This is a genomic window from Streptomyces sp. NRRL F-2580 (genome assembly GCF_000720115.1).
In the GTDB taxonomy this organism is placed as follows: domain Bacteria; phylum Actinomycetota; class Actinomycetes; order Streptomycetales; family Streptomycetaceae; genus Streptomyces.
On the sequence record NZ_JOIR01000008.1, the window covers coordinates 115343 to 171774 of the forward strand.

The 56432-nt window shown below is 73.1% G+C and carries 52 protein-coding genes and 1 pseudogene (1 of these 53 cut by a window edge); 23 read left to right on the plus strand and 30 right to left on the minus strand.

Features of this window, described 5'->3' with window-relative positions; all coding sequences use genetic code 11:
* Positions 1-768, minus strand: partial view of a diaminobutyrate--2-oxoglutarate transaminase family protein gene (locus tag IF88_RS0110585; protein WP_051836697.1) — the 5' portion only. Its footprint begins 576 nt before the window's first position; the window shows 768 of its 1344 coding nt (coding positions 1-768); it begins with the start codon at positions 766-768; its stop codon lies off the left edge, out of view.
* 303 nt (positions 769-1071) lie between these two features.
* On the opposite strand from IF88_RS0110585, the gene IF88_RS0110590 reads away from it, so the two are divergent.
* Positions 1072-2241: a trypsin-like serine peptidase gene (locus tag IF88_RS0110590; RefSeq protein ID WP_030709648.1), complete on the plus strand. Its 1170-nt coding sequence runs from the start codon at positions 1072-1074 to the stop codon at positions 2239-2241.
* Between the two features lie 104 nt (positions 2242-2345).
* On the opposite strand, the gene hflX is transcribed toward IF88_RS0110590, so the two are convergent.
* The 6 genes from hflX to miaA all read right to left on the minus strand — a co-directional run bounded on the left by hflX (position 2346) and on the right by miaA (position 10385).
* Complete coding sequence (hflX, locus tag IF88_RS0110595; RefSeq protein WP_030709650.1) at positions 2346-3851, minus strand: GTPase HflX; 1506 nt, start codon at positions 3849-3851, stop codon at positions 2346-2348.
* 139 nt (positions 3852-3990) lie between these two features.
* On the minus strand, positions 3991-5502 hold the full coding sequence (locus IF88_RS0110600) for a M1 family metallopeptidase (RefSeq protein WP_037805654.1): 1512 nt from the start codon (positions 5500-5502) through the stop codon (positions 3991-3993).
* A gap of 129 nt (positions 5503-5631) precedes the next feature.
* Positions 5632-7713, minus strand: coding sequence for a RelA/SpoT family protein (locus tag IF88_RS0110605; RefSeq protein ID WP_030709654.1), 2082 nt, complete (start codon positions 7711-7713; stop codon positions 5632-5634).
* Between the two features lie 140 nt (positions 7714-7853).
* The gene (gene dapF, locus IF88_RS0110610; RefSeq protein WP_030709656.1) at positions 7854-8729 is read right to left on the minus strand and encodes a diaminopimelate epimerase; all 876 of its coding nucleotides are present in this window, start codon (positions 8727-8729) and stop codon (positions 7854-7856) included.
* A gap of 72 nt (positions 8730-8801) precedes the next feature.
* Positions 8802-9320: a hypothetical protein gene (locus IF88_RS0110615; RefSeq protein ID WP_037805656.1), complete on the minus strand. Its 519-nt coding sequence runs from the start codon at positions 9318-9320 to the stop codon at positions 8802-8804.
* A gap of 126 nt (positions 9321-9446) precedes the next feature.
* Complete coding sequence (gene miaA, locus IF88_RS0110620) at positions 9447-10385, minus strand: tRNA (adenosine(37)-N6)-dimethylallyltransferase MiaA (RefSeq protein ID WP_030709660.1); 939 nt, start codon at positions 10383-10385, stop codon at positions 9447-9449.
* Between the two features lie 208 nt (positions 10386-10593).
* Here miaA and IF88_RS0110625 point away from each other — a divergent pair, with 208 nt between their 5' ends.
* Positions 10594-10809, plus strand: coding sequence for a hypothetical protein (locus IF88_RS0110625; protein ID WP_030709662.1), 216 nt, complete (start codon positions 10594-10596; stop codon positions 10807-10809).
* 23 nt (positions 10810-10832) lie between these two features.
* Positions 10833-11078, plus strand: coding sequence for an antitoxin (locus tag IF88_RS0110630; RefSeq protein ID WP_030709664.1), 246 nt, complete (start codon positions 10833-10835; stop codon positions 11076-11078).
* A 103-nt stretch (positions 11079-11181) separates the two neighbouring features.
* Here the strand turns inward: IF88_RS0110630 and IF88_RS0110635 are convergent, their stop codons facing one another.
* From IF88_RS0110635 to IF88_RS0110645, 3 genes are all read right to left on the minus strand, one after another.
* A complete protein-coding gene (locus IF88_RS0110635; protein WP_030709666.1) occupies positions 11182-11904 on the minus strand; it encodes a hypothetical protein in 723 nt (240 codons plus the stop codon).
* Positions 11905-12037: 133 nt separating this feature from the next.
* Positions 12038-13573 carry a tRNA (N6-isopentenyl adenosine(37)-C2)-methylthiotransferase MiaB gene (gene miaB / locus IF88_RS0110640; protein ID WP_030709667.1) on the minus strand — a complete coding sequence of 512 codons (1536 nt, stop codon included), beginning with the start codon at positions 13571-13573 and terminating at the stop codon, positions 12038-12040.
* Complete coding sequence (locus IF88_RS0110645; protein WP_030709669.1) at positions 13570-14208, minus strand: maleylpyruvate isomerase family mycothiol-dependent enzyme; 639 nt, start codon at positions 14206-14208, stop codon at positions 13570-13572. Before IF88_RS0110645 ends, miaB begins: the two co-directional genes overlap by 4 nt.
* 130 nt (positions 14209-14338) lie before the next feature.
* Between IF88_RS0110645 and IF88_RS0110650 the strand changes: the two genes are divergently transcribed.
* Both IF88_RS0110650 and IF88_RS0110655 read left to right on the plus strand, forming a co-directional pair.
* Positions 14339-15271 (plus strand): LysR family transcriptional regulator, encoded by a 933-nt coding sequence (locus IF88_RS0110650; protein ID WP_030709670.1) that lies wholly within the window; start codon positions 14339-14341, stop codon positions 15269-15271.
* Positions 15272-15302: 31 nt separating this feature from the next.
* On the plus strand, positions 15303-16298 hold the full coding sequence (locus tag IF88_RS0110655) for a TAXI family TRAP transporter solute-binding subunit (RefSeq protein ID WP_030709672.1): 996 nt from the start codon (positions 15303-15305) through the stop codon (positions 16296-16298).
* Between the two features lie 60 nt (positions 16299-16358).
* Here the strand turns inward: IF88_RS0110655 and IF88_RS0110660 are convergent, their stop codons facing one another.
* The 3 genes from IF88_RS0110660 to IF88_RS0110670 are packed head-to-tail and all read right to left on the minus strand — an operon-like array spanning position 16359 to position 18772.
* On the minus strand, positions 16359-17441 hold the full coding sequence (locus IF88_RS0110660) for an ROK family protein (protein WP_420710934.1): 1083 nt from the start codon (positions 17439-17441) through the stop codon (positions 16359-16361).
* A gap of 21 nt (positions 17442-17462) precedes the next feature.
* Positions 17463-18539, minus strand: a complete 1077-nt coding sequence (locus tag IF88_RS0110665; protein WP_199808056.1) for a LacI family DNA-binding transcriptional regulator — start codon at positions 18537-18539, stop codon at positions 17463-17465.
* 8 nt (positions 18540-18547) lie between these two features.
* Positions 18548-18772, minus strand: coding sequence for a hypothetical protein (locus tag IF88_RS0110670; protein WP_030709680.1), 225 nt, complete (start codon positions 18770-18772; stop codon positions 18548-18550).
* A gap of 325 nt (positions 18773-19097) precedes the next feature.
* Here IF88_RS0110670 and IF88_RS0110675 point away from each other — a divergent pair, with 325 nt between their 5' ends.
* Both IF88_RS0110675 and IF88_RS0110680 read left to right on the plus strand, forming a co-directional pair.
* Positions 19098-20351 carry a glycoside hydrolase 5 family protein gene (locus tag IF88_RS0110675; protein ID WP_030709682.1) on the plus strand — a complete coding sequence of 418 codons (1254 nt, stop codon included), beginning with the start codon at positions 19098-19100 and terminating at the stop codon, positions 20349-20351.
* 28 nt (positions 20352-20379) lie between these two features.
* Positions 20380-22656 (plus strand): endo-beta-N-acetylglucosaminidase, encoded by a 2277-nt coding sequence (locus IF88_RS0110680; protein ID WP_078892821.1) that lies wholly within the window; start codon positions 20380-20382, stop codon positions 22654-22656.
* A 4-nt stretch (positions 22657-22660) separates the two neighbouring features.
* Here IF88_RS0110680 and IF88_RS0110685 read toward each other — a convergent pair whose 3' ends face one another.
* Entirely contained in the window at positions 22661-24073 is a 1413-nt protein-coding gene (locus IF88_RS0110685) for a sensor histidine kinase (protein ID WP_030709686.1), read from the minus strand.
* Positions 24074-24085: 12 nt separating this feature from the next.
* A complete protein-coding gene (locus tag IF88_RS0110690; protein ID WP_030709688.1) occupies positions 24086-24838 on the minus strand; it encodes a response regulator transcription factor in 753 nt (250 codons plus the stop codon).
* Between the two features lie 299 nt (positions 24839-25137).
* Between IF88_RS0110690 and IF88_RS0110695 the strand changes: the two genes are divergently transcribed.
* The 8 genes from IF88_RS0110695 to IF88_RS0110725 all read left to right on the plus strand — a co-directional run bounded on the left by IF88_RS0110695 (position 25138) and on the right by IF88_RS0110725 (position 31434).
* Complete coding sequence (locus IF88_RS0110695; protein WP_030709690.1) at positions 25138-25923, plus strand: amino acid ABC transporter ATP-binding protein; 786 nt, start codon at positions 25138-25140, stop codon at positions 25921-25923.
* A gap of 118 nt (positions 25924-26041) precedes the next feature.
* Positions 26042-26893 carry a glutamate ABC transporter substrate-binding protein gene (locus IF88_RS0110700; protein WP_030709692.1) on the plus strand — a complete coding sequence of 284 codons (852 nt, stop codon included), beginning with the start codon at positions 26042-26044 and terminating at the stop codon, positions 26891-26893.
* An 83-nt stretch (positions 26894-26976) separates the two neighbouring features.
* The gene (locus IF88_RS0110705; protein WP_030709694.1) at positions 26977-27651 is read left to right on the plus strand and encodes an amino acid ABC transporter permease; all 675 of its coding nucleotides are present in this window, start codon (positions 26977-26979) and stop codon (positions 27649-27651) included.
* Positions 27648-28541, plus strand: a complete 894-nt coding sequence (locus tag IF88_RS0110710) for an amino acid ABC transporter permease (RefSeq protein WP_037805659.1) — start codon at positions 27648-27650, stop codon at positions 28539-28541. The genes IF88_RS0110705 and IF88_RS0110710 overlap by 4 nt, the downstream gene beginning before the upstream one ends.
* Positions 28542-28727: 186 nt before the next feature.
* The gene (locus IF88_RS0110715) at positions 28728-30302 is read left to right on the plus strand and encodes an FAD-dependent monooxygenase (RefSeq protein ID WP_030709698.1); all 1575 of its coding nucleotides are present in this window, start codon (positions 28728-28730) and stop codon (positions 30300-30302) included.
* 32 nt (positions 30303-30334) lie between these two features.
* Positions 30335-30421 carry a putative leader peptide gene (locus IF88_RS49575; protein WP_311318651.1) on the plus strand — a complete coding sequence of 29 codons (87 nt, stop codon included), beginning with the start codon at positions 30335-30337 and terminating at the stop codon, positions 30419-30421.
* Between the two features lie 78 nt (positions 30422-30499).
* Positions 30500-31048: a cysteine dioxygenase gene (locus IF88_RS0110720; RefSeq protein ID WP_030709700.1), complete on the plus strand. Its 549-nt coding sequence runs from the start codon at positions 30500-30502 to the stop codon at positions 31046-31048.
* Entirely contained in the window at positions 31045-31434 is a 390-nt protein-coding gene (locus tag IF88_RS0110725) for a rhodanese-like domain-containing protein (RefSeq protein ID WP_234323480.1), read from the plus strand. Before IF88_RS0110720 ends, IF88_RS0110725 begins: the two co-directional genes overlap by 4 nt.
* 415 nt (positions 31435-31849) lie before the next feature.
* On the opposite strand, the pseudogene IF88_RS40185 reads toward IF88_RS0110725, so the two are convergent.
* The 4 genes and pseudogenes from IF88_RS40185 to IF88_RS0110745 form a co-directional block, all read right to left on the minus strand.
* Positions 31850-34404 (minus strand): annotated as a pseudogene (locus IF88_RS40185) (FtsX-like permease family protein).
* A 90-nt stretch (positions 34405-34494) separates the two neighbouring features.
* Complete coding sequence (gene recX, locus IF88_RS0110735) at positions 34495-35061, minus strand: recombination regulator RecX (RefSeq protein WP_051836698.1); 567 nt, start codon at positions 35059-35061, stop codon at positions 34495-34497.
* 3 nt (positions 35062-35064) lie between these two features.
* Positions 35065-36180 carry a recombinase RecA gene (gene recA / locus IF88_RS0110740; protein WP_030709705.1) on the minus strand — a complete coding sequence of 372 codons (1116 nt, stop codon included), beginning with the start codon at positions 36178-36180 and terminating at the stop codon, positions 35065-35067.
* A 330-nt stretch (positions 36181-36510) separates the two neighbouring features.
* Complete coding sequence (locus IF88_RS0110745; RefSeq protein ID WP_030709707.1) at positions 36511-37641, minus strand: NADH:flavin oxidoreductase; 1131 nt, start codon at positions 37639-37641, stop codon at positions 36511-36513.
* Positions 37642-37828: 187 nt separating this feature from the next.
* On the opposite strand from IF88_RS0110745, the gene IF88_RS0110755 reads away from it, so the two are divergent.
* The gene (locus tag IF88_RS0110755) at positions 37829-38278 is read left to right on the plus strand and encodes a MarR family winged helix-turn-helix transcriptional regulator (protein ID WP_234323485.1); all 450 of its coding nucleotides are present in this window, start codon (positions 37829-37831) and stop codon (positions 38276-38278) included.
* Positions 38279-38289: 11 nt separating this feature from the next.
* On the plus strand, positions 38290-38610 hold the full coding sequence (locus IF88_RS0110760) for a hypothetical protein (protein WP_030709710.1): 321 nt from the start codon (positions 38290-38292) through the stop codon (positions 38608-38610).
* A gap of 149 nt (positions 38611-38759) precedes the next feature.
* Here the strand turns inward: IF88_RS0110760 and IF88_RS0110765 are convergent, their stop codons facing one another.
* Positions 38760-39212: an iron chaperone gene (locus IF88_RS0110765; RefSeq protein WP_030709712.1), complete on the minus strand. Its 453-nt coding sequence runs from the start codon at positions 39210-39212 to the stop codon at positions 38760-38762.
* Between the two features lie 237 nt (positions 39213-39449).
* Here IF88_RS0110765 and IF88_RS0110770 point away from each other — a divergent pair, with 237 nt between their 5' ends.
* Complete coding sequence (locus IF88_RS0110770; protein ID WP_030709715.1) at positions 39450-40208, plus strand: Clp protease N-terminal domain-containing protein; 759 nt, start codon at positions 39450-39452, stop codon at positions 40206-40208.
* Here the strand turns inward: IF88_RS0110770 and IF88_RS0110775 are convergent.
* Together IF88_RS0110775 and IF88_RS0110780 are read right to left on the minus strand one after the other, a co-directional pair.
* Positions 40159-41250 (minus strand): AI-2E family transporter, encoded by a 1092-nt coding sequence (locus IF88_RS0110775; protein WP_051836700.1) that lies wholly within the window; start codon positions 41248-41250, stop codon positions 40159-40161. The genes IF88_RS0110770 and IF88_RS0110775 overlap by 50 nt on opposite strands.
* Before the next feature lie 264 nt (positions 41251-41514).
* Positions 41515-41709, minus strand: a complete 195-nt coding sequence (locus tag IF88_RS0110780; RefSeq protein ID WP_030154244.1) for a DUF3046 domain-containing protein — start codon at positions 41707-41709, stop codon at positions 41515-41517.
* Positions 41710-41790: 81 nt separating this feature from the next.
* Here IF88_RS0110780 and IF88_RS0110785 point away from each other — a divergent pair, with 81 nt between their 5' ends.
* Positions 41791-42855, plus strand: coding sequence for a hypothetical protein (locus IF88_RS0110785; protein WP_234323481.1), 1065 nt, complete (start codon positions 41791-41793; stop codon positions 42853-42855).
* On the opposite strand, the gene IF88_RS0110790 is transcribed toward IF88_RS0110785, so the two are convergent.
* The 4 genes from IF88_RS0110790 to IF88_RS0110805 all read right to left on the minus strand — a co-directional run bounded on the left by IF88_RS0110790 (position 42824) and on the right by IF88_RS0110805 (position 45333).
* Entirely contained in the window at positions 42824-43132 is a 309-nt protein-coding gene (locus IF88_RS0110790) for an AzlD domain-containing protein (RefSeq protein ID WP_030709721.1), read from the minus strand. The genes IF88_RS0110785 and IF88_RS0110790 overlap by 32 nt on opposite strands.
* Positions 43129-43851, minus strand: a complete 723-nt coding sequence (locus tag IF88_RS0110795) for an AzlC family ABC transporter permease (RefSeq protein ID WP_078892824.1) — start codon at positions 43849-43851, stop codon at positions 43129-43131. The genes IF88_RS0110790 and IF88_RS0110795 overlap by 4 nt, the downstream gene beginning before the upstream one ends.
* Before the next feature lie 60 nt (positions 43852-43911).
* The gene (locus tag IF88_RS0110800) at positions 43912-44256 is read right to left on the minus strand and encodes a DUF2716 domain-containing protein (protein WP_051836702.1); all 345 of its coding nucleotides are present in this window, start codon (positions 44254-44256) and stop codon (positions 43912-43914) included.
* A 243-nt stretch (positions 44257-44499) separates the two neighbouring features.
* Entirely contained in the window at positions 44500-45333 is an 834-nt protein-coding gene (locus tag IF88_RS0110805; protein ID WP_030709729.1) for an AraC family transcriptional regulator, read from the minus strand.
* A gap of 80 nt (positions 45334-45413) precedes the next feature.
* On the opposite strand from IF88_RS0110805, the gene IF88_RS0110810 reads away from it, so the two are divergent.
* The 4 genes from IF88_RS0110810 to IF88_RS0110825 all read left to right on the plus strand — a co-directional run bounded on the left by IF88_RS0110810 (position 45414) and on the right by IF88_RS0110825 (position 52630).
* Positions 45414-50003, plus strand: a complete 4590-nt coding sequence (locus tag IF88_RS0110810; RefSeq protein WP_030709731.1) for an ATP-dependent helicase — start codon at positions 45414-45416, stop codon at positions 50001-50003.
* Positions 50004-50160: 157 nt separating this feature from the next.
* Positions 50161-50856 (plus strand): hypothetical protein, encoded by a 696-nt coding sequence (locus IF88_RS0110815; RefSeq protein WP_051836703.1) that lies wholly within the window; start codon positions 50161-50163, stop codon positions 50854-50856.
* Between the two features lie 144 nt (positions 50857-51000).
* Complete coding sequence (locus IF88_RS0110820; RefSeq protein WP_030709735.1) at positions 51001-51795, plus strand: Fpg/Nei family DNA glycosylase; 795 nt, start codon at positions 51001-51003, stop codon at positions 51793-51795.
* A gap of 64 nt (positions 51796-51859) precedes the next feature.
* Positions 51860-52630 (plus strand): SDR family NAD(P)-dependent oxidoreductase, encoded by a 771-nt coding sequence (locus IF88_RS0110825; protein ID WP_030709737.1) that lies wholly within the window; start codon positions 51860-51862, stop codon positions 52628-52630.
* 492 nt (positions 52631-53122) lie between these two features.
* Here IF88_RS0110825 and IF88_RS0110830 read toward each other — a convergent pair whose 3' ends face one another.
* The 4 genes from IF88_RS0110830 to rimO form a co-directional block, all read right to left on the minus strand.
* Positions 53123-53503 carry a helix-turn-helix domain-containing protein gene (locus IF88_RS0110830; RefSeq protein WP_030012484.1) on the minus strand — a complete coding sequence of 127 codons (381 nt, stop codon included), beginning with the start codon at positions 53501-53503 and terminating at the stop codon, positions 53123-53125.
* Positions 53504-53612: 109 nt separating this feature from the next.
* Complete coding sequence (locus IF88_RS0110835) at positions 53613-54122, minus strand: CinA family protein (protein WP_030709739.1); 510 nt, start codon at positions 54120-54122, stop codon at positions 53613-53615.
* 89 nt (positions 54123-54211) lie between these two features.
* Positions 54212-54868: a CDP-diacylglycerol--glycerol-3-phosphate 3-phosphatidyltransferase gene (gene pgsA, locus IF88_RS0110840; RefSeq protein ID WP_030709741.1), complete on the minus strand. Its 657-nt coding sequence runs from the start codon at positions 54866-54868 to the stop codon at positions 54212-54214.
* Positions 54865-56352: a 30S ribosomal protein S12 methylthiotransferase RimO gene (gene rimO / locus IF88_RS0110845; RefSeq protein WP_030709743.1), complete on the minus strand. Its 1488-nt coding sequence runs from the start codon at positions 56350-56352 to the stop codon at positions 54865-54867. The genes pgsA and rimO overlap by 4 nt, the downstream gene beginning before the upstream one ends.
* Between the last annotated feature and the right edge of the window lie 80 nt (positions 56353-56432).

Genomic DNA, 56432 nt, shown 5'->3' on the forward strand with positions numbered 1-56432 from the left:
CAGCGGGATGCCCCTCGCGGCGGTGATCTCGCGCATCCGGCGCAGCCAGGCGTCCGGGGCCGGGATGACCCCGCCTTCGCCCTGGACCGGTTCGACGATCAGGCCGGCCGGGGCGGGCACGCCGCCCTTGGGGTCGTCCAGCAGGTTCTCCGTCCAGCGTGCGGCGAGTTCGGCACCCTCGGCGCCGCCGACTCCGAACGGGCAGCGGAAGTCCTGCGGGTACGGCAGCCGGGTCACCCGTACGTCCGGGGCGCCGCCCGAGGCGTCCAGCGCTCCTGCGGTCATGCCGTGGTAGGCCCCGGTGAAGGTGAGCAGCCCCGAGCGCCCTGTCGCGGTGCGCACCAGTTTGAGGGCGGCCTCCACGGCGTCCGTGCCGGCCGGCCCGCAGAACTGGATCCGCGCGTCGGCGGCCAGCGCCGGCGGCAGGTTCGTGAACAGCTCGGTGATGAAGGCGTCTTTGACCGGGGTCGCGAGGTCGAGGACGTGCAGCGGGGCCCCGGAGTCGAGGACGCCCCGGACGGCTTCGAGCACCACCGGATGGTTGTGTCCGAGCGCGAGGGTGCCGGCGCCGGAGAGGCAGTCGAGGTAGCGGCGGCCGTCCGCTCCCTCGATGGTCAGCCCGCGGGCGCGCACCGGGACGATGGGCAGGGAGCGCGCGTACGTCCGGGCGGCGGACTCCCGCTGTGCCTGCCTGCGCAGGATCCCGTCGGCGGCGACGGAGCCGCCGCGTTCGCCGCGCCCCTGCACCCGGCTGCCCTGTGGCGGCATTTGAGGCTCCTGCGGCGGGATCTGTGTCGCGGCCGCCGCCGCGGCCGGCTCGGTCAAAGCCACGAGTGTCGGTCCTCCCGCACTGAACGCTCTTCCGGATTGCGCCTCGAACACCAACGCTGCTCCCCCATCCCCCGTGCGTACCAACGACGGTGACGCCGACGGATCACGGGTGGCCCCAAGATCCTTGCCGTGCAAGGGGCGAGCGACAGGAACCACGGCCCCGGCCGGTGTCGTCCTGGGCGGCAGCGGCATAGTGGGGGCTGCACTCCACGCCTCGAAACCACCAGGGGGACGAACGACATGCGACCGAACCGACCGGTCACCGCGATCCTGTGCGCGGCCGCGCTCGCGCTGACCGCAGCTGCCTGCGGCCCCGGCGACGAGGAGGCCGGCGGCGACGCCAAGCCGACCGTGGCGGCGAGCCTCCCGGGCCCGGACGGGATCAAGATCCCGGACCAGCTCAAGGAGAAGCTCAAGGAGCGCGGTATAGACCTGGAGAAGTGGAAGGGGGGTGAGTGGAAGAACTGGAAGAAGGAGGACTGGCTCCGCGAGGCGGGCGACTACATCAACCCGATCATCGAGGGCCTGTGGGACCCGGACCGCATGCGTGACGCCGAGCAGCCGCAGCGTCCGGCCGTCGACCCGGACGCGGGCAAGGACCAGGGCGTCACCGACCCCGCTCCCGCCCCGGTGGCGGCCAAGCCGGCGAACGCGCCCTACCACCAGAGCGTTCCGGAGTCCGGCAAGGTCTTCTTCGACGGCCCCGAGGGCTCGATGGTCTGCTCCGCGACCGTGGTCAAGGACCCGGGGCACCCCGGTAAGTCGAACATGGTCTGGACCGCGGGCCACTGCGTGCACGCGGGCAAGTCCGGCGGCTGGTACCGCAATATCGCCTTCGTCCCGTCCTACAACAACGCGGGCAAGCCGTCGGCGCAGCTCAAGGGTGCGCCGCGCGAGCAGGTGGCCCCGTACGGCGTCTGGTGGAGCGACTGGGCGCAGACCTCGGACCAGTGGATCGCGACCGGTGGTCCGACCGGTGGCGCGGGTGCCCCGTACGACTTCGCGGTGCTGCACGTGACACCCGAGAAGGGCAGTGGCAAGTCCCTGGAAGAGGTCGTCGGTTCGGCGCTCCCGGTGGAGTTCGCCGCGCCGGCCGCGCCGAAGGTCGCGAGCATCACGGCGACGGGCTACCCGGCGGCGGCTCCGTTCGACGGCCAGAAGGCCTTCCAGTGCACGGACAAGCCGGGCCGACTGTCCCTGAACGCGACCGACCCGGCGATGTACCGCATCGGCTGCACCATGACCGGCGGTTCCTCCGGTGGCGGCTGGGTCGCGGCGGGCGCCGACGGCAAGCCGGCGCTGGTGTCGAACACCTCGATCGGCCCGGCCAAGGCCGGCTGGCTGGCCGGACCCCGGCTGGGTCCGGAGGCGAAGGGCGTCTTCGAGGCCGTCAGCCGCAAGTTCAAGTAGGTCAGGACCGGACGGGCGAGGGCCCCCTGCACACGGTGCAGGGGGCCCTCGCCCGTCAAGCCTTCAAACCGTCCGGTCGTTCAGCCGTCCGGCCGTCCGGCCGCTTACTGCTTCGCGAGCGCGTACGGCGCCAGGTCCGCCGCAAGCTCCTGGTGGACCCGCGCCTTGAGCAGGGTGCCGTCCGGGGTGTGCTCCTCGGAGATCACCTCGCCCTCGGCGTGTGCCTTGGCGACCAGCGAGCCGCGCGTGTACGGCACCATGGCCTCCACCTCGACCTCGGGCCGCGGCAGCTCGGAGTCGATGAGCGCGAGGAGCTCCTCGATGCCCATCCCCGTCCGCGCCGATACGGCGATCGAGTGCCGCTCGATCCGCAGCAACCGCTGCAGGACGAGCGGATCCGCGGCGTCCGCCTTGTTGATCACCACGATCTCGGGCACGTTGACCGCGCCGACCTCGCGGATCACCTCGCGCACCGCCGCCAGCTGCTCCTCTGGCGCCGGGTGCGAGCCGTCCACGATGTGCAGGATCAGGTCGGAGTCTCCGACCTCCTCCATCGTGGAGCGGAACGCCTCGACGAGGTGGTGCGGCAGGTGCCGGACGAAGCCGACCGTGTCGGCCAGGGTGTAGACCCGGCCGCTGGGCGTCTCGGCCCGGCGCACGGTCGGGTCGAGGGTGGCGAACAGTGCGTTCTCCACCAGGACGCCGGCGCCCGTGAGGCGGTTGAGCAGCGAGGACTTGCCCGCGTTGGTGTAGCCGGCGATGGCGACCGAGGGCACCTTGTTGCGGCGCCGTTCCTGCCGCTTGATGTCGCGGCCGGTCTTCATCTCCGCGATCTCCCGGCGCATCTTCGCCATCTTCTCGCGGATCCGTCGCCGGTCGGTCTCGATCTTGGTCTCACCGGGGCCTCGAGTGGCCATGCCGCCACCGCCGCCGCCACCCATCTGCCGGGACAGCGAGGCACCCCAGCCGCGCAGTCGCGGCAGCATGTACTGCATCTGCGCGAGGGCGACCTGTGCCTTGCCCTCTCGGGACTTGGCGTGCTGGGCGAAGATGTCGAGGATGAGCGCGGTCCGGTCGACCACCTTCACCTTGACGACGTCTTCGAGGGCGATGAGCTGGCCGGGGCTGAGTTCGCCGTCGCAGACGACGGTGTCGGCGCCGCTCTCCATGACGATGTCACGCAGCTCGCGCGCCTTGCCGGAACCGATGAAGGTGGCCGGGTCCGGCTTGTCGCGGCGCTGGATCACACCGTCGAGTACGAGGGCACCCGCGGTCTCGGCGAGGGCGGCGAGCTCCGCGAGGGAGTTCTCCGCGTCGTTCACCGTGCCGGAGGTCCAGACACCGACGAGAACGACGCGCTCCAAGCGCAGCTGCCGGTACTCGACCTCGGTGACGTCTTCGAGCTCGGTGGAGAGGCCGGCCACACGGCGCAGGGCCGCGCGCTCGGAGCGTTCGAACTGCTCGCCGTCCCGGTCTCCGTCGATCTCGTGGCTCCAGGCGACGTCCTCTTCCATCAGGGCATCGGCCCGAAGGCTCTCGGTGAAGCTCTGCGGGTCCCGCACGTCCTGTGCGTCCCGCGCGTCCTGGGAAGGGGAAGAAGAGGAGGTCATTGGATCCTTACGTCGATTCGAATAGCGCTGACACGTTAACGGGCACGCTAACTGTCACGTCCAACGTGTCACACCGCCCGGGGATTCCCCGAACGGCCTCGTCGATGGTGACATGCCCGTTCCTCGGCGGTCACACGCTTTATTTGGCGGACGCGCCTGACGTGCCGGACGTGCCGGCCTTGCCGGACGCGCCGGGCTTGCCGGGCTTGCGGGACGCGGCCGGGGTGCTCCACTCGGGGTGCCCGGGCATCGCCGGGGTGGTCTTGCCGTAGAGCCACGGCTCCAGGAAGGCCCCGAGGTCCCGGCCGGCCTCCTGCGAGGCCAGCCGTACGAAGTCCGCCGTGCCCGCGACGCCGTCCCGGTACTGCGAAACCCAGCGCCGCTCCAGCCGCTCGAAGGCCTCCGTGCCGATCTCCTGCCGCAGCGCGTAGAGGATCAGCGCCGCGCCGTCGTAGACCACCGGCCGGAAGAGCCCGATCTTCTCGCCGGGCGGGGCGGGCTTCGGGGCGGCCGGCGGGCCGCCCGCCGCGCGCCACTGGTCGGAGCGCTGGTACGCCTCGCGCATGCGCCGCTCCAGGGAGTACTTGCCGAGCCCGTCGGCGTACAGGGCCTCGTACCAGGTGGCGTGTCCCTCGTTGAGCCACAGGTCGGACCAGACCCGCGGCGTGACGCTGTCGCCGAACCACTGGTGGGCGAGCTCGTGGACCATCACGGACTCGACGTACCACTCGGGGTAGCCCTCGCCGGCGAAGAGGCTGTTCTCGAAGAGCGAGAGGGTCTGTGTCTCCAGCTCGAAGCCTGTCGTCGCCCGCGCGATCAGGACCCCGTAGTTCTCGAAGGGGTAGCGGCCGACGCGCTCCTCCATCCACGCGATGTGCCCCGCGGTCTTCTGCAGCCAGGGGGCCAGCCGCTCCCGGTCCGCCTCGGGAACCACGTCGCGCAGCGGCAGCCCGTGCGGGCCGGTGCCGTGCACGACGGCGGACTTGCCGACCGAGACCTGGGCCAGTTCGGTGGCCATGGGGTGCCTGGTGCGGTACGTCCACGTCGTCGAGGGGCCGAAGCGCAGGGTGGGGACCACGGGCACCCCGTTGGCGACGGCCGTGAGCCCGGCCGGGGCGGTGATCCGGAAGGTGAAGAACGCCTTGTCGGCGGGGTGGTCGTTGCAGGGGAAGACGCGGTGGGCGGCGTCCGCCTGGTTGGCCATGGCCAGGCCGTCCTCGGTGGGCACCCAGCCGCCGTCGCCGCGTCCGCGCGGGTCACTGGTGTGCCGGACGGTGATGTGCAGCGGCGCCTGGTCCACCACCGCCCGCGCGGGGGTCAGTACGAGGTCCTCCCCCACGGTCTCGAACCGGGCCGGCTCCCCGTTGACCTCGGCGGACGCCACTTTTCCGTGGGTGAAGTCCAGGTTGATGCGCTCCAGCGGCTCCAGCGCGCGGGCTTCGATGACGGTGACCGCGTCGAGCGGGCTCCGGTTGTCCTTGTACGCGAAGGACAGGTCGTACGAGAGCACGTCGTACCCGGGGTTCCCGAGCTCCGGGAACAGCGCGTCGCCGATGCCCAGCGGCTTCGGCGGGGGCAGTACGGCGGCGACGAGGGTCAGGGAGGCCGCGGCGAGCAGGGCGGCGCGCAGGCGGGGGGAGGAGAGCTGCATCCACCACCGCTTACCAGTGACCGCCCCACGGCCGTGTACGGCGCGCGACGGATCCACCCGAACGGGGACGTCCGCGGCCGTCCCGGCCTACACCCGTGCCGTCCCGGCCTACGCCCGTGCCGTCCCGGCCTACGCCCGGCTGACGTCGTACACGCCCGGCACGTCCCGCATCGCACGCATCAGCGCGGGCAGGCCGGTCGCGTCCGGCAGCTGGAGGGTGTAGCTGTGCCGGACCCGCTGCTCGACCGGGGGTTCCACGGTCGCGGAGACGACCTCGACCCCCTCACGGGCGATGGCCTCGGTGAGGTCGGCCAGCAGGTGCGGGCGCCCGAACGATTCAGCGAGCAGGGTGACCCGGCAGTCGGCCGTGGCCCGCCAGTGCACGGCGACGGAGGTGCGCCCCACGGCGCGCATCTGCGCCACCGCCGCGCAGTGGATGCGGTGCACGGTGACGGCCCCGCCGCGGACCAGGAAACCGGCGACGGCGTCGGGCGGCACCGGGGTGCAGCATCCCGCCAGCCGCACGGTGGCGTCCGGCAGGTCGGCGACGGCGTTGCCCCCGCCGCCCCGGGCGCCGACCACCGACAGCGGCGCCCGCGCGGCCGAGGTGGTGGACATCGCCCGGTCGGGATGGGATTCGAGCCAGCTGCTGATGGCGATCCGGGCGGCCGGGGTCCGCGCGTGGTCCAGCCATTCGGCGGCCGGGCCCGAGGAGGCGTCCTGCGCGAGCAGCAGCTGCACGGTGTCCCCGTCGGACAGCGGGGAGGACAGGGAGGCGAGGCGCCCGTTCACGCGGGCGCCGATACAGCCGTGGGCCGCCTCGCCGTGCTGGGCGTAGGCGGCGTCGATACAGCTGGCCCCGGCCGGCAGGCCCAGCGTGCCCCCGTCGGCCCGGAAGACGGTGATCTCCCGGTCCTGGGCCAGCTCCGCGCGCAGCACGCTCCAGAAGGTGTCGGGGTCGGGTGCGGACTGCTGCCAGTCGAGCAGGCGGGACAGCCAGCCGGGCCGCGTGGGGTCCGCGCGCTCCTCGTCGGGGTCGGCGGCGGCGTCGGGCGTCGCGGTGGCGTACGGGTTGCCGAGGGCCACCACGCCGGCCTCGGCGACGCGGTGCATCTGCCGGGTCCGCACGATGACCTCGGCCACGTAGCCCTCGGGCGTGGCGACGGCGGTGTGCAGCGACTGGTAGAGGTTGAACTTCGGGGTGGCGATGAAGTCCTTGAACTCCGAGACGACCGGGGTGAAGCAGGTGTGCAGCTCGCCCAGGACCGCGTAGCAGTCGGCGTTCTCGCCGACGAGGACGAGGATGCGGCCGAAGTCGGAGCCGCGCAGCTCGCCGCGCGTCCGGGCGATCCGGTGCACCGAGACGAAGTGTCGTGGCCTGACCTGTACCTCGGCGGCGATGCCGGCGTCGCGCAGGACGGCGCGTACGGAGTCGGCGATGCCGGGCAGCGGGTCGCGTTCCCCGGCATGGGCCGCGATGAGCGCGCGGGTGCTCTCGTACTCCTCGGGGTGCAGGATCGCGAAGACGAGGTCTTCCAGCTCGGTCTTCAGGGCCTGGACGCCGAGCCGTTCGGCGAGCGGGATGAGGACGTCGCGGGTGACCTTGGCGATGCGGGCCTGTTTCTCGGGGCGCATCACGCCGAGGGTGCGCATGTTGTGCAGCCGGTCGGCGAGTTTGATGGACATGACGCGGACGTCGTTGCCGGTGGCGACGAGCATCTTGCGGAAGGTCTCGGGCTCGGCGGCGGCGCCGTAGTCGATCTTCTCGACCTTGGTGACGCCGTCGACGATGAAGCAGACCTCGTCGCCGAACTCCGCGCGGACCTGATCGAGGGTCACCTCGGTGTCCTCGACGGTGTCGTGGAGCAGAGAGGCCGTCAGAGTGGTGGTCTCGGCGCCGAGTTCGGCGAGGATCAGGGTGACGGCGAGCGGATGTGTGATGTACGGCTCACCACTTTTTCGCATCTGACCGCGGTGCGAGGTCTCCGCGAGGAGATACGCGCGGCGCAGAATGGACAAATCGGCGTCCGGGTGGTGGGCGCGATGTGCCTCGGCGACGTGGCCGATCGCGTCCGGGAGCCGGTCCCGGGACGTCGGCCCGAGCAGGGCCGCGCGCCCGAGCCGGCGCAGATCGAGCCTGGTCCGGCCCCGTCTGCGGAGCTCAGGGCGCGCTTCGGGGTGTGCTTCGGGGTTCGTGGCCTCTGCACTCATGGGCACCTCCGGCGGCTTCGACCGGCGGTGGCGGGCATGGGGTGAGCCCTCAGGGCCGGTGCCTGATGTTACCGACCCCACCACGTGGCGCAGTCCACCTCTCGCTCAGCGTGAAACGGATCACCCATTAGAGGGAAGCTTCAGGCGAAAGCCGTTTCGGTGAGCCAGGCCTCGTCGAACTCGCCCGTGGCCACGATCACGGCCGGTCCGGTCATGTCGATCTGCCCGTCGGGGTGTTCGGTGATGAGCAGGGTTCCGCCCGGGAGGTCGACGGTGTACGTGACCGGTGCGCCGGTGACGGCCGGGTCGACGCCGTCGCGGCGGATGGTGGCCACGGCGACGGCGCAGGCGCCGGTGCCGCAGGAGCGGGTCTCGCCGGAGCCGCGCTCGTGGACGCGCATGGCGACGTGGCGGGGGCCGCGGTCGACGACGAACTCGACATTGACGCCCGTCGGGTACGCGGACTCCGGGCTGAAGGGCGGGGCGGTGTAGAGGGTCCCGGCGTCGTCGAGGCTTTCAACGAAGGCCACGGCGTGCGGGTTCCCCATGTTCACGTTGCGCGCGGGCCAGCTCCGGGAGCCGACGCTGACCGTCACCTCGCCCTCGGGAAGTGCCGCGCGGCCCATGGAGACGGTGACGTCGCCGGTCTTGTCGAGGTGGACCCGCTTGATCCCGCCGCGGGTGGCGATCGCCAGGTCCCCGGGCTCGACGTGGCCGGCGTACTGGAGGTAGCGGGCGAAGACGCGCACGCCGTTGCCGCACATCTCGGCGATGGATCCGTCGCTGTTGCGGTAGTCCATGAACCACTCCGCCTCGTCGGCGAGGTGCGCCGCCTCCGGGTGCGCGGCGGACCGGACGACGTGCAGGACACCGTCCGCGCCGATCCCGGCCCGCCGGTCGCACAGCCTCGCGACCGCGGACGCGGGCAGCTCGACGGCGTTGTCCGGGTCCGGGACGATCACGAAGTCGTTCTCGGTGCCGTGGCCCTTGAGGAAGGAGAGGGTGCGCTGAGTCACCCGCCCATGGTAGCGAGGCGCGGCTCAGCGGCGCCGCGCGGTCCAGTACGCGGACCCGTGCGGGAGGTCCGGTCAGCGGAGCCGGGCGACCCGGTACACGGCGAGGGACACGACGGCCAGCGCGATCACGGCGTACAGCGCGGCCATGCGCCAGTCGGGGCGGCGGCCGCTCCCCCGGGCCGGGAGCCCGGGCCAGGTGTAGCCGACCCTTCGGGCGGCCATCATCCCCCAGCCTCCGGCGCAGCAGCTGAGCAGGAAGCCGAGCATGGCGACCACGGCTCCGCCGTCGCCGAATTCGAACGCGAGCGGGAAGGCGAACATCAGGGAACCGGCGGCGGCGAGCACCGCGATGGGGGCGATCTGCCACAGGCGCAGGCGGCGCTGCGGGCGCAGCTCGACCTCGAACTCGGGGACGGCGGCCGCCTCGGCCTCGGCGGTGTCCGGGGCGTCCGGGCCGTCGGGGGTCAGCCGCGCGGGGTTCGCGGGCAGCCCGAGGCCCGCGGGCCCGTCCGTGCCGTCGAGAAGCGTCGGATCCGCTTCCCGCCGGGTGTCGTCCCGCCCGGTGTCGCGAGGGCCGGCCTCCATCGCCACGCGCCCTCCCCACTCGGACTCAGTGCGCCGCCATTCACCGCAGGTGACCGCACCCGCAGGAGTTTGATGATGGCACGCCCCCGGCCCCGCAACCGGCGCCCGGGGCGTCCCGATGCCATCACGTGATCAGGCTGTGACCGCTCGTTCGACCAACGACTGCGCGAGTCCGGGGAGTTCCCCCCGGTCGGCGGCGGCTCCGCTGAGCCAGTGCACGCGCGGGTCGCGGCGGAACCAGGAGTCCTGGCGGCGGGCGAACCGCTTGGTCGCCCGGACGGTCTCCGCCCTGGCCTCGTCCTCGGTGCACTCCCCGGCAAGCGCGGCGAGTACCTGCTGGTAGCCGAGCGCCCTGGAAGCGGTGATTCCGTCGCGCAGCCCGCGGGCCTCCAGCGCGCGGACCTCGTCCACCAGGCCGGCCTCCCACATCCGGTCCACGCGCAGCGCGATCCGCTCGTCGAGCTCCGGCCGGGCGACGTCGACGCCGATCTGCACGGTGTCGTAGACGGACTCGTGACCGGGCAGGTTGGCCGTGAACGGGCGTCCGGTGATCTCGATGACCTCCAGCGCGCGCACGATGCGGCGGCCGTTGCTGGGCAGGATGGCCTGGGCGGCGGCCGGGTCGGCGGCGGCGAGCCGGGCGTGCAGGGCTCCGGAGCCGCGCAGCGTGAGCTCGTCCTCCAGCCGGGCGCGGACCTCGGGGTCGGTGCCGGGGAACTCCATGACGTCCAGGGCGCCGCGGACGTACAGACCGGAGCCGCCGACGACCACGGGCGTACGGCCCTCGGCGAGCAGTTTGTCGATCTCCACGCGGGCCAGGCGCTGGTACTCGGCCACGTTCGCGGTGTCGGTGACGTCCCAGATGTCGAGGAGGTGGTGCGGGACCCCGCCTCGCTCCTCGGTCGTCAGCTTGGCGGTGCCGATGTCCATCCCCCGGTACAGCTGCATGGAGTCGGCGTTGACGACTTCGCCGTCGAATTGGCGGGCCAGGGCGACGCCCAGGTCGGACTTTCCTGCCGCGGTGGGACCGACGACGGCGATGACCCGCGGGGCGGGGGCTGCTTTCCTCACCGCCCCAGTCTCTCAGCCCCTGGTCAAGACGCGGCCATGTACCCGATCGAGTTACGTGACGGAGCGGGGGTGGGGTCGTTGCCCTGGCGAGGTTCCGGCCCGGTGTGCGCCGTGCGTACCCCTTGCACATGCCCGGCGTACGCCTTGCGGAGGCCGGTTCGGTACGCGGCGGAACCTCACTCACACGAGTAACGTTATAGGAGGAGACATGGGCGTTTTTGACTGGTTTTTTCGTCGTAAGGACGAGGTCGCGACCGAGGAGGTCGCTGCCGAGGCCGTGACGGTGGAGTCCGGTGCGGCCGAAGAGGCCGAGGCCGAGCCGGCGGTTGCGGAGGCTCCGGCGGTGGAAGCCGTGGAGATCCCGAAGCAACAGTCGGCCGAGGTGGCCGCGGACAGCGAAGCCGGCGAGGGCGCCCGCACGTAGCGACCGCCAACGGAAGGTGACCCATGGGCCTGCTGGACAATCTGAAGGCCAAGCTCGGTCCGGCGAAGGACAAGGTCGGCGACCTCGCCCAGAAGAACGAGGGCAAGATCGCCGAGGGCCTGGACAAGGTGGCCAAGGTCGTGGACTCCAAGACCCACGGCAAGTACAGCGACCGGATCACGAGCGGTACGGGCAAGGCGAAGGACGCCCTGGGCAAGATCGCACACAAGGACACCCCCGGCGGTACGACGCCGCCGGCCACCTCCTGACGCGGTCCCGGAAGGGGCGCGGGACCAGCAGCTACTGCCGGTCCCGCGCCCCTTCGCCGTTTTCCGGGCCTACGGCCGGTGCGTGCGCGCGGCCGGTACGCGCCTACGACCAGGCGGCGACGAAGTACCCGACCCCGTACGGCGCGTCCTCGTACAGCAGCCGGCCTTCGAGGCCGGCGCCCTCGGCGGCGCCGGCCAGCACCTGCCAGGGGGCCCGGCCGGCGGCTTGGAGTTCGGCCGCGAGTTCGGCGTCGAGGGCGGCGAGGGCGGCCGCGTCGGCGGCGCCCAGGGCGCGGGCGGCGGCCGCGTCGAAGGCGGCGGCGCGCTCGTCGAGGTAACCGGGGGCCTTGAGGGTCCGGCAGGCGCTGCCGTCCCCGAGGACCAGCATGGCCACGCGTTCGGCGGAGGCGCCCAGGTCCGCGCCGAGCAGGCCGCAGCCGCTCGGGGCGAGGTCCGCGGCGACGGCAACACCGGCGACCGGGGCGGCCGCCCAGCGGGCCTGGCCGAGCAGCCAGCCGGCCACCGCGAGGGAAGCCGGCAGGGTGTCCCCGGTGGCGTGGTCGCTCGGCGGTTCGCCCAGGTTGGGGCCCAGGGTGACGGTCAGGTCCACGCCGAACCCGGCGAAGCCGCCGGGGGTGCCCTGGTCGTACGCGCCGCCCTCGGCGGCGGCCCCGACCACGACCAGCAGGTCGGGCCGGGAGGCGGCGAGCACCGCCAGGGCGTCGGAGCAGGCGGTGCGGGCGTCGCCGAGTTCGGCGGCGGCCCCCGCGGCGACCTCCGGCACGAGCAGCGGCGGGGCGGGACAGACGGCGGCGGCTACGAGCATGATCCGCAGCCTAACGCCAGCGCGGCTCGGGCGGGCGGCCGTGCGGCTTGGGCGCCGCCGCCCGCGCGCATTCAAGCCCGGGGCTCTCCGCCCCGGACCCTCCCCCGGACTCCGTCCGGGGGACCCCCGCGCCTCAGACGCCGGCGGGGCTGGAATCAGCCACCGCGCAGCCCGAGGTGGTGGCCGGGAGGGGGGCCGGGACGCCGAGGGTCGGGATGCCGAGCATGACGCCCGCGGGCTGGGCCGGGGCGGCGTTGCGCTTCTCCCAGGCGTCGCCGGCGCGGGTGCGGCGCACGGTGAGCGTCGGGCCCTCGGCCAGCAGGTGGTGCGGGGCCGCGTAGGTGATGTCCACGGTGACCACGTCGCCCGGGCGGACCTCCGCCTCCGGCTTCGTGAAGTGGACCAGGCGGTTGTCGGGGGCGCGGCCCGACAGGCGGTGGGTGGCGCCGTCCTTGCGGCCCTCGCCCTCCGCGACCATGACCTCCAGGGTGCGGCCGACCTGCTTCTTGTTCTCCTCCCAGGAGATCTCCTCCTGGAGGGCGACCAGGCGCATGTAGCGGTCCTGCACGACCTCCTTGGGGATCTGCCCGTCCATGTCGGCGGCGGGGGTGCCGGGCCGCTTGGAGTACTGGAAGGTGAAGGCGTTCGCGAAGCGGGCCTCGCGCACGGTGTGCATGGTCTGCTGGAAGTCCTCCTCCGTCTCACCGGGGAAGCCCACGATGATGTCGGTGGAGATCGCGGCGTGCGGGATCGCGGCGCGGACCTTCTCGATGATGCCGAGGAACCGCTCCTGCCGGTACGAGCGGCGCATCGCCTTGAGGATCGGGTCCGAGCCGGACTGCAGCGGCATGTGCAGCTGCGGCATCACGTTCGGCGTCTCGGCCATCGCCGCGATCACGTCGTCCGTGAAGTCGCGCGGGTGCGGGGAGGTGAAGCGGACCCGCTCCAGGCCCTGGATCTGGCCGCAGGCGCGCAGCAGCTTGCTGAAGGCCTCGCGGTCGCCCAGGTCGGAGCCGTAGGCGTTCACGTTCTGTCCGAGCAGGGTGATCTCCGAGACGCCCTCGGCGACCAAGGCCTCCACCTCGGCGAGGATGTCGCCGGGCCGGCGGTCCTCCTCCTTGCCGCGCAGCGCCGGGACGATGCAGAAGGTGCAGGTGTTGTTGCAGCCGACGGAGATCGAGACCCAGGCGGCGTACGCGGACTCGCGGCGGGTCGGGAGCGTGGAGGGGAACGCCTCCAGCGACTCGGCGATCTCGACCTGCGCCTCTTCCTGGATGCGGGCGCGCTCCAGCAGCACGGGGAGCTTGCCGATGTTGTGCGTACCGAAGACGACGTCGACCCACGGGGCCTTCTTGACGATCGTGTCGCGGTCCTTCTGCGCGAGGCAGCCGCCGACCGCGATCTGCATGCCGGGGCGCTTGGTCTTCATCGGGGCCAGCCGGCCGAGGTTGCCGTACAGCTTGTTGTCGGCGTTCTCGCGGACCGCGCAGGTGTTGAAGACCACGACGTCGGCGTCGCCGTCGGAGCCCTCGGGCGCCCTGACGTAGCCGGCGTCCTCCAGCAGACCGGAAAGCCGCTCGGAGTCGTGCACGTTCATCTGGCACCCGTAGGTGCGCACCTCGTAGCTTCGCTTCTCGTCCACTGCCTGGCTCCGGTCGCTGCTGGTCATGCAACAAGGGTAGGCGGTACCCGGGAGCCCTCCGGTCCCCCGTGCAGCCGGCCCTCGGGGAGCCGGCGGCCGAAGAGGAGCAGCAGCAGGTCCTGGGCGTTCCCGTAGAGGGGCGTTCCGTTTCCGTGGGACCAGTCGAGGTCGTCGGCGCACAGCCGGAGGCCGGTCAGGTCCGCGCCGAAGAAGCGCAGGGTGCGGGGGGTGACGGCGTCGAGGAGGAGCCGCAGCCGGTCCTCGGGGACGCGGCGCGGGTGGCCGAGTGCGGTGGTGATGTCGAGGCCGTGGACCACGTCGTGGGCGAGGGCCCCGGTGGGGCCGGCGGCGGGGGGCTTCCAGGGGTGGCCGGCGTTCTCGCGGAGCAGCGCGGCGAGCTCGCGCGGGCCGAAGGCGGCGGCGTCGCGGCGCGCGGTGCGGTCGGTCATCCGGTGCAGGTTCCCGCGGGCCCGCAGCAGCTCGGCGGCGAAGCCGGGGAGGGAGGTGCGGAACCCGAGCGACATGTGGGCGGCGACCTCCCGGACGCGCCAGCCGCCGCAGAGGGACGGGACGTCCCATTGGGCCGGGGCGAGGGCGTCGAGTACGTCGGCCAGCTCGCGGCGTTCGGCGGCGACGGCCGCGGCGATCGTACGGCGGCTCACGGATCGGCTCACGGGGTGGGAGGCGGGGCCGGGCGCGGGTTGCGGTGTTGATCGGCTCATGGAACCAGGCTCGGCCGCCGCCCCGCATAAGTCCAAGAGCGGGTTCTTCTGCGATCTAGAATCAGCGGTTATGGAATTGGCTCAGCTGCGCTATTTCGTGGCGGTGGTGGAGGAGGGCAGCTTCACCCGGGCCGGAACGCGGCTGCACGTCTCCCAGCCGGGGGTGAGCGCACAGATACGCCGGCTGGAACGGGAGCTGGGGCAGCGGCTGCTCGACCGGTCCGGGCGGCGGGTCACGCCGACCGAGACGGGCGAGGCCGTCCTCTCGTACGCGCGGGCCGCGCTCGCGGCGGTGGAGGGGGTGCGGCGGACGGCCGAGGAGTTCTCCGGGCTGCTGCGCGGGCGGGTGGCCCTCGGGCTGATCCCGGGCGCGGCCGGGGCGGCGATGGACGGGTTCGACGTGGTGGAGACGCTCGGGAACTTCCACGACGAGCACCCCCGGGTGGAGATCGCGCTGTCCGAGGACACCTCGGAGCGGATGCTGGCCGCCCTGCTGCGCGGGGAGCTGGACCTGGCGGTGGTCGGCCTCGGCGGGGAGCCGCCTCCGGGGATCTCCTGCCAGGTGCTGCTCGACGAACCCCTGGTGGCGGCGGTCCGGGCGGACGATCCCCTCCTGGCCCAGTCCGTGTACGGCGGGATCCCGCTGGCGGCGCTGCGCGAGCGGGCGCTGATCAGCCTGCCGCGCGGGACGGGACTGCGCGGGGTGCTGGAGCGGGCGTGCGCGGAGGCGGGGTTCGCGCCGCGGGTGGAGTTCGAGGCGGCGGCGCCCACGGTGCTGGTCCGGCTGGCCGCGCGGGGGCTGGGGGTGGCCGTGGTGCCGTCCGGGGCGGAGTCCGGCGCGGGCTCACGGGCCGGCGGCGGACTGTGCGCGCTGCGGATCACCGAGCCGGCGCTGAACGGGCGGGTGGCGCTGGCCTGGCGCACGGCCGGGCCGGCCGGACCCGCCGCCCGCAGGCTGCTGGGACGGCTGCGCGCGGAGGCCCCCGGACGGCCCGCGCCGTGACAGGAGGGCGGTCGGGTGGCAGGATCGCGCCATGCCTCTCGTACCGCCCCGGATCAGCAGGCGCCACGCCCTGCGGGTCCTGGTGGCCGTACTGGCCGTGCTCGGGGTCCTCACCTGGTGGTTGAAGCCCTTCGGGGAACCGGAGCTGCACGGCGAGCTGACCTTCAGCACGGGCGCCCGGACCGGCGTCTACCACCGGTACGGGCAGCTGCTGCAGCAGGCGCTCGCGCGGGACGCGCCCGGCGTGGACGTCCATCTGGAGACCAGCGAGGGCTCACAGGAGAACCTGAAGCGGGTGGCCTCCGGTGAGGCGGACTTCACGGTGGCGACCGCGGACGCGGTCGCCAAGTACCAGCTCGACGGGAAGCCGCGCGCGGACCTGCTGCGCGGGGTCGCCCGGCTCTACGACGACTACGTGCAGCTGGTGGTGCCGGCCGATTCCGCGGTGCAGTCGGCCCGGGACCTGAAGGGCAAGCGGGTCGCGATCGGCCAGCCGGGGTCCGGGGTGCGGCTCGTCTCGGAGCGGCTCCTGAAGGCGGCCGGGCTGGACCCGGTGCTGGACATCACGCCGGTGTCCATAGGGATCGACACCATGCCGGCCGAGTTGGAGGCGGGCCGGATCGACGCCTTCTTCTGGTCCGGCGGCCTGCCGACGAACGCGGTGCGCGAGCTGTCGGAGCGGTACCAGATCCGGCTCGTGCAGCTCGGCGACCTGGTGGAGCAGTTGCAGGGCAGCGGCAGTCCGGCGCGCTACTACCGGACGGCGGTCATGCCGCAGGACGCGTACGCGCGGGCGCGCAACACCAGTGCGGTGACGACCCTGGCCGTGCCGAACCTGCTGGTGACCACGGCGGAGACGGACCCGAAGCTGACGGAGCAGCTGACGCGGACGGTGATCCTCGGCCGCGACCTCGTCGGGCGCGAGGTGCACGCGGCGCAGCTGGTGGACCTGCGGACGGCGATCTACACCGATCCCCTGGACCTGCACGAGGGGGCGGGCCGGTACTACCGGTCGGTCAAGCCCTGAGGTCCCCTACGAGCCCTACGAGGCCGAGCCGGAGGCCGAGCCGGAGGCCGAGCCGAGGTCCTACGAGGACGGCGGCGACGGCAGCAGCATCATCGCCGCGGCGGCCGCGCCGATCAGGCCCGCGTGCGTGCCCAGGGTCGCCGGGACCACCCGGAGTTCCTTGACGAAGGAGAGCGTGGCGTAGGCCGCGAGGTGGGTGCGGATCGGGGCGAAGAGGATGTCGCCGGAGGCGGCGACCCCGCCGCCGATGACGGCGATGTCCGTTTCGACGAGGGTCGCGGTGGCGGCGACGGCGGCGGCCAGCGCACGGCCCGCGCGGTCGAAGGCGGCCAGGGCGATCGGGTCGCCCGCGGCGGCGGCCGCGGCCACGCCGGCGGCCGAGGCGTCCCGCGCGCTCCCCGCGCCGTTCGCGGGGTCCGCCTGGTCCGCCGTGCTCCCGCTGTCCGCTCCGGTCCCGCCGTTCACGGCTCCGGCCGGGGTCCAGCCCTGCTCCCGGGCCCAGCGGGCGATCGCCGTGCCGGACGCGATCGACTCGACGCAGCCGCGGCTGCCGCAGACGCACGGCTCGCCGTCGAAGGCCACGCTGATGTGGCCGATGTGCCCCGCGTTGCCCGTGGGGCCGGGGTGCAGCTGGTTGTTCAGGATGAGGCCGCCGCCCACGCCCGTGGAGACCACCATGCAGAGCGCGTTCGCGTGGCCCCGGGCCGCGCCCAGCCAGTGCTCGGCGGCGGTCATCGCCACGCCGTCCCCGGCCAGTACGGTCGGCAGCTCGGCCCCGCGCGCCGCGAGCTCCGCCGCGACCCGGGCCTGGACCGGGAACTCGCGCCACGCCCCGATGTTCACCGGGCTGACCGTGCCCCGGGAGGTGTCCACCGGGCCGGCGCTGCCGATGCCGCAGCGGACGGCCGAGGTCCACAGCGGGGAGCCGGACAGGTCGGCGACGACCTCGGTCACCGCCGCCATGACCCCCTCCGCGTCCACGCCGCGCGGGGTCGCCCGGCGGGTGGTGGCGGTCATCGTGCCGTCGGGGTGCACCAGCGCACCGGCGATCTTCGTACCGCCGATGTCGATCGCCACCGTCAGGCCGGCGGCCGCCGCGGCGGCGGCGCGCGGTGCGGGGAAGGGGGCGGTGGGGGTGATCACGGTGGCGGCTCCAGGAAGGGTTCAGGATTCAGTATGCGCCGGGGGCGGCGCCGTGCTCTCGCGAGGCTCCAGTCGCGGCTGCTCGCTGATCCGGACCCCGGGCGGGCCGCCCGCGAGGACGGCGAGGAGTTCCTCGGCGGCGAGCCGGCCGAAGCCTGCGGTGTCGCGCACGAGGGCGGTGAGCCGGGGGTGGGTGACCCGGCAGAGCGCGGAGTCGTCCCAGGCCACGATGGACAGCCGGCGCGGGACGGGGATGCCCAGCTCGGCGGCGACCGCGCTCCCGGCGACGGCCATCACGTCGTTGTCGTAGACGAGCGCGGTGGGCGGCCGGAGCTCGGCGAGGACCCGGCGGGTGGCGGCGGCCCCCTCGGCGTCGGAGTAGTCGGTGACCACCGAGCGCACTTGGTCCGGGCCGAGCCCGCGGCGCGCGGCCTCCGTCCGCAGGGAGTCCATCCGGCGGACCGTGTGGGCGAGGCCGGGGAGCCCCGCGATGTGGACGATCCGGCGGTGGCCCAGCCCGTGGAGGTGGTCCAGGACCTGGGCCATGGCCCCGGCGTCGTCGGCCCGGACCGCCGAGACCACTGCGGGCGCGGGGACCACCGCGGGCTCCGGCTCCGGCTCCGGCTCCGGCTCCGGCTCGCCGATGGTGACCGCGGGCAGGCCCAGCTGCGCGAGGAGCGCCGGGCGCGGATCCCGCATGCGCGGGTCGACGACGAGGACCCCGTCGACCCTCCGCTCGGCCCACCAGCGCCGGTAGACCGCGCATTCGGCCTCGATGTCCTCGACGACCTGGAACAGCAGGGCGGTCCGGGCGGCGGAGAGGACCTCCTGGATGCCGGAGACGAGCTGGAGGAAGAAGGACTCGACGCCGAGCGTGTGCGCGGGCCGGGCGAGGACCAGCCCGACGGCGCCGGACCGTTCGCCGGAGAGGGCGCGGGCGGCGCTGTTGGGCTGCCAGCCGAGTTCCTCGGCGACGCGGCGGATCCGGGCCCGGGTGTCCTGCGAGACGCCGGGCCGGTCGTTGAGCGCGAACGACACGGCGCTCTCCGACACCCCGGCCTGCCGGGCGATGTCCTTGATCGTGGGTCTGCGGGCCATGGCCTGCCTCATTCGTCCTTCGGGTGCGTCACGCGTGGCGGAATACGGAGGGCAATGGCCGGACCGTACGCGATCCTGCCCTGGCAGGCGGCCTTGACCGCGATCCAGTACTCCCCGGGAGGGGTGTCGAGCGGCGGCCGCAGCTCGAACCCCACCTCGGCCGGCCCGTCCGGCGGTACGTGCAGGGGCAGGGCCGCGGGCGCCGTCAACTGCCAGGTCCCGTACGGGGACACGGCGTAGTGACGTACAGCGGGCCGGCCGGACGCTCCCTCCGGATCCTCGCGCGCACCACCTGCGCGGGCGTTTCCGGCGGCCCGGCCAAGAGGGCCGCAGTGGTGACCGTCGTGACCGAAATGCCGCTGTCCATTTCCACGCACCTCCCTGCGATCCGCCGTAGCTAAACCGCATTAGTTCCGCCAGGTTCCAGCGAACAGAGCCCGTGTGTCAACTGGGCTGAAGCGCATAAGTTGCCGGGGCGGAGGCCCTGTTGACTTTCCCCATCCGCACCGGCAGGTTGTGGCCCACCCGGTGAATTCCTCCAGAACTCCAGGACGCCTCGTGCCCGATCGCGCGCTCCGCTTCGGCGCCAACTACACGCCGGCCCGAGGCTGGTTCCACCACTGGCTGGACTTCGACCTCGACGAGGTCAGGGCCGACCTCGACTCGATCGCCGCGCTCGGGCTGGACCACGTCCGCGTCTTCCCGCTGTGGCCGGTCTTCCAGCCGAACCGGACGCTGATCCGGCCGCGCGCCGTCGAGCAGCTCGTCGCGCTCGCGGACGCAGCCGCCGAACGCGGGCTCGAAGTCAACGTGGACGGGCTGCAGGGCCACTTGTCGAGCTTCGACTTCCTGCCCGCCTGGACGCGGACCTGGCACCGGCGCAACCTGTTCACGGACCCGGACGTGGTCGCCGGGCAGCAGGAGTACCTGCGCACACTGGCCGCCGCGCTCGCCGACCGGCCGAACTTCCTGGGCATGACCGTGGGCAACGAGATCAACCAGTTCTCCGACGCCCCGCACCCCGACCCCGACCGCATCACCCGGGACCAGGCCGCCCGCTGGCTGGAGCGGATGCTCGCCGCCTGCGAGCGGGGCGCGCCCGGACGGCTGCACCTGCACGCCGAGTACGACGCCGCCTGGTACCAGGACGGGCACCCCTTCACCCCGGCCCAGGCGGCCCGGCTGGGCGCCGCCACCGCCGTGCACTCCTGGGTGTTCAACGGCACCGCGCAGCGCCACGGCGGGCGCGGGACGGCGACCGAGCAGCACGCCGCGTACCTCATCGAGCTCTCCAAGGCCTGGGCCCTCGACCCGCACCGCCCGGTGTGGCTCCAGGAGGTGGGCGCCCCGGCGCCGCTGATCCGGCCGGAGCACGCGGCGCGGTTCACCGAGGCCACCGTCACGAACGCCCTGGACTGCCCGGACCTGTGGGGCGTGACCTGGTGGTGCTCGCACGACGTGTCCCGCGAGCTCGCGGACTTCCCGGAGCTGGAGTACGGGCTCGGTCTGCTCACCAACGACCGCCGGACCAAACCGGCCGGCGCCGCCGTGGCCCGCATCGCCCGGGAGTGGCGGGGCCGCGCGCACCGCCCGCCGGTGCGCTCGACCGCGCTCGCCGTGGACGTCGGAGGGGAGCACGAGGCTCCCGACCGGTCCGTGTGCGCCCCGGGCGGCGCGTTCTTCGAAGCGTGGGCCGTGCTGACGGCCCGGGGGGTGCGCCCCGCGGTGGTCCTGGCGGAGCGCGCCGAGGACCCGGCCCACCTGTCGGCGCGCGGCATCACGGAGGTGCTGCGCGTGCGCGACGTGACCTGACCGATCCGATCCTCGTGAGGAGCCCCGCATGGCCCGGACGGACGAGACCGACGAGACCGGCACGCCCGACGAGAACCGCGAGAACCGCGAGAACCGCGAGAACCGCGAAAACCACGTGACCCGAGTGACCGGCGAGACCCGCGTCACCGACAGCGGCGTCGCACGTCGTACCCCGGCGGCTCCCTTACGGCCGACCCGGCGCGTGGTGCTGGCCGCCGGAGCCGGGGCCGCAGCCCTGCTGGGAGCCTCGGGCCAGGCCCCGTACGCCTCCGCCGCGCCGGCGCCCGCCCCCGCCGCGCCGGCCCCGGCCGACCTGGCCCCGTACGCCTCGTACTGGTTCCCGGACTCCCTCCCGGCGGGCAGCCCGGGCCCCGGGATCGTGTGGCGCTCGCTCCTGCGGTGGAGCCCGGAGGGTGATCCCGACCTGGCCCACAACACCGCGACCGTGCCCCTGGCTCAGCGGTTCACCCCGGTGCCCGCGCACCGGGACGCCCGGGCCGGCCAGGCCCGGATCTCCTCCCTCGTCTCGTTCGGGCCCACCGCCGGCAACCCTTCCCAGGGCTCCCCGACCGCGGACTACTACGCGCTCACGCACTGGGCGTACATCGACGAGCTGGTGTTCTGGGGCGGCTCGGCCGGCGAGGGCATCGTGCTCGCCCCGAACGCCCCCGTGGTCGACGCCGCCCACCGCAACGGGGTCCGGGTGCTCGGCAACGTGTTCCTGCCGCCCGTCGCCTACGGCGGCGATCTCCAGTGGACCCGCGACCTGGTGCAGCGGGACGCCCTCGGCCGCTTCCCGCTCGCGGACAAGCTCGTCGAGGTGGCGCGGACGTACGGCTTCGACGGCTGGTTCGTGAACGCCGAGACGGACGGCGGCGACAGTGCGCTCGCGACGCGGATGCGGGAGTTCCTGCGGGCCCTGCGGGCCGCGGGCGAGCCGTACAGGCTGCGCATCACCTGGTACGACGCCATGAACGCCACCGGCCGGGTGGGCTGGCAGGGCGCCCTCAACCAGCTCAACCAGGAGTTCTTCGAGGACCGGGCCGGGAGGGTCGCGGACACGATGTTCGTGGACTTCCGCTGGACCGCGCAGAGCCTGGCCGCGTCGGGAGCGCTCGCCGAGCGGCTGGGCCGTTCCCGCCACGAGCTGTGGGCGGCCGTGGACACGGAGTCCCGTGGCTGGGACTCCGCCGTCCCGTGGGACGCGATCATCCCGCGCGACCGCGAGCACGTCGTCAGCTACGGCTTCTACCGGCCCGAGTGGACCCGCAACCACCTCGCCGACCGCTCCCCCGGTGCGTTCCACCTCGCCGACGACCGGTTCTGGACGGGCGAGTCCCTGGACCCCGCCCGGCCCGCACCGGAGTCCGGGTCCGGGTCCGGGTCCGGGTCCGGCTCCGGGTCCGGCTGGCGGGCCCCGGCCACGGCCGTCGCCGACCGGTCCACGCTCAACGGGCTCCCCTTCGCCTGCTCGTTCAACACCGGGCACGGGCTGCGCTGGTACGAGAACGGCACGGCCGTCTCCGACACGCCCTGGAACCACCTCGGGCTCCAGGACCGGCTCCCGGGCCGCCGCTGGGCGGTGGACACCGCCGGCGAACGCCCCTCCGTCACCCTGGACTTCGCGGACGCCTGGCGCGGCGGCTCCAGCCTGCTGGTCACGGGCGCCCTGACCGCTCCGGTGGTCGTCGGACTGCACTCCACGCGGCTGCCGCTGACCCGCGGGAGCGTCCTGGAGCTGGTGCACGCCGGCGGGTCGGGGCCGGTGGTGGTGGAGGTCGGCGTGGCCACCCGCGAGCCCGCCGCCCCCGGCGAGCCGGTCCCGTACACGTGGCTGCCCGCCGGGAGCACGGACCGCGGGCGGGGCTGGCGCCCGGCGCGGGCCGCGCTCGGCTCCCTGGCGGGGAGCACCGCGTACGCCCTGGCGGTACGGATCACCGCGCTCGACACGGTGCCGGTGGTGTGGCGGCTCGGCGCCCTGTCGGTCCACGACGGCCCCCGCACCCGGCGCCCGGCCGCGCCCACCGCGCTAAAAATCGACGCCTCGGCCCGGCAGGACGGCGGGGCCCGGCTCCGCCTGTCCTGGCGCGCGGCGGCCGGCGGGGAACGCCGGCCGCGCCACTACGAGGTGTCGCGCCTCCTGCCCGACGGCACCCGCCGCTTCCTCGGCGGTACCTGCGGCACCGCCCTCTACCTCCCGGCCGTCCCGCGGGCCGGACGGGAGCGCGCGGCCGTCTTGGAGGTCCGGGCCGTGGACGAGCTGTACGCGGCCTCGACCCCGGCCCGCACCACCCTCACCTGGTAGCGGCTCAGGAGCCGTGGGGACCGGTGCGCGGCACGGACACGGTCACCCGCAGCCCGTGCGGCGGGTTCGTCCCGTAGGAGAGGGACCCGCCGCCCGCGGCGAGCAGCGCGCGGGAGATCGACAGGCCGAGCCCGGAGCCCTTGATGTTCTGGTGGCGTCCGCTGCGCCAGAAGCGGTCGCCGACGCGGAGCAGCTCCTCCTCGGTGAGGCCGGGGCCGCGGTCGGCGACGACCACGCGGGCGACGCGGCCCTCGGCGGCGACCGACACCTCGACCTCCTCACCCTCAGGGGTGAACTTGAGGGCGTTGTCGATGACGGCGTCGAGCGCGCTGGACAGGGCGATGGGGTCGGCCCAGCCGGTGACCGCGGACCGGCCCGTCTCGGTGAGCCGTACGCCCTTCTCCTCGGCGTACGGGCGCCACGCGGCGACCCGCTCCGCGGCCAGCGCCCCGATGTCGGTGAGGCTGATCTCGGCGGAGGCGTGCTCGGCCAGCGCCAAGTCCAGGAGGTCGTCCAGCACCTGGGTCAGGCGTTTGCCCTCGGTGCGTACGGAGGCGATCTCCTCGTTCCCCTCGGGCAGTTCGAGGGCGAGCAGCTCGATCCGCAGGAGCAGTGCCGCGAGCGGGTTGCGCAGCTGGTGGGAGGCGTCGGCGACGAACGCCCGCTGCTGCTCCAGTACCTCTTCGACGTTGTCGGCCATCTCGTTGAACGAACGGGCCAGGCGTTGGAGTTCCGGGGGCCCGCCCGCGGCCGCGACGCGCGAGTTCATGCGTCCGGTGGCGATGCCGTGGGCGGCCGCGTCCAGGGTCTGCACGGGCTTGAGCACCCAGCTGGTGAGCCGCAGGGCGGCGCCGAAGGCGACCAGCATGGCGGCGGCGAGCCCGCCCGCGATGAGCAGCCAGCCCCGCAGGATCCGGCCGCGCATCAGGTCGGTCGGCGAGTCGGTGGCGACGACCGCGACCACGTCGCCGTCGAGGACGACCGGGGAGACGACGAGCAGTCTGCCGTGGGTCTGCCAGGGCCACACCTGCGGCGGGTCGTGGCTGCGCCGGCCGGCGAGGGCTTCCTCGAAGGCACGGCGGCCCTCGCCGGATTCGGGGAGCTGCCACCAACTGGGTGAGCGGGCCATGTCGTTGTCATCGCGGTAGAAGATGCCGACGCGGATGCCGTACAGCTCCTGGTAGCGGGCGAGTTCGAGCTGGAGGGTCTCGCGGCGCGCGTCGGCGCCGGTGGATCCGGAGCCCTGGGCGTCGATGACGAGCTGGGCGAGGGCGGCGAACCGGGCGCTGTCGTCGATGCGGTCGACCACCACCCGCTGCTGCTGTCCGGCGGCCAGGCTCACCGCGAGCGGGAAGCCCAGCGCGAGCAGCGTGCCCGCCATCAGGATGACGAGCAGCGGGAGCAATCGGGCGCGCACGGCAGGAGACCCCTAGGGGGCGGACGGGGCGGACGGGGCGGACGGGGCGGACGGGGCGGACGGCGTGACGAGCCGGTAGCCCACCCCCCGGACGGTTTCGATGAGGGCGGGCATGCGCAGCTTGGAGCGCAGCGAGGCGACATGGACCTCCAGGGTGCGCCCGGTCCCCTCCCAGCTGGTGCGCCACACCTCGCTGATGATCTGTTCGCGGCGGAAGACGACGCCGGGCCGCTGCGCGAGCAGGGCCAGCAGGTCGAACTCCTTGCGGGTGAGCGGTACGTCGGCGCCGTCCACGCTGACCCGGCGGTTGGGCAGCTCGATGCTGACGGGACCGAGCCGGACCGTGGCGGGCGTACCGGTCCCGGTGGCCGCTGCCTCCTCGGAGGCGCCGGTGCGGCGGGCGACGGCGTGGATGCGGGCGAGGAGCTCGCCGGTGTCGTAGGGCTTGACGACGTAGTCGTCGGCGCCCATGTTCAGCCCGTGGATGCGGGAACGTACGTCGGCGCGCGCGGTCACCATGATGACGGGGGTGGCGGTGCGCTTGCGGATCTTGCCGCACACCTCGTACCCGTCCTGGTCGGGCAGACCGAGGTCGAGCAGGATCACCCCGTAGGGAGAGGCGCCGGGCAGGGCGCCGGCGGACAGCAGCGCCTGCAGGGCCTCCTCGCCGTTGCGGGCGTGGGTGACCTGGAAGCCGTGCCGGGCGAGGATCGCGGACAGGGCGGCGGCGACGTGATCGTCGTCCTCGACGAGCAGCAGTCTCATGTCGTCCCCCTCTCCTTATTCTCACTCACGGGCTTTCCCCGGGCATGGTCACACGGATGGCCGCAAGGTGGCCATCATGCATACACGCCGATGCTGAGTCCCACGTCAAGAGGGTTCCGGCACGGCGCGCCTTCCGTTACGCACCCGGTACGCGCCGCATTCGGCCGCGCCGGTGTCGCGCACGGAGCGTATCCGGGGGAAGCCGGATCGTTATGCTCAATTCTCCCTCAGATGTGATGACGTTGTGGACGTGACGTCACTACTGTCCTCCCAACCGAGGAGGACGGAGCAAGAAGCCGATGAGCGGAGTATCAGTGACCAAGGACGTGCAGGACGCGGCCGGTGCCGCGGACGACCTGGTCGTACTGAGCAACGTCAACAAGCACTTCGGCGCGCTGCACGTGCTTCAGGACATCGATCTGAGCATTGCCCGCGGTGAGGTCGTCGTCGTGATCGGTCCCTCGGGATCGGGCAAGTCCACGCTGTGCCGGACGATCAACCGGCTGGAGACCATCGACTCGGGCACCATCACGCTCGACGGCAAGGAACTGCCCTCGGAGGGCAAGGAGCTGGCCCGGCTGCGCGCCGACGTCGGCATGGTCTTCCAGTCGTTCAACCTCTTCGCGCACAAGACGGTGCTGGAGAACGTCATGCTGGGCCAGGTCAAGGTCCGCAAGACCGACGCGGCCGCGGCGCGCGAGAAGGCGGTGGCCCTGCTGGACCGGGTGGGCGTCGGCTCGCAGGCCGACAAGTACCCGGCGCAGCTCTCCGGCGGCCAGCAGCAGCGCGTGGCGATCGCCCGGGCGCTGGCCATGGAGCCGAAGGTCATGCTGTTCGACGAGCCGACCTCGGCCCTCGACCCGGAGATGATCAACGAGGTGCTGGAGGTCATGCAGCAGCTCGCCCGTGAGGGGATGACCATGGTGGTCGTCACGCACGAGATGGGCTTCGCCCGCTCCGCCGCCAACCGGGTCGTCTTCATGGCCGACGGAAAGATCGTCGAAGAGGCCACCCCCGAGCAGTTCTTCAGCAACCCGCGCAGTGACCGCGCCAAGGACTTCCTGTCGAAGATCCTGCACCACTGAGGTTCTCGTCTGGTAGTCATCCGTATGCGGATCGCCGCCGGATCGGCTCCTGTCGGCCGCGCGTACGCCGTAAGCGTCGCTCGTCGTTCAACAACGTCTCATCCGAGGGAAGTTCACCATGAAGATCTCCAAGGCCGCTGCGGCCGCGGCCGTCGCCGTAGCCCTTGCCCTGACCGCGACCGCCTGTGGCGGCAGCAAGCAGGACGCCGCCAGTGACGGCGGTGCGTCCGGTGGCGCGAAGGACAAGATCGTCGTCGGCATCAAGTACGACCAGCCCGGTCTCGGTCTGAAGACCCCGGACGGCAAGTACACCGGCTTCGACGTCGACGTCGCCACGTACGTGGCCAAGGAGCTCGGCTACGAGCCGAACCAGATCGAGTTCAAGCAGGCCGTGAGCGCCGAGCGCGAGAACCTGCTCGCCAACGGCGACGTGAAGTTCATCGTCGCGACCTACTCGATCAACGACAAGCGCAAGGAGAAGGTCGACTTCGCCGGCCCGTACTTCCTCGCGCACCAGGACCTGCTGGTCCGCGCCGACGACACGAGCATCACCAAGGTCGAGGACCTGAACAAGAAGAAGCTCTGCTCGGTCACCGGCTCGACGTCGGCGCAGAACATCAAGAAGACCCTGGCCCCCGAGGCCGACCTGCAGGAATACCCGGGCTACTCCGACTGCCTCACCGGCCTGGAGAACAAGGCCGTGGACGCACTGACCACGGACAACTCGATCCTGGCCGGTTACGCCGCGCAGGAGAAGAACAAGGGCAAGTTCAAGCTCGCCGGCCTGAGCATGAGCAACGAGAACTACGGCATCGGTCTGAAGAAGGGCGACAAGGAGCTCCAGACCAAGATCAACGCCGCGCTCAAGAAGATGGTCGAGGACGGCAGCTGGCAGAAGGCCGTGGACAAGAACCTCGGGCCGGCCAACTTCAAGAGTGAGCCTGCCCCGCAGATCACCGAAGGCAGCTGATTCATCGGTGAGGGGCGTCGCCGCCCGCCTGCCGCGGGCGACGGCGCACCTCACCGGCCATCCTGGGGAGAGCGCAGGGCATCGTGTTCGATTTTCTTGATTCCGGGCAGTACGACGTGCTCGGAGCCTTCTGGGTGACGGTTCAGCTCACCCTCTACTCGGCGGTCGGGTCCCTGATCTGGGGCACCGTCCTGGCGGGGATGCGGGTCAGCCCGGTCCCGCTGCTGCGGGGCTTCGGCACCGCGTACGTCCACCTGGTGCGCAACACGCCGCTGACCGTGCTGATCCTCGGCTGCTCGCTGGGCCTGTATCAGACCCTCGGCATCAACCTGGGCGGCGACACGTCCAAGGAGACCGGCTTCCGGCTCGCGGTCCTCGGACTGATCGCCTACACCGGCACCTTCGTCTGCGAGGCCCTGCGCTCCGGCATCAACACCGTGCCCGTCGGCCAGGCCGAGGCGGCCCGCGCACTGGGGCTGAGCTTCTTCCAGGTACTCCGCCTGATCGTGCTCCCCCAGGCCTTCCGGGCGGTTGTCGCACCGCTCACCAACGTGCTGATCGCCCTCACCAAGAACACCACGGTGGCGGCGACCATCGGCGTGGCCGAAGCGGCCCTGCTGATGAAGGAAATGATCGAGAACGAGGCGGACGCGCTCTTCGCCGTCTTCGGGGTCTTCGCCCTCGGCTTCGTCCTGCTGACCCTGCCCACCGGTCTGCTGCTGGGCTGGGTTTCCAAGCGAGTGGCGGTGAAGCGATGACCTCCGTGCTGTACGACGCCCCGGGCCCCAAGGCCAAGGCGCGCAACTGGATCTACAGCGGCATCTTCGTCGTGCTGTTCGGGCTCGTCCTGTGGTGGGTGCTCTCCCTCATGGGCGAGAAGAACCAGCTCGAAGCCGACAAGTGGACCCCCTTCGTCACCGACAGCCAGGTCTGGACCACCTTCCTGATCCCCGGCCTGCTGGAGACCCTCAAGGCCGGCGCGCTCGCCATGATGATCGCCCTCCCGTTGGGCGCGCTGCTGGGCATCGGCCGACTGTCGGACCACGCGTGGGTTCGGGGGCCGGTCGCCGCGTGGGTTGAGTTCTTCCGCGCCATCCCGGTACTGATGCTGATGCTGTTCGGCAACGCGCTGATGGCCCCGCGGTTCTTGGACGTTCCCTCCGACACCCGGCCCTTCTGGGCCGTGGTCACGGGCCTGGCCCTCTACAACTCGGCCGTCATCGGCGAGATCGTCCGGGCGGGCGTGCTCTCCCTGCCCAGGGGCCAGACCGACGCGGCCAAGGCCATCGGCATGCGCAAGGGCCAGACCATGGTCCATGTGCTGATCCCGCAGGCCGTCACCGCGATGCTGCCGGCCCTGGTGAGCCAGCTCGTGGTGATCCTGAAGGACACCGCCCTCGGCGGCGCCCTGCTCGGCCTCGCCGAGCTGATGTCGACGTACCGGCAGATCTCGGCCAACTACAGCAACACCATCGCCACCCTGCTCGTGATCGCCCTGATCTACATCGTGGTGAACTTCGTCCTCACCACCTTCGCCTCCCAGCTGGAAGGCCGGCTGCGGAAGTCGAAGAAGGGCACCGGCGCCGTGCTCGGCGCGGAGGAGATCGACGACGCGGTCCCCGGCGCGAACACGGCGGCCGGAGCCTGACGCCGGAGCCCCCTCCGGACGACCCCCGGTCTGACATACGGTCAGCCAGAGTGCGTAGCCTGTGTGGTGCGGCGGAGCTCATCCGTCGCACCACACTGCGTTGTCCCGATGGGGGCACTTGACGCAGGCACCTCCAGTGGGTTGCATACGTTCTGTGATCACATACCGGACATCGGGAGCCACATCATGGACCCGGTGATCGTCGTCGGCGCGGGGCCCGTCGGGCTGTCCCTGTCCCTCGCCCTGGCGGGCGCGGGCGTGCCCTCCGTCGTACTCGACGAGGGGCCCGGCAAGGAGGAGCCGCGCCCGGCCCGCACGGTCGTCCTGCACGCCGACACCGCGGCCATGGCGCACCGGCTGGGCTGTAGGACGTTGCGCGACGAGGGGGCGTACTTCGCCGCCTGGCGCACCATGCGGCGCGGCCGCGACACCCAGCGGATCACCTTCGAGGAGCACCCGGCGCCCCTGCACGTGCCTCAGCACGCGCTGACGCGCGGGCTGCGCGACGCCGCCTCGGCCCACCCGCTGGTCCAGCTGGTCACCGAGAGCCGTCTGGACGCCCTGGAACAGGACGGCCACGGCGTCACCGCCCACACCCGGGGCGCCGAGGCCACGTGGTGGCGCGGGAGTTACCTCGTCGGTTGCGACGGTGCCCGCTCCACCGTGCGCAAGCTGCTCGGCATCCGTTTCCCCGGCCGCACCGCGGTCGAGCGGCACGCCGTGGCCGCCCTGCGCACCGAACTCCCCTGGCCGGGCGAGGCCTTGCTGCACCGCAGTCCGCCGCAGGAGGTCACCTCCCGGCCGCTGCCCGACGGGGTGTGGCGGCTGGACTGGCTGCTGCCCGCCCGCGGGGAGCTGGTGACCCCCGACTTGGTGGTGACCCTGATCCGGGACACCCTCGCGGTGTGGTGCGGCGGCAGCACTCCCCCGTACGACCTCATCGACACCGGGGTCCACACCCTGCACCACCGCCTCGCCCGGCGCTGGCGCGACGGTCGCGCCTTCCTCGCCGGCGACGCCGCGCACCTGCTGGGCGCGCTCGGCACCCAGGGGGTCGAGGAGGGGCTCCGGGACGCCGAGAACCTCGCGTGGAAGCTGTCCCTGGCCTGGCACCAGGGAGCGTCCGAGGCGCTGCTCGACAGCTACGAGGGCGAGCGGCGCACCGCGGTCGCCTCCCGGCTGCGCGCGGCCGACCAGGCGATGCCGACGCTGCGGGCCGGCGGCGCTCTGCGCACCTACCTGCCCGGAGCCGCACGCTCCGCCGAATCCCTCCTCACCGACGGCCACCTCGGGCGCGGGCCGCTGGGCGCGGAGCCGGCGTACGCCCCGCCGGTCGCCGTACGCGAGGTGCCGACGGCCACGGAACCGGGCGGTCCGGTGGCGAACGTGCCGGTGACCGCGCCCGACGGGTCGACGGTGCCGCTGCGGGACCTGCTGGGGCAGGGGCGGCTGCTGGTGGTCCTGGTCGCCCCGGGCACCGGGGTCTGGGACCGGCGCCACTGGCTCGGTGCCGGACTGATGCCCCGCCTCGCCGCGGCGGTGAGCGCCCTCCCGGTCCGCACCGACCTGCTCGTCGCGGACTCCTACCCGGGGGCGCCGGCCCACACCGTGCTGCTCGTACGGCCGGACGGGCACCTGGCGGCGACCTTCGCGGGGGTCCGCCCGGCGGAGCTGTACGAGGCGGCGGACACGGTCCGGGCGGGCGCACCCCCGTCCCGGCTGCCCGCCCCCTCGGCGACACCGACCGTGGTGATCGATTGACCGTCCTCCCGGACTCGTGGTTCACTCGCCGAATGACCGGCAACGACGTACGCCTGTGGCGGAGGGTCCATATGGACCTGCTCCGCTACGCGGGCTGCGTGTGTCGCCCTTCCTGTTGATTCGCCCTTCCCTCCGCGCGCCCCGTGCCGTCCACCGGCCTGCGCGCACCTCCGCGAACCCAGGAACGGTCCCCCTTCATGTCTGCACCCGCGTCCACCGCACGCCCGTACGTCCCTGAGCCCGCGTCGGCCGGGGGCCCCACGGCCGCCGAACTCCTCGACTTCGCCCTCCGCACGGCGGCCGACCCCGCCGTGGTGTCCTCACTGCCGCTCGATCCCGAGGGCCGCACCTGGATCCGGCTGGACGGGCCGGGCGGCAGCGAGGCCTGGTTGATCGGCTGGCCGCCGGGCACCGGCACCGGCTGGCACGACCACGCCGATTCGCGGGGCGCGTTCGCCACCGCCCGGGGCCGGCTCACCGAACACTCGCTGGCCGTACGGCTGCCCTCGGAGGGCTGGCGCTCGCTGGAGCTGGCCCCCGACGTCGACCGCAGCCGCACGCTGGACGCGGGCACCGGGCGGGCCTTCCTGGAGCACCACGTGCACGAGGTCCTCAACGAGTCCCCGACCGAGCACGCGGTCTCGGTGCACGCGTACTACCCGCCGCTCCCGCTGATCCGCCGATACAGCCGCAGCGGCCCGGTGCTCCACCTGGAGCACGTCGAGAGCCCGGCGGACTGGCAGTGAGCGCCCCCGTCGGCATCGACGAGCTGCTGGAGCAGGTCCGCGCGGGCTACACCCGTGTCGGCCCGGAGGAGGCGTACGCCGCCTCCCGCGCCGGCGCGCTGCTGGTGGACATCCGCTACCAGGCCCTGCGCGAGCGCGACGGCCTGATCCCGGGGGCGCTGGTGGTCGAGCGCAACGAGCTGGAATGGCGCCTGGACCCCCGCGGCAGCCACCGGGCGCCCGAGGCCACCGGTCACGACCTCCAAGTGGTGGTGATCTGCAACGAGGGCTACGCCTCCAGCCTCGCCGCGGCCTCCCTCCACGCCCTGGGCCTCCACCGCGCGACCGACCTGACCGGCGGCTTCCAGGCCTGGAAATCGGCCGGCCTCCCGGTCACCCCCGCCTGACGCGCCACCCACACCATTCAGGCCGCCTCAGATCCAGCCCCGCCAGCGTTTGAGGCGCTCTTCCAGCCCCGCCGGGGTCCAGCCCCGCCGGGGCTTGAGGCGACCTTTCGCCTCGCCGGCTCTTCCAGCCTCGCCGGCGTTTGAGGCGCGGGGTCTGGGGCGGAGCCCCGGTCTTCCAGCCCGCCGGCGTTTGAGGCGCCCCTTTCAGCCCCGCCGGCGTTTGAGGCGCGGGGTCTGGGGCGGAGCCCCGGTCTTTCAGCCCCGCCGGCGTTTGAGGCGCGGGATCTGGGGCGGAGCCCCGGTCTTTCAGCCCCGCCGGCGTTTGAGGCGCGGGGGCTCGGGGGCGGAGCCCCCTGGGGGTCCCCCGGACGGAGTCTGGGGGAGGCGCCGCACCGGCGGGGCTCCGGGGGCGGGGCTAGCCCTTGGCCGTGGCCACGTCCACCGGAGCCACCCTCAACGCCACCCTCCCCGGGAGGGAAGTGGCCGCGAGGGCCAACAGCCCCGCCACCCCCACCACCCCCGCGTACGCGACCGGTAGGACCGCCGGCGCCGCCACCCCCGTCATGCCCACGCTGAACGCGGTCAGTACGGCCAGCGCGATCCCCGACCCCAGCACCACCCCGATCAGGACCACCGCCAGCGCCTCCGCCCGGAGCATCCGCAGCACCTGCCGCCGCTTCGCCCCGGCCAGCCGCAGCATGGCGAACTCCCGGAAGTGTTCGGCGGTCGACATCGCGAGCGTGTTCACCACCGCGATCGCGGTGAAGGCCAGGACCAGCCCCATCGCCAGCAGGTTGATCTCCGCTCCGGCGTCCTGCCGCCGCGCCGGCGCCTCGTCGGCTTCCGCCGCGGACAGCACCCGCACCCCCGGGAACTCCCGTACCGCCGCGGCCAGCCGCTCCCGCCCGGCCTCCAGCCCCGGGCCCGGCTCCGCCGCCACCAGCACACCGCTCGCCAGCGGATTGTCCGCGTGCGCGGCCACCAGCCCGTGCGGCAGCGTCAGATCCCGCAGCCCCCGCGCGTACACGGCTGAGACCGTCAGCGTGACCGGGGTCCCGTCCCCCAGCGTCAGGCTCAGCGGGCTCCCGGGCTTCAACCCGAGCTGGTCGGCGGCGAGTTCGCTCACCGCCGCGGCGCGCTCTCCGAACCCGTCCAGGCTGCCGGCCGTGACCTGGGGGTCCCAGGTCCGGGTCAGCCCGCCCGGGGTCACGCCCTGCGCGGCGTACTTCGCCAGCCCCACCCGTACCGACGTGTGCACGATTTCGGTGGCCGCCGCGACGCCCGGCGTCCGCCGGATCCGCTCGGCGGCCTCGTGCGTGATGCCGGGACCCTGCGCGGCCAGCACCCAGTCGGCCCGGATCCCGTCTCGGGCCTGCGCCCGGGCGGCGTTCCCGAGCGTCGGGGTGACGAAGAGGACGGTGCAGGTCATGCCGACCAGCAACGCGAGCGGGGTGACGGCGGAGGCCATCCGGGTGGCGTTCCCGCGCAGGTTGGCGGTGGCCAGGTGGCCGCCCGGGCCGGTCAGCCGCAGCGGTCCGGCGAGCAGCGCGCCCGCGCCCCGTACGAGCAGCGGTCCGAGCAGCGAGACCGCCCCGGCCAGGACCACCACGGCCAGGAAGGTGACGGGGGTCGACGCCGGCTCGGTGCGCAGCGAGCCGAGTACGACGACGAGCACCGCCCCGCCGGCCAGCAGCAGCACCCCGAGCACGCTGCGGATCCAGCCGGGCCGGCCCCGCTCGACGGTGGCTTCGGAGAGCGCCTCGGCCGGGCGGATCCGGGCGATCCGCCGCCCGGTGATCCGCGCGGCGGCCCAGGCTCCGAGCAGGCTGGCCCCGACCGCCGCGCACATCGGGAAGATGCCGGCGGTGCGCTCCAGGGTGCTGGGGACTACGCCGGCGTCGACGAACCGGCCGTGCAGCCAGGCGGCGAGCGGCAGCCCTGCGAACGCGCCGGTGACGCCGGCGGCCAGGCCGACGAGCAGCGCCTCCCGCCCGATCATCCGCCGCAGCTGCGCGGGGGTGGCGGCGATGGCCCGCAGCAGGGCGAGTTCGCGGTGGCGCTGCTGGACGGAGAGCGCGAAGGTGCCGACGACCACGAGGATCGCGACGAGCAGTGAGGTGCCGCCCATCGCGCCGCCCATGGAGACCAGCTTGATGCGGGCGCCGGCGGCGTCGAGGAATTCCACCGGTCCGCGCTCGTCCCCCGTACTGACCTGCGCCGTGGTGCCCTTCAGCGCCTGTGTGACGCGGCCGGCCAGTTCACGGGCGTCGACGCCCGGCGCGGGCAGCACCCCGATGGCGCTGACCTGCCCGTCGCGGGCGGCCAGCCGCCGGGCCCGTCGTCGCTGAAGAAGAGCGCGCTCTGCCGGGCGAGGTCGCCTCGGGGCGTGGTCGCGACCCCGCTGACCTGGTACGTCCTGGGCTCGCCGGTGGACTGGACGGTGAGCTCGGAGCCGGGCTTCAGCCCCGCGCGGGAGGCCAGCGCGCGGTCGACGACCACCTCGCCGCCGCTCCGGGGCGCACGGCCGTCGGCGATCGTGAAGGGGGTCAGTGCGGCCGAGGTCCAGGCGTGTCCGTACGAGGGCTTGGGCTCGCCGGGGGTCTTGACCAGCGGGACGGCCTGGAACGTGAGCTCGGGCACGGCGCGCTCGACACCGGGCACGGCACGGACCGCGTCCACGGTGGTGTCGGGGATCCAGGCCCGCTCGGCGACGGGTTTGGCCTTGTGCTTGGTCTTGGCCTTCTTCCCCTCGCCCTTCTTCTTGACCCTGGTCTCGTGGACGTTCTGGTCGGCGGAGACGAGGACCGGCGCGGACGCGTAGCGCTCGGTGCCGATCCTTCCGCGGAGTCCCGTTTCCAGGAGGGTTCCGCAGGCGGTGACGAGGGCGGCCGCGCACAGGAGTGCGACGAAGGCGCCGAGGAAGCCGGCCTTGCGGTCCCTGAGGGTCTGAAGGGCGTAACGCAGCATCATGCCGTCAACTCTGCTGGCGGGCACGGCTCCTGACACTGGCGTACCCCGGCATCCGTACCCGGGGGCTACCCCCACCCCGGGCCCGGCGGTTCACTCCCCCTGGTACCCGAGCTCGTCGGCGTCCTCGCCTTCCGCCTCCAGCGCGCGGCGGACCACCCGCAGGGCCATGCCCTCCGGGTATCCCTTGCGGGCGAGCATCCCGGCGAGGCGCCGGATCCGCTTGTCGCGCTCCAGGCCCCGGGTGGCGCGGAGCTTGCGCTCCACGAGCTCCCGGGCGGTCTCCTCCTCCTGCTCGGAGTCGAGCAGTTCCAGGGCCTCCTCCACGAGGGTGGCGTGCACCCCCTTGGTCCGGAGCTCCTGGGCGAGCGCCCGGCGGGCCAGGCCCCGGCCGCGGTGTCGGGACTCGACCCACGCTCCGGCGAAGGCGGCGTCGTCGATCAGGCCCACCTCCTCGTACCGGGAGAGGACCTGCTGCGACACCTCCTCCGGGATGCCCCGCTTGTGCAGGGCGTCCGCGAGCTGGCGCCGGGTGCGCGGGCTCCCCGTGAGCAGACGCAGGCAGATCGCCCGCGCCTGCTCCTCGGGGCTCTGGGGCGGCAGTTCCTGACGGTCCTCACGACCGCGCCTGTTCCTGCCGCCCCCTTCCTCCTCCCGCACGGGTCAGCTCTTGGCCACGGCGGCCTTGGCCGTCGTCTTGGCCTTCGACGCGGGGGCGGGCACGGCCGAGGCCTCGGCGGGCGCGGCGGCACCGGCGTCGGCGGGGGCCGCGGCGGCGTCCTTGCGGACACCCACGCCCAGCTTCTCCTTGATCTTCCGCTCGATCTCGTTGGCGAGATCGGGGTTGTCCTTCAGGAAGTTACGGGCGTTCTCCTTGCCCTGGCCGAGCTGGTCGCCCTCGTACGTGTACCAGGCACCGGCCTTGCGCACGAAGCCGTGCTCCACGCCCATGTCGATCAGTCCGCCCTCGCGGCTGATGCCCTGGCCGTAGAGGATGTCGAACTCGGCCTGCTTGAACGGGGGCGCGACCTTGTTCTTGACGACCTTGACGCGGGTGCGGTTACCGACCGCGTCCGTGCCGTCCTTCAGCGTCTCGATGCGGCGGATGTCGAGGCGCACGGAGGCGTAGAACTTCAGCGCGCGGCCACCGGTGGTGGTCTCCGGCGAGCCGAACATCACACCGATCTTCTCGCGGAGCTGGTTGATGAAGATCGCGGTGGTCTTGGACTGGTTGAGCGCACCGGTGATCTTCCGGAGCGCCTGGCTCATCAGTCGGGCCTGGAGACCCACGTGCGAGTCGCCCATCTCACCCTCGATCTCCGCGCGCGGCACCAGGGCCGCCACGGAGTCGATGACGATCAGGTCGAGGGCACCGGAGCGGACGAGCATGTCCACGATCTCCAGCGCCTGCTCGCCGGTGTCCGGCTGCGACAGGATGAGGTTGTCGGTGTCGACGCCGAGGGCCTTCGCGTACTCGGGGTCGAGCGCGTGCTCGGCGTCCACGAAGGCGACGGTGCCGCCGGCCTTCTGCGCGTTGGCCACGGCGTGCAGGGTCAGGGTCGTCTTACCGGAGGACTCCGGCCCGTACACCTCGATCACGCGGCCGCGGGGCAGCCCGCCGACGCCGAGCGCGATGTCCAGCGCGGTCGACCCGGTGGGGATGACCTCGATGGGGTCGTTCGGCTTGTCGCCGAGGCGCATGACCGCACCCTTGCCGAATTGCCGTTCAATCTGTGCGAGCGCGGCGTCGAGAGCCTTCTCGCGGTCGGTGCCTGCCATGGGTTCCACCCGGTTTGCTTGAGTCGATCGCTTCACGCCATTGACGCTAATGCCTGCCACTGACAATGCGCCTCCACGACCGGTTCGGCTGTGGATAACTCATCAGAATGGATGTTCGATTTCCCTGTCAAGCGCACCACGCCCAACCCCCGGTTCCGGCCGGAGGCCGGCGTCTCAGATGATCCGGTCCCCATGGAGCGTGCCGCCAGGACCCAGGACGGCGGGCAGAGCGGCTCGACTGGCTGCCTCCACACCGGCCGCACGCGAACGCCCCGTGACATCGGCGGTCCGATGTCACGGGGCGGCCTCGGACGGCAGCCGTCCGGACGGCTACCGGCTGAGCGACCTGAGCGCCGCAGCGTCGTACGGCTTCAGCTCGTCGAAGCGGTTGCCGAGGACCTTCGCCGCCCACTGCGGGTCCTGGAGCAGCGCCCGGCCGACGGCGACCATGTCGAACTCGTCGCGTTCCATGCGGTCCAGGAGATTGTCGATGTCGCCGAGCGCCGCGCCCTCGCCGGCGAAGGCGCGGAGGAAGTCGCCGTCGAGGCCGACCGAACCGACGGTGATGGTCGGCCGGCCGGTGAGCTTCTTGGTCCAGCCCGCCAGGTTCAGGTCCGAGCCCTCGAACTCCGGGAGCCAGTAGCGCCGGGTGGAGGCGTGGAACACGTCGACGCCCGCCGCCGCCAGCGGGGCCAGGATCGCCTCCAGCTCCTGCGGGGTCTGCGCGAGCCGTGCGTCGTAGGCCTCCTGCTTCCACTGCGAGTAGCGGAAGATCACCGGGAAGTCGGCAGGGACGCGCTCGCGGACCGCGGCCACGATCTCCGCGGCGAACTTCGTACGGGCCACCGCGTCGCCGCCGTAGGCGTCGGTGCGGCGGTTGGTCCGCTCCCACAGGAACTGGTCGAGCAGGTAGCCGTGGGCGCCGTGCAGCTCGACGCCGTCGAAGCCGATCCGCTCGGCCTCCGCGGCGGCGTCGGCGAACGCGCCGATGACGTCGTCGAGGTCGGCGCGGGTCATCGCCTTGCCGGTCCCCTCGGTGCCGTCGACGCGGATGCCGGAGGGGCCGACGGCGGGGGCGTCGGCATACGGCGCCTCGCCCTGCTTGCGCACCATGCCTATGTGCCACAGCTGAGGCACGATCGTGCCGCCCGCCTCGTGCACGGCCGCGGCGACCTTCTCCCAGCCGGCCAGCTGGTCCTCACCGTGGAACCGCGGCACCCGGTCGCTCTGCCCGGCGGAGTCGTGGCCGACGTAGGTGCCCTCGGTGACGATCAGGCCGACGCCCGCGGCGGCCCGGCTGGCGTAGTACGCCCGCACGTCCTCGCCGGGCACACCGCCGGGTGAGAACATCCGCGTCATCGGCGCCATCGCGATGCGGTTGGGGACGGTCAGGCCGTTCAGCCGGACGGGCCGGGACAGGATCTCGGCCGCGCGGGAGGCGGTGGACGTGGTGACGGTCATGCGGGTCCTCCGGTGTGAGGCTGTGGCTCGTCGGGGTGACAACGAGAAGTGCATAGTACACACGCTATGTATCATGCATATTGCCGTGGAGGCCGGCCCGCGGAGGTTCACCAGTCCGCCGGTCCGCGATAATGGAGCGCCGGAGGGAGCGGGAGGCGCAGTGCTGGAGAAACTGGAGCGGGAGCTGATGCTGCTCTCGCGGCACCAGGTGCTCGCCCGGCGAGAGCGCGACCCCGAGCGCCTGGAGCGGTCGGCGTACCTGCTGCTCAGCCGGATCGACACGCAAGGCCCCATGTCCATAGGGCAGCTGGCGGAGGCCTTCGGGCTCGACACCTCGACCGTGAACCGCCAGACGGCCGCGCTGCTGCGCTGCGGACTGGCCGAGCGCGTCGCGGACCCGGACGGCGGCATGGCCCGCAAGCTCCGCATCACCGTCGAAGGCGGCCGCCGGCTCGCCGAAGACCGCGAGGTCAACCGTTCCTGCCTGGCCCGGGTGGTCGCCGACTGGTCCCCCGAGGAAGTACGGGAGCTGGAGGAAGCCCTGCTCCGCCTCAACCGCAGCGCCGAGGCCCTCGAAGGACGGTACTGGCCGCGCACGGAGGAAGACGGGGGCCCTTCCACGTGCTCTGCGCCGTGAAAGGCTGAGGCATGGCCCATCACCTGCGGTTCTTCTTCGAATACGGCGTCGACACGCCGTTGTGGCCGGGCCCGTCGGACGTACCCGCCCTCGACAGCCCGTACGGGTACCCCTGCGCCCCGGAGAAACTGCCCATCACCGCGGTCGCCGGCAACGAGCTCACGCGACTCGCCGAGCTTTACCAGTCCTCACTCGACTGGGACCACCCGACGGGTCCTTCGCCCTGGACCCGTGAGCAGCAGGAGTCGTTCCGGTGTGAGGCCGATGCGGCACTGGAGGCGTTGCGCCGCGAGCTGGGCGACGGCTGGACGGTTGAGGACCGAAGGGGCTGAGCCACGCCCGCGGCCGACACCCGGCAGCCGACACCCGGCAGCCGACAGCCGACAGCCGACAAGAGTGCGCAGCCGGCCGGCTGTGGCGCGCGGCCGCAGGAGCCCCCGCCCAGCCCCCGGGCGGGAGCCAGGCCCGTCCGGGCGCGGGGTCAGCTCACGGCCTGCTTGACCAGCGCCGCGATCCGCTCCTCCACCTCGGCCGTCACCTCGGTCAGGGCGAAGCCGGCCGCCCACATCGCGCCCTCGTCCAGCTTGGCCTGGTCGCTGAAACCGAGGGTGGCGTACCGCGCCTTGAACTTCTCCGCGCTCTGGAAGAAGCAGACGACCTTGCCGTCCAGGGCGTAGGAGGGCATCCCGTACCAGAGCTTCGGCGCGAGGGCCGGGGCACTGGCCGTGACGACGGCGTGCACGCGCTCGGCCATGATCCGGTCCGAGTCCTGCATCTCGGCGATCTTCGCGAGGACGTCCCGCTCCGCCTCCGCCGCCTTGTCCGCGCGCGAGCCACGGCGCGCGGCCGCCTTCAGCTCCTGGGCATGGTCCTTCATCGCGGCCCGCTCCTCGGCCGTGAATCCCTCGTGCGTGCTGCCGCTGGTCTCGCTCATGACGGATCTCCCCCTTGAGGTTCTCGATGCGCGCGCCTTGGGAGAGACCATAAGCCCGCCCACTGACACGGCCCCTGTCGAGGCGTCACAAGGAAGGGACGCGCAACAGCGTTTGTCCACGGCTTGGTTGCGAGGAGCGGGCAGCACGCAGCGGGCAGCCGATCGCCGCAAGCGCGAGCAGGCCGACTGACAACCCAGGGTTGACACTCTCTCGACTGTCAACCTACGGTTGCACCCATGACGAACCCTCCCGTGGAACCCGTTCGCATGACCAATCCGGTCCGCCTCGACGACCTGATCGAGGCCATCAACAAGGTTCACACCGACCCCCTGGAGCAGCTCAGCGGCGCCGTCGTCGCCGCCGAGGCCCTCGGGGACGTCGCGGACCACCTCATCGGCCACTTCGTCGACCAGGCCCGCCGCTCCGGCGCCTCCTGGACCGACATCGGCCGCAGCATGGGCGTCACCCGCCAGGCGGCCCAGAAGCGCTTCGTGCCCAAGGCGGACAAGGAGGGTGCCGCCGCGCTCGACCCGAACGCGGGCTTCGGCCGCTTCACCGCCCGCGCCCGCGACGTCGTGGTGACCGCGCAGAACGAGGCCCGCGCCGCCGGCGGCACCGAGATCCGCACCGACCACCTGGTCCTGGGCCTGCTGGCCGAGCCCGAGAGCTTCGCGGGTCTCGCCCTGGGCGCCCAGGGGGTCGCGGCGGACGACGTACGCGCCGCCGTGGCCGCCGTACTGCCGCCTCCCCAGGCGGAGGTCCCCGACCTCATCCCCTTCGACGCGTCCGCGAAGAAGGCCTTGGAGCTCACCTTCCGGGAAGCCCTGCGCCTGGGTCACGACTACGTCGGCACCGAGCACATCCTGCTCGCGCTGCTGGAGCTGGAGAACGGCGAGGGCCCGCTGAGCGGCCTCGGCATGCGCAAGGCCGCCGCCGAGGCGACCGTCATCGAAGCCGTGGAAAGCGCACTCGGCGCCGCCGGGGACGCGCCGTAGAGAAATCGGCCGCCTCCGTCAGCGCGTAGCGCTTCACGTACGCGCCGAGGAAGGCCTGCAGCGTGGCGACGGCCGGGATCGCGATGAGCGCCCCGACCGCGCCCAGCAGGGCGGTGCCCGCGATGACCGATCCGAAGGCGACCGCCGGATGGATGTCCACGGTCTTCGAGGTCAGCTTGGGCTGCAGGACGTAGTTCTCGAACTGCTGGTACACCACGACGAAACCGAGGACGTACAGCGCGTACCAGGGGTCGACGGTGAAGGCGATCAGAACCGGTAGCGCACCCGCGAGATAGGTGCCGATGGTGGGGACGAACTGGGAGACCAGACCCACCCACATCGCGAGGGCGGGCGCGTACGGCACCCCGAGGACCGCCAGCACGATGTAGGTGGCGATACCGGAGATCAGCGCCATCAGCCCGCGCGAGTAGAGGTAGCCGCCCGTCTTGGCGACGGCGATCTCCCAGGCGCGCAGCACCTCGTCCTGCTTGGCGGGCGGCAGTACGGAGCACAGGGCGCGCCGCAGCCTCGGTCCGTCGGCGGCGAAGTAGAAGGAGAACAGTCCGATCGTCAGCAGCTTGAAGAGTCCGCCGAGCACCGTGGCGGAGACGTCGAGCACGCCGGACGCGCTGTTCTGCACGTACTTGCGCAGCCAGTCGGAGCGCAGCACGCTCTCCTGGATCTCCAGCCGGGAGAGTTCGGTGTGGAAGGCGGAGTTGATCGCTTTGATCACCGAGTCGAGATAACCCGGGAAGCCCTCGACCATGGCGACGATCTGCCCGGCGAGCAGCGAGCCGAGCAGCGTGAGGAAGCCGGCGGTCACGATGCACAACGCGAGGAACATCACGAAGGTGGCGAGCCCGCGGCGCACGCCGCGGGCCGCCATCCCGGACACCGCCGGTTCGATCGCGAGTGCGAGGAAGAACGCGATCAGGATGTTGACGAGGAGGCCGATGAGCTGGTGGAAGGCCCAGCTGCCGAGCTGGAAGCAGGCGACGAGCGCCAGGACGAGGATCACGGCGCGCGGCAGCCAGCGCGGCATCCGCGCCTCCGCCCCTTCGGGGGCGGCGGGGACCGCTCCGGCCGGGGGGACGCCCGCCCCGCCGGGTCCGGCCTGCGGGACGGGGCCGCCGGGGGCTACCGGACGCCGGGAGCCGCCGGGGCCTTCACCGGCGCTTCCGGCACGCGCATCGCCCGGATCGGGGACGTCGGCGGTCTGGTCGTCGGTCGTCGTCTCATCACTGGCTGCCACGCCACCAAGTCTGGCCCACCGACCGCACGAACCACGAAGTGGTGCGCGGCGGCGTCAGCGCAGCGAGGCCGGCACGTCCATCGCCGAACACACGGCACGCCACACGTCCTTGGCCTCCCAGCCCGCGTCCAGCGCCTGGTGGACGGTCCGCCCGCCCAGTTCGGTCATGACGTGGTCCCGTGCGAAGGAGTCGGCGTAGCCCGCGCCGAAGTGCTCGGCCATCCGCTCCCAGAAAATCGTCAACCGCATGCCCCCAGTATCCCGCCCCGGGAGAGTGCACCGGCCGCGTTCGCCCCTCCCGGCCGCACCGCCGCGTCCTACGTTGCACGCATGCCCGGAGACGAAGCTTCCTCGCAGACGTCGCAGACCCCACGGCCCACGCAGGCCACGCGGGCCACTCAGGCCCCACAGTCCGCGCAGAGTCCGCAGAGCCCCGAGAACCCACAGAGCCCGCAGAGCCCGCAGAGCCCGCTGGCCCGCGCCGAGCAGTTCATCTGGCTCACGGCCCGCGTACTGGAGCAGCGGCGGTTCGCGTACCACTTCCTCGGCGGGGACGCCGACCCGGTGGACACCGCCCTCGGCTCCTACCTCAACGGCGACGGCGGCTACGGTCACGCCCTCGACCCGGATCTGCGCGGCCCGCTCAGCCAGCCCCTGCACACCGCGCACGCGCTGCGCGTGCTGGACAGCCTGGGCCGCTGCGCCGGGCAGCGCATCGAGCGGCTCTGCCGCCACCTGACCGGGGTCTCCACCCCGGACGGCGCGCTCCCGGTGGTCTCCCCGGCCCCGCGGGCCTACCCGGCGGCCCCGTACCACCCGACGTACGACGCCCCGCCGGGCGAACTGCTGACCACGGGCCCGGTCGTCGGCCTGCTGCACCGCAACCGGGTCTGGCACGCCTGGCTCTTCCGGGCCACCGACTTCTGCTGGGACCGGGTCGAGGGCCTGCGCCACTCGCATCCGTACGAGGTCCAGAGCGCGGTGGCCTTCCTCGACGGCGTCCCTGACCGGGCGCGCGCCGCGGCGGCCGCGGACCGGCTGGGCCGGCTGGTGCGCGAGCAGCGGCTCGTGGTGCTGGACCCGCGGCGGCGGCCGGAGTACCCGCCGGCCCCGGGCTACGCGCCGGGCGAGCAGCTGTTCCCGCACGACTTCGCACGGCGGCCCGAGTCGCTGGCCCGCGGCTGGTTCACGGACGAGGAGATGCGCCGCTCGCTGGACTTCCTGGCCGCCGCCCAGCAGGTGGACGGCGGCTGGCCGGTCCGCCGCGAGGCCTGGGCGCCGGGGAGCTCGCTGGAGCGGCGGCCGATCGCCACGCTGGAGGCCTTGCTGACCCTGCGGGCGTACGGGCGCCTGCCGGACGGGATCAGCCGCCCAGGACCCGTACCCCCGCGGTGACGACGACGGCGGCCGCGACCACGACCAGGAACGGGGCCCGCAGCAGCAGCGCCAGCCCGGCGGCGGCGAGCCCGGCGGCGCGGGCGTCGACGACGAGGGCGGACCCGGTGCTGAAGGTCTGCTGGGCGGTGAGCGCGGCGAGCAGCGCGACCGGCAGCAGGGCGGCCAGCCGGCGCACCGTCGGCCGCTCCAGGGCTCCGGCGGGGACGAGCAGCCCGGCGAGCTTGACGGCGTAGCAGCCGACGACCGTGATGGCGATGGCGATCCAGACGTTCACGGCCGGCGTCCCTTCATCCACAGCACGACGGGGGCGGCCAGGGCCGCGATCAGCACGGGCACCCCGGCGGGCAGCACGGGCAGGAAGCCGAGCCCGAGCACGAGCGCGAGGGCGGCGACGGCCCGTTCGGTGGCGGTCTTCAGCATCGGCGCGAGCAGGGCCAGGAACACGGCGGGCCCGGCGGCGTCCAGCCCCCACGCCTTCGTGTCCCCGATGGCCTCGGCGCCGAGCGCGCCGAGCAGGGTGGTCAGGTTCCAGAGCGCGTACAGGCTGAGCCCGGTGACGGTGAAGCCGAGGCGGGCCGACTTCCGGTCGGGCTGGGCCAGCGCCACGGCGGTGGTCTCGTCGATCACCCAGTGCGCGGCGAAGGGCCGTACGGTGCGGGGCAGCGCGAGCAGCTGCGACAGCCGCAGCCCGTAGAAGGCGTTGCGGGTCCCGAGGAAGAAGGCCCCGGCGGCGGCGGTGAACGGGTTGCCGCCCGCGGCGAGCGCTCCGACCAGGGCGAACTGCGAGGCGCCGGTGAAGACGAGCAGGCTCAGCACGCACGCCTGGAGGGTGCTGATGCCGGCCCCGGCGGCCGTCACCCCGAAGGCGAACCCGGACAGTCCGACGGCCACCCCGACCCCGAGCGCGTCCCGGACGACGGCGGCCCGCGGCCGCTCGTCGGGCTTTGGTCTCTCTCGTATCTCTGGCTCTGTGACCAGCTGCTTCTCTCCCACGCCCCGAAACTACGCGGAGCCCGCCGCGTGGGTCTTGTACGTTCTTGCGCGCACCCGGCGTCAGTCCCGCCGCCGCACCGGATCGCCGAGCAGCCCGGTCAGCTCCGCCTCCACGACGGCCGGCAGCGACGCCCCGAACACGCAGAGCGTGTGCTCCCAGGGGTGCCCGAACGTGCCGAAGCGCAGCCCGGGGTCGAGGTAGAGGTGGTAGTCGCCGTCCGGGTAGACGGAACCCGGCCACTTCGGGCGGCCGGGGCCGCCCACCCGGTGCGGCTCGAAGGCGTAGCCGATGTGCTGCCAGTCGAGCCAGTACAGCGTGTCCCCGGGCCCGGTGACGGCGCGCAGCGCGCGCTCGGCGATCCGGCCGAGCTGGTCGAGGCGCTCCTCCCGGCCCTGACCTTCCACAGCGCGGGCTCGCCCCGCCCGGCGAACGCCTGTTGCTGGCGCCGCACCAGTTCGGCGAGCTCGGCGCGCGGCGTCGTCCGGGGCAGCGGCGGGTGCTGCACCGTCCCGTGCGTGCCGTAGTGGGTGCGGACGAGGGGCCCGTCCCGCTCCACCACGGCGCCGACGGGAGGCCACTCGGGCACCCGTCCCCGCACCTGCTCGTCGTAGCGCGCCAGCACTCCCCCGATGTCCATGATCGGCAGACTAGACGGCCCGGCCCCGCCGGTAGGCGCCCGGCGGGACTCCCACGATGCGGGTGAAGTGCCGGTTCAGGTGCGGCTGGTCGGTGAAGCCGACGGTGACGGCCGCCTCCGCGGGCGGGGTGCCCGTGTCGAGCAGCCGGCGGGCCTGGCGGACCCGGGCGTCGGTGAGCCAGGTGTGCGGCGGCATCCCGTACTGCTCGCGGAAGGCCCGCAGCAGCGCGAAGGGGCTGGTCCCCAGGTCCGCCGCCAGCTGCTCCAGCGACGGCGGGTCGGCCATCCGCTCCGCCAGCACCGCCCGGGCCCGTTCGGCGTCGGCGGCGCCCGCGCGCCGTACCGGACGGGCCGGCAGCGGGCCCGCGTGCCGCGTCAGCATCCGCGCCACGACTCCCCGCAGCAGCGTGTCGGCGGCCAGCGCGTTCCCCGCCTCGGCGGCCCGGTGCACCTCGGTGATCGTCCGCGAGCCGTGCGGGTCGGTGACCACGTCGGCCGTGAAACCGGGGGTGCCGCGCAGGGTGCCGATCTCGTCGGCGACCTCGGTGATCAGCGCGCGGGAGGGGTAGAGGGTGGCGTAGGCCCAGCCCTCGGGCACCCCGGCGCGCGCGGTGTGCGGCACCTCGGGGTTGATCAGGACCACGCTGCCCGGACCGGCGCGCACCACTTGGCCGGGCAGGCCGACCTCCTCGATGCCGCCGGTGACGGCCGCGATGACGTACCCGTCGTGCGCGTGGCGCGGGAAGGTGTGGCGTACGTAGTGGGCGCGCAGCAGGTCCAGCCCGGGCAGCTCCGCGTAGTGCCAGTGCCGCGCCCACTCCCGGCCGCCCTCTTCCGTCCCCATGCCCCCATTCTGCGCCCCGGCGGCGGCGCACGTTTCCCCAGGTCCGGGCCGTTGTCAGTGGCCGGGTGCACGATGGGGGCATGGCAGGCGCTGCGCTCGACTCGTTCTCCCCCGCGACACGTTCGTGGTTCACGGGGGCCTTCCGTACACCCACCACCGCACAGGAGGGTGCCTGGCGGGCGATCGGGGAGGGCTCGGACGTGCTGGTCGTGGCTCCGACCGGCTCCGGCAAGACGCTGGCCGCGTTCCTGGCCGCCCTCGACCGGCTCGCCTCGACCCCGCCGCCCGCGGAGTCGAAGAAGCGCTGCCGCGTGCTGTACGTGTCGCCCCTGAAGGCCCTGGCCGTCGACGTGGAGCGCAATCTGCGCAGCCCGCTGACCGGGATCCGGCAGGAGTCCGTCCGGCTCGGCCTGCCCGAGCCGGACATCCGGGTCGGGATCCGCTCCGGCGACACCCCGCCCGCCGAGCGGCGGGCGCTGGTCACCCGCCCGCCGGACATCCTGATCACCACCCCCGAGTCGCTGTTCCTGATGCTGACCTCGGCGGCCCGGGACGCCCTCACCGGGATCGAGACGGTGATCCTGGACGAGGTGCACGCGGTGGCCGGGACCAAGCGCGGCGCCCACCTCGCCCTCTCCCTGGAGCGGCTGGACGAGCTGCTGCCGCGTCCGGCGCGCCGGATCGGGCTGTCGGCGACGGTCCGGCCGGTGGACGAGGTGGCCCGGTACCTCGCGCCGCGCGGCAAGGTGGAGATCGTCCAGCCGCCCTCCACCAAGGAGTTCGACCTGTCGGTGGTCGTCCCGGTGCAGGACATGGGCGAGCTGGGCGGTTCGCCCGCGACGGAGGGCAAGGAGGGCGGGGACAAGCCGTCGATCTGGCCGCATGTGGAGGAGCGGATCGCGGACCTGGTGCAGGCCCACCGCTCGACGATCGTGTTCGCCAACTCCCGCCGCCTCGCCGAGCGGCTGTGCAACCGGCTCAACGAGATCGCGTACGAGCGCGCCATGGGCGAGCGGCTGCCGGAGGGTTCGCCCCCGGCCGAGGTCATGGCCCAGTCGGGCGCCGCCCTGGGCGCCCCGCCCCTGCTGGCCCGCGCGCACCACGGCTCGGTCTCCAAGGAGCAGCGGGCGATCGTGGAGGAGGACCTGAAGGCGGGCCGGCTGCCGGCCGTGGTCGCCACCTCCAGCCTGGAGCTGGGCATCGACATGGGCGCGGTGGACCTGGTGGTGCAGGTGGAGTCGCCGCCGTCGGTGGCGTCCGGGCTCCAGCGGGTGGGCCGGGCCGGCCACCAGGTGGGAGCGGTCTCCACCGGGGTGGTCTTCCCCAAGTACCGCGGCGACCTGGTGCAGGCGGCCGTGGTCACCGAGCGGATGCGCACGGGCGCGATCGAGTCCCTCCGCGTCCCCTCCAATCCCCTCGACGTCCTGGCGCAGCAGCTGGTCGCGATGGTCGCGATGGACACCTGGCAGCTGGACGACCTCCTCGCCCTGGTCCGGCGGGCGGCGCCGTTCGCCGCGCTGCCCGAGTCGGCGTTCACGGCGGTGCTGGACATGCTGGCCGGCCGCTATCCGTCGGACGCGTTCGCCGAGCTGAGGCCGCGCGTGGTCTGGGACCGGGTGGCGGGGACGATCACCGGGCGGCCGGGGGCCCAGCGCCTCGCGGTGACCTCCGGCGGCACCATCCCGGACCGCGGTCTCTTCGGCGTCTTCCTGGCCGGCTCGGACCCGAAGAAGGGCGGCGGCCGGGTCGGCGAGCTCGACGAGGAGATGGTCTACGAGTCCCGCGTCGGGGACGTCTTCACCCTGGGCACCACCTCGTGGCGGATCGAGGACATCACCCGCGACCGCGTCCTGGTCACCCCGGCCCCCGGGGTGCCGGGCCGGCTGCCGTTCTGGAAGGGCGACCAGCTCGGCCGCCCGCTCGAACTGGGCCGCGCGGTCGGCGCGTTCCTGCGCGAGCTCGGCGGCCTCACCGACGAGGACGCCCGGCTGCGGCTGCTGGCGGCGGGCCTGGACGCCTGGGCCGCCGAGAACGTCCTGGCGTACCTCGCCGAACAGCGCGAGGCCTGCGGCCACGTCCCCGACGACCGCACCATCGTGGTGGAGCGCTTCCGCGACGAGCTGGGCGACTGGCGGGTCGTGGTGCACTCCCCCTTCGGCGCCCAGGTGCACGCCCCGTGGGCGCTGGCGCTGGGCGCCCGCCTCGCCGAGAAGTACGGCATGGACGCGCAGGTGATGCACGCCGACGACGGCATCGTGCTCCGCCTCCCGGACGCGGACCTGCTCTCCATGGACCTGCTCGATCACGACCCCGCGGCTCCGCAGCCCTTCGAGTTCGACGACGAGCAGGCCCCGCTGGGCGCGGCCGACGTCGCCTTCGACCACGGCGACATCAACCAGATCGTCACCGACCAGGTCGGCGGATCCGCGCTGTTCGCGTCCCGCTTCCGCGAGTGCGCGGCCCGCGCCCTGCTGCTGCCGCGGCGCAGCCCGGGCAAGCGCACCCCGCTGTGGCAGCAGCGCCAGCGCGCCTCACAACTGCTCCAGGTGGCCTCGGAGTTCGGTTCCTTCCCGATCGTGCTGGAGGCCGTACGCGAATGCCTCCAGGACGTCTTCGACGTGCCCGGTCTGACCGAGCTGATGGGGGACATCGAGGCCCGCCGCGTGCGCCTGGTGGAGGTCACCACCCCGGAGCCCTCCCCCTTCGCCCGCTCCCTCCTCTTCGGGTACGTCGCCCAGTTCCTCTACGAGGGTGACTCGCCGCTCGCCGAGCGCAGGGCGGCCGCGCTGTCGCTGGACTCCCGGCTGCTGGCCGAGCTGCTCGGCCAGGCGGAGCTGCGCGAGCTCCTCGACGCGCAGGTGCTGGAGGAGCTGGAGCGGGAACTCCAGTGGCTCACCGAGGACCGGCGGGCGAAGGATCCCGAGTCGGTGGCCGATCTGCTGCGCATGCTGGGCCCGCTGACGCAGGACCAGCTGACCGAGCGCGGGGCGGAGCCGGCCTGGGCCCAGGAGCTCGCCGCGGCCCGCCGCGCCATCCGGGTCCGGATCGGCGGCGCGGACCACTGGGCGGCGATCGAGGACGCGGGCCGGCTGCGGGACGCGCTGGGCACGGCGCTCCCCGTCGGAGTCCCGGAGGCGTTCACCGAGCCGGTCAAGGACCCGCTGGGGGACCTGCTGGCCCGGTATGCCCGTACCCACGGGCCGTTCACCACGGCCGCCGTCGCCGCCCGCTTCGGCCTGGGCACGGCGGTGACCGAGGGCGCCCTGCACCGGCTCGCCGCGGCCGGCCGGGTGGTCCAGGGCGAGTTCCATCCGGCGGGCATCGGCCAGGAATGGTGCGACGCGACGGTGCTGCGCCGGCTCCGCCGCCGCTCCCTCGCCGCGCTCCGCCAGGAGCTGGAGCCCGTACCGCCGACGTCGCTGGCCACGTTCCTGCCCCAGTGGCAGCACCTCGGCGGGGCCCTGCGCGGCCTCGACGGGCTGGCCCGGGCGGTCGAGCAGCTCCAGGGCGCCCCGGTTCCGGCCTCGGCACTGGAGCGCCTGATCCTCCCGTCCCGGGTGGCGGGCTACTCCCCCGGCCTCCTGGACGAGCTGACCACGGCCGGAGAGGTGGTCTGGGCGGGCGCCGGAGCCCTCCCGGGCAAGGACGGCTGGATCTCCCTCTACCTGGCGGACGCGGCCCCCCTGCTCCTGCCCCCGCCGCACCCGCTGGATCCGAGCCCGCTCCACCAGGCCGTGCTGGCCTCCCTGACCGGCGGGTACGGCCTGTTCTTCCGCCAGATCGCGCAGTCGATCCGCGCCGACTTCCCCGAGGTCTCCGACCTCGCCCTGTCCGAGGCGGTGTGGGACCTGGCCTGGTCGGGCCGGCTCACCAACGACACCCTGGCCCCGCTGCGCTCGCTGCTGGGCTCGGGCCGCACGGCGGGCTCCACGGCCCACCGGGCCCGGCGCACGGTCCCCCGCGGCCGGTACGGCACGCTCAGCGCAACCGTGTCCCGTACCGGCCCGCCCACGGTCTCCGGGCGCTGGTCGCTGCTGCCGTCCCAGGCCCCCGACCCGACCCACCGGGCCCACGCGCTGGCCCGCACCCTGCTGGACCGGCACGGCGTGGTCACCCGGGGCGCGGTGGCCGCGGAGGGCGTGGAAGGAGGCTTCAGCGCGGTCTACCGCGTTCTCTCGGCCTTCGAGGACAGCGGCCAGGCCCGTCGTGGCTATGTGGTCGAGGGGCTGGGCGCTGCGCAGTTCGCGATGGACGGCGCGGTGGACCGCCTCCGGGCCGCGGAGCGGACCCCGCCCCCGCTGGCGGCGGTGGTCCTGGCGGCCGCCGACCCGGCGAACGCGTACGGCGCGGCCCTGCCCTGGCCCGAGCCCCCGGCCGGGGCCACCCACAAACCGGGCCGCAAGGCGGGCTCCCTGGTGGTCCTGGTGGACGGCGAGCTCACCCTGTACCTGGAGCGCGGCGGCAAGACCCTGCTGGCCTGGCCCCCGCCCGAGGACCCCCGCCTCGCGGCCGCCACCGCAGCCCTGGCGGCGGCCTCGCGCGCGGGCACCCTCCCGGCCCTCACCGTGGAACGCATCAACACGGCCGCCGCCCTGACCTCCCCCCTGGGCCGGGCCCTGGAGGCGGCCGGTTTCCACGCCACACCGAGGGGTTTGCGCTTGCGGTCCTGACGAGTGCAAACCGGCGCCGACTGTTCCACTCACGTCCTGGACATGTCACAGAACCGTTGTGGGCCGCCCCCTGGGCTGGCGCAGCTGCTTACTCGTGCCTTATCAAGATGATCACAGGCATTGCATTGGCGATGCACAATCATGGGGGAGTAGAAGAGTGAGCACCATCAGCATGCGTACCACCACCCTCGGCGCGGTCGTTCTGGCGGTCGCCGGCACCCTGGCCCTGACGGGCTGCAAGAACGGCAACGAGGAACTCGCCCCCGCACAGCCGAGCGGTTCCGCCTCGGCCGGAGCCCCGTCCTCCGCGTCCGGCGGCCCGTCCACCTCGGCCAGCCCCAGCGCCGCCGACCCCGCCGCGGGCGGCAGCGAGGCCCCCGCCGGGGCGAACGGCACGGCGAAGTCCGGCCAAACCTTCAAGATCGGCGAGGCCGCGGAGATCCCGTTCAGCTACGGAAGCAACAAGGGCGGCCAGATCGCCCTCACGGTCACCGCGATCGAGCAGGGCAACCCCGCCGACCTGGACGCGCTCAAGCTCGGCGACAAGGTGAAGGGGATGATCCCGTACTACATCCGCTACTCGGTCAAGAACACCGGCACCACGGACCTGTCCTTCTCGTCCGTGACCCAGGTCAAGGGCCTGCTCGGGGACGGCACCGAGGCCCAGCGCGTGTCGATCATAGGCAAGTTCGAGAAGTGCCCGAACGAGTCGCTGCCGAAGGGGTTCGTCAACGGCCAGACGCAGACCAGCTGCGCGGTAGCCCTCGCCCCGTCGGCTCAGACGAAGGTCAGCGCCGCCGAGTACTGGGGCAACCCGTACGGCTACCCGAACAAGGGTCTCGTCTGGAAGTGACGAGCGGCCCCTCCGGCCCCTCAGACCGCTCCTGCCCCACCTGACCCTCCCGACCCTCCTGATCCAAAAGAGAGCCCCTGCGGCCGCACCCCGCCGCAGGGGCTCCCGCACTCACACAGGCCGCGGGCGAGTGAGAATGGCCCCATGCCCGAAGGCGACAGCATCCGGCGCGCGGCGACCCGTCTCCACGCCGCCCTGGCAGGCCGCGAACTCACCCGCAGCGACCTCCGCGTCCCCCGCTTCGCCACCGCCGACCTCACCGGCCGCGTCACCCTCGACGTCACCCCCCGCGGCAAACACCTCCTCGCCCGCTTCGAGGGCGGCCTCACCCTGCACAGCCACCTCCGCATGGACGGCGCCTGGCACGTCTTCGCCACCGGCGAGAAGTGGCGCGGCGGCCCCGTCCACGAGATCCGGGCCGTCCTCGGCACCGCCGGGCACACCGCCGTCGGCTACCGCCTCCCCGTCCTGGAACTCATCCGCACCGCCGACGAGGACCGGGTCGTGGGCCACCTCGGCCCCGATCTCCTCGGCCCGGACTGGGATCCCGCGCGAGCCGCCGCCAACCTGCTCGCCGCCCCCGAGCGCCCCCTCGGCGAGGCCCTGCTCGACCAGCGCAACCTCGCCGGGATCGGCAACATCTACAAGGCCGAGCTCTGCTTCCTGGCCGGGGTCACCCCGTGGACACCGGTCGGCGCGCTCCCCGAGGCGACCCTGCCCCGCCTGGCCTCCGCCGCCCACCGGCTGCTGTCCGCGAACACCGGCGCGCGGCCGGGCCCCCGCAACACCACCGGCCTGCGCCGCCCCGGCCAGGACCTCTTCGTCTACGGCCGTGCCCGCCGCCCGTGCCTGCGCTGCGGCACCCCCGTCCGCGAGGCCCCCCAGGACGGCCGCCCCACCTACTGGTGCCCCCGCTGCCAGCCGGGGCCCACGCCGTAGGCGGTGTCCAGGCGGTGGGACGCACTGGTTGACGGCCCGTCAGATTCAGTCGTACCGTCCCGTCATGCCCACACCCACGGCCTCGTACGACCTCATCGGCCGCACCGCCCTGGTCACCGGCGCCGCCAGCGGCATCGGCCGCGCCACCGCCGTCCTCCTCGCCGAGGCGGGCGCGCACGTCCACTGCGCGGACCGCGACGAGCAGGGCCTCGCCGAGACGGCCGCCCTCGTCACCAAGGCCGGCGGCGCCGCCACCGTCCATCCCCTCGACGTCACCGACCGGGCCGCGCTCCGGGCGGCCGTGACCGCGGCGGGCCCGCTCGACATCACGGCCGCCATCGCCGGAGTCATGCACACCAGCAGCGTCCTGGAGACGACCGACGAGGACCTCGACCGGGTCCTGGACATCAATTTCAAGGGGGTGCTGCGCACCTGCCAGGAGGCCGCCCGCAGCATGATCGCGGCGGGCCGCCGCGGCTCCATCGTCACCATGGCCTCCGGGGCCGTGGACGCCGCCCAGCCCGGCCTGCTCTGCTACAGCGCCGCCAAGGCCGCCGTGGTCCAGCTGACCAAGACCCTCGCCACCGAGGCCGGCCCGCACGGCATACGCGTCAACGCCGTCGCCCCCGGCTGGATCCGCACCCCGATGACCGGCCGCCACAGCCCCGAGGTCCAGGAGCAGACCGAGGCGGCGATGGCCCGCATGTCCCCCCTGCGCCGGGTCGGCGAGCCCGAGGACATCGCCCAGGCGGTGCTCTACCTGGCCTCGGACGCCTCGTCGTTCATGACGGGTCAGATCCTTCGCCCGAACGGCGGAGTGTCGATGCCCTGGTAGACCCGGCACCGCCCGCGCCGCCCCCACCGGACGCACCGCCCGCGTCTCCGGAGCCGCCAGGACCCCCCGGACCCCCCAGGCCGTCCGCTCCCCCGGTGGCCCCGCCGCGGACGCCGGCACCCGCCGACCGCCGGGCCTTGCGCACCGGGCCCGGTACACAGTGCACCGGCAGCAGCCCCAGCCCCCAGCCGCCCACCGCCACCGCGCCCTCCACCGCCCCGGACTCCTCGGGCGCCAGTACCAGCCGCAGCACGGCCCACCACCACAGCACCCCCACCGTCAGCGCGAGGGCCAATGCCGCAGGTATGCGCAGTAACCGCCGCACGGCTGCCTCCCTGGGGGTCCCCCCAGACGGAGTCTGAGGGCCGGGACCCGGACTGCCCCATCCTCGCGCACCGCCCCCGGCACCGCACCCAGAACGGCCAGGAGCCCCGGCCGGTGCTTCACGCACCGGCCGGGGCTCCTGCCACGCTCAAACGCTCACGTGCTCGCTCACGCGGCTACGACATTCACCGCTTCCGCAGGCGCCTTGATGGTCACCCGCTCCGGTCCACCCGTGACCGAAGCCATGGAGACCGAATTGAGCATCGGGCGGACCGGCACGCTCACCGGTTCGCTTGCCGCGGCCGACTGTGCCAGCTCGGCCAGCGACAGTTCGTCACTGACTTCGCGCATCAGCTCGGACATCCGTACGTCCAACGCGTCGCAGATCGCGGAGAGCAGCTCGGAGGATGCCTCCTTCTGCCCCCGCTCCACCTCGGAGAGATAGCCGAGCGAAACTCGGGCCGACGAGGAGACTTCGCGCAGAGTACGGCCCTGGCGCTGGCGCTGCCGACGCAGCACGTCACCCAGCAGGCGACGGAGCAGAATCATCGGTGGCTCCCTCCTCTGACCGTGTAGCCGCATCCTTCACGCCCCACCGTACCGCCTCGCGCCGCGGCCGTGCGGGGAGCGATGTCGTGTTCACTCAGGGCTGCAAACATCAAATCCCCCCGTTCTGTTCCGTATCCTGCCTCCGCGCATTCTCACGGAGTTGGCCTGAGAGAAGCTCGAGCACTGTGCGTGCACTCTCCCTACGAATTTCCGTACGGGAGCCGTTCAACCTCAGCCGGACCGTTTTCCTGCCCCCCGGACCGTCCACCGCGACGAAAACCGTGCCCACCGGGTGCCCGTCCTGCGGCTGCGGACCGGCCACCCCAGTGGTCGCAATTCCCCACGAAGCGCCCATCAGCCGCCGCACACCGGCTGCCATCTCCGCCGCGACCTGCGCGTTCACCGCGCCTTCGGCCGCGAGCAGCTCCGCGTCGACCCCGAGGACCCGGTGCTTGATCTCCGTGGCGTACGCCGTGACGGATCCGCGGAAGGACTGCGAGGCGCCGGGGACCGCCGTGAGCTCGGCGGCCACCATGCCGCCGGTCAGGGATTCCGCCACGGCGAGCGTCTGGTCACTTTCCGTGAGCAGCCGCAGCACCTCCGCGGCGATGTCGAACACATGGTCGACCTCTCCGACCGTGCCGGCCCCGCCCGGCGACGTCTCCGCTCCGCCTCCGGTCACCCGGAAGGAATCCCCCGCCCCGTAGGTCACCGCGCGGCCCGCTCCGCCTCGAGACCCTGGCGGCGCAGTACGACCGCCTGCCGGATGTAGTCCAAACCGGTGACCACGGTCAGCACGACTGCGATCGCCATCACCCAGAAGCGCATGGTCGCCAGCGCCCCGGTCAGCGCGAGCACGTACATGCCCACCGCCGTGCCCTGCGCCAAGGTCTTGAGCTTGCCGCCACGGCTGGCCGGAATCACTCCGTAGCGGATGACCCAGAAGCGCAGCAGCGTGATCCCGAGCTCCCGCCCGAGGATCACCCCGGTCACCCACCAGGGAAGGTCACCGAGCCAGGAGAGGCAGATCAGCGCCGACCCCATGATCGCCTTGTCGGCGATGGGGTCGGCGATCTTGCCGAAGTCCGTGACCAGGTCGTACGTGCGGGCCAGGTGCCCGTCGAAGATGTCCGTGATCATGGCGACGGCGAACGCCGCCCAGGCCCAGGCCCGCCAGGCCGGGTCGTAGCCGCCCTCGGCGAGCAGCAGGAAGACGAATCCCGGCACCAGGACGAGCCGGATCATCGTCAGGATGTTGGCGATGTTCCACAGGCTGGCCTGATTGACCGCCGCGGCCCCCAGCTTCGCGCCGGGTACGGGCCGGCGATCGGTCCCGCCCGCCGCAGATGCCGGGACTCCGGTCATCCGGCCGCCTCCTCAAGATCCATGCCCAGGGGCTCCGCCACCAGGTCCACCCCGAGGGTGCCGACCACCTTGGCGGTGACGATACGCCCGGGGACCAGGCCCGTGCTGTCCGTGAAGACGACCTGGCCGTCGGTTTCGGGGGCCTGGTGGGCGGCGCGCCCGTAGGCACCGTCGCCGTCCTCGTCGACCGTCTCCACGGACTCGACGAGTACCTCCAGGGTCTCTCCGATGCGCTCCTCGGCGCGCTGCGAGGTGAGCTCCTCGGCGAGCCGCTGCATGTGCGCGAGCCGCTCGGCGATGGTGTCCTCGTCCAGCTTGTGGTCGTAGCCGACGGCCTCGGTGCCGTCCTCGTCGGAGTAGCCGAAGATGCCGATGGCGTCGAGCCGCGCGTGGGTGAGGAAACGCTCCAGCTCGGCGAAGTCCGACTCCTTCTCGCCGGGGAAGCCGACGATGAAGTTGGACCGCACACCGGCCTGCGGGGCCTTGCTCCGGATGGTGTCCAGCAGCTCCAGGAACCGGTCGGTGTCACCGAAGCGGCGCATGGCGCGCAGCACGTCGGGGGCCGAGTGCTGGAAGGACAGGTCGAAGTACGGGACGACCTTGGGGGTCGAGGTGAGCACGTCGATCAGGCCCGGCCGCATCTCGGCGGGCTGCAGGTAGCTCACGCGCACGCGCTCGATGCCGTCGACCGCGGCCAGCTCGGGCAGCAGGCTCTCCAGCAGCCGGATGTCGCCGAGGTCCTTGCCGTACGAGGTGTTGTTCTCGGAGACCAGCATGACCTCCTTGACGCCCTGCTCGGCGAGCCAGCGGGTCTCGCCCAGCACGTCGCTGGGGCGGCGGGAGATGAAGGAGCCGCGGAAGGACGGGATGGCGCAGAAGGAGCAGCGCCGGTCGCAGCCGGAGGCCAGCTTGACCGAGGCCACGGGGCTCTTGTCCAGGCGGCGGCGCAGGGGTGCGCGCGGCCCGGAGGCGGGCGCGAGCCCGGTGGGCAGGTCGGCGGGGGCCTCGGCCGGCTCCTGGGCGTGGCCGGGGAGGGCCACGTCGGCGCTCTGCCGCTCCGCGGGGCTGATCGGCAGCAGCTTGCGCCGGTCGCGCGGGGTGTGGGCCTCCACGCTGCCGCCGTTCAGGATGGTCTGGAGGCGGTTGGAGATGTCGGCGTAGTCGTCGAAACCGAGGACTCCGTCGGCTTCCGGCAGGGCTTCGGCGAGCTCCTTGCCGTAGCGCTCGGCCATGCAGCCGACGGCGACGACCGCCTGGGTCTTGCCGTGATCCTTGAGATCGTTGGCTTCCAGGAGGGCGTCTACGGAGTCCTTTTTGGCGGCTTCGACGAAGCCGCAGGTGTTGACGACGGCTACGTCCGCATCGGCGGCGTCCTCGACGAGCTCCCAGCCATCCGCCGCCAGGCGGCCTGCGAGCTCCTCCGAGTCCACCTCGTTACGGGCGCAGCCAAGAGTGACAAGGGCGACGGTACGGCGTTCGGGCATGGACTCAAGACTACTTCGTCCCGGCGTCGGCCCCAGCCGCAAGTCCCGGTACAGCAAGATCCCCGGGGTGCGGCGCAGCA

Coding starts and splice junctions, on each gene's coding strand:
- hflX (WP_030709650.1), bottom strand. CDS start 3,851: ATGACCTCCTCTTCTTCCCCTTCCCAGGACGCGCGGGACGCACAGGAC.
- IF88_RS0110605 (WP_030709654.1), bottom strand. CDS start 7,713: ATGAGTGCAGAGGCCACGAACCCCGAAGCACACCCCGAAGCGCGCCCT.
- IF88_RS0110590 (WP_030709648.1), top strand. CDS start 1,072: ATGCGACCGAACCGACCGGTCACCGCGATCCTGTGCGCGGCCGCGCTC.
- rimO (WP_030709743.1), bottom strand. CDS start 56,352: ATGCCCGAACGCCGTACCGTCGCCCTTGTCACTCTTGGCTGCGCCCGT.
- IF88_RS0110805 (WP_030709729.1), bottom strand. CDS start 45,333: ATGGGGACGGAAGAGGGCGGCCGGGAGTGGGCGCGGCACTGGCACTAC.
- IF88_RS0110695 (WP_030709690.1), top strand. CDS start 25,138: ATGAGCGGAGTATCAGTGACCAAGGACGTGCAGGACGCGGCCGGTGCC.
- IF88_RS0110810 (WP_030709731.1), top strand. CDS start 45,414: ATGGCAGGCGCTGCGCTCGACTCGTTCTCCCCCGCGACACGTTCGTGG.
- IF88_RS0110780 (WP_030154244.1), bottom strand. CDS start 41,709: ATGCGGTTGACGATTTTCTGGGAGCGGATGGCCGAGCACTTCGGCGCG.
- IF88_RS0110760 (WP_030709710.1), top strand. CDS start 38,290: ATGGCCCATCACCTGCGGTTCTTCTTCGAATACGGCGTCGACACGCCG.
- IF88_RS0110830 (WP_030012484.1), bottom strand. CDS start 53,503: ATGATTCTGCTCCGTCGCCTGCTGGGTGACGTGCTGCGTCGGCAGCGC.
- miaB (WP_030709667.1), bottom strand. CDS start 13,573: ATGACCAGCAGCGACCGGAGCCAGGCAGTGGACGAGAAGCGAAGCTAC.
- IF88_RS0110720 (WP_030709700.1), top strand. CDS start 30,500: ATGTCTGCACCCGCGTCCACCGCACGCCCGTACGTCCCTGAGCCCGCG.
- IF88_RS0110625 (WP_030709662.1), top strand. CDS start 10,594: ATGGGCGTTTTTGACTGGTTTTTTCGTCGTAAGGACGAGGTCGCGACC.
- IF88_RS0110630 (WP_030709664.1), top strand. CDS start 10,833: ATGGGCCTGCTGGACAATCTGAAGGCCAAGCTCGGTCCGGCGAAGGAC.
- IF88_RS0110715 (WP_030709698.1), top strand. CDS start 28,728: ATGGACCCGGTGATCGTCGTCGGCGCGGGGCCCGTCGGGCTGTCCCTG.
- IF88_RS49575 (WP_311318651.1), top strand. CDS start 30,335: ATGACCGGCAACGACGTACGCCTGTGGCGGAGGGTCCATATGGACCTG.
- IF88_RS0110680 (WP_078892821.1), top strand. CDS start 20,380: ATGGCCCGGACGGACGAGACCGACGAGACCGGCACGCCCGACGAGAAC.
- IF88_RS0110785 (WP_234323481.1), top strand. CDS start 41,791: ATGCCCGGAGACGAAGCTTCCTCGCAGACGTCGCAGACCCCACGGCCC.
- IF88_RS0110690 (WP_030709688.1), bottom strand. CDS start 24,838: ATGAGACTGCTGCTCGTCGAGGACGACGATCACGTCGCCGCCGCCCTG.
- IF88_RS0110745 (WP_030709707.1), bottom strand. CDS start 37,641: ATGACCGTCACCACGTCCACCGCCTCCCGCGCGGCCGAGATCCTGTCC.
- IF88_RS0110775 (WP_051836700.1), bottom strand. CDS start 41,250: ATGCCGCGCTGGCTGCCGCGCGCCGTGATCCTCGTCCTGGCGCTCGTC.
- recA (WP_030709705.1), bottom strand. CDS start 36,180: ATGGCAGGCACCGACCGCGAGAAGGCTCTCGACGCCGCGCTCGCACAG.
- IF88_RS0110770 (WP_030709715.1), top strand. CDS start 39,450: ATGACGAACCCTCCCGTGGAACCCGTTCGCATGACCAATCCGGTCCGC.
- IF88_RS0110665 (WP_199808056.1), bottom strand. CDS start 18,539: ATGGCCCGCAGACCCACGATCAAGGACATCGCCCGGCAGGCCGGGGTG.
- IF88_RS0110655 (WP_030709672.1), top strand. CDS start 15,303: ATGCCTCTCGTACCGCCCCGGATCAGCAGGCGCCACGCCCTGCGGGTC.
- IF88_RS0110820 (WP_030709735.1), top strand. CDS start 51,001: ATGCCCGAAGGCGACAGCATCCGGCGCGCGGCGACCCGTCTCCACGCC.
- IF88_RS0110755 (WP_234323485.1), top strand. CDS start 37,829: ATGCTGCTCTCGCGGCACCAGGTGCTCGCCCGGCGAGAGCGCGACCCC.
- IF88_RS0110635 (WP_030709666.1), bottom strand. CDS start 11,904: ATGCTCGTAGCCGCCGCCGTCTGTCCCGCCCCGCCGCTGCTCGTGCCG.
- IF88_RS0110710 (WP_037805659.1), top strand. CDS start 27,648: ATGACCTCCGTGCTGTACGACGCCCCGGGCCCCAAGGCCAAGGCGCGC.
- IF88_RS0110650 (WP_030709670.1), top strand. CDS start 14,339: ATGGAATTGGCTCAGCTGCGCTATTTCGTGGCGGTGGTGGAGGAGGGC.
- IF88_RS0110825 (WP_030709737.1), top strand. CDS start 51,860: ATGCCCACACCCACGGCCTCGTACGACCTCATCGGCCGCACCGCCCTG.
- IF88_RS0110765 (WP_030709712.1), bottom strand. CDS start 39,212: ATGAGCGAGACCAGCGGCAGCACGCACGAGGGATTCACGGCCGAGGAG.
- IF88_RS0110700 (WP_030709692.1), top strand. CDS start 26,042: ATGAAGATCTCCAAGGCCGCTGCGGCCGCGGCCGTCGCCGTAGCCCTT.
- IF88_RS0110600 (WP_037805654.1), bottom strand. CDS start 5,502: ATGCAGCTCTCCTCCCCCCGCCTGCGCGCCGCCCTGCTCGCCGCGGCC.
- pgsA (WP_030709741.1), bottom strand. CDS start 54,868: ATGACCGGAGTCCCGGCATCTGCGGCGGGCGGGACCGATCGCCGGCCC.